The organism is Cellulosimicrobium sp. EB106-03-01-XG111, assembly GCF_058792115.1.
This window is the reverse complement of sequence record NZ_JBYTEQ010000005.1, coordinates 1-56823: the sequence shown is the minus strand read 5'-3', so window position 1 is coordinate 56823 and position 56823 is coordinate 1. Positions and strand designations below refer to the sequence as shown.

At 75.5% G+C, this 56823-nt stretch carries 49 protein-coding genes, 1 tRNA gene and 1 pseudogene (1 of these 51 only partly in view); 20 read left to right on the top strand and 31 right to left on the bottom strand.

Annotation, left to right across the window (positions count from 1 at the left end; all coding sequences use genetic code 11):
* Together AC3WT4_RS05895 and AC3WT4_RS05890 are read left to right on the top strand one after the other, a co-directional pair.
* Positions 1 to 53, top strand: partial view of an HdeD family acid-resistance protein gene (locus AC3WT4_RS05895; RefSeq protein WP_492314968.1) — the 3' end only. Its footprint begins 550 nt before the window's first position; the window shows 53 of its 603 coding nt (coding positions 551-603); its start codon lies beyond the left edge, outside the window; it ends in the stop codon at positions 51 to 53.
* Between the two features lie 422 nt (positions 54 to 475).
* On the top strand, positions 476 to 1063 hold the full coding sequence (locus AC3WT4_RS05890; protein WP_167405688.1) for an Abi family protein: 588 nt from the start codon (positions 476 to 478) through the stop codon (positions 1061 to 1063).
* A gap of 132 nt (positions 1064 to 1195) precedes the next feature.
* On the opposite strand, the gene hemL is transcribed toward AC3WT4_RS05890, so the two are convergent.
* The 6 genes from hemL to hemE form a co-directional block, all read right to left on the bottom strand.
* Entirely contained in the window at positions 1196 to 2611 is a 1416-nt protein-coding gene (gene hemL / locus AC3WT4_RS05885) for a glutamate-1-semialdehyde 2,1-aminomutase (RefSeq protein ID WP_108047981.1), read from the bottom strand.
* Entirely contained in the window at positions 2608 to 3642 is a 1035-nt protein-coding gene (gene hemB, locus AC3WT4_RS05880) for a porphobilinogen synthase (RefSeq protein ID WP_492314967.1), read from the bottom strand. The genes hemL and hemB overlap by 4 nt, the downstream gene beginning before the upstream one ends.
* Entirely contained in the window at positions 3639 to 4727 is a 1089-nt protein-coding gene (locus AC3WT4_RS05875) for a uroporphyrinogen-III synthase (RefSeq protein WP_492314966.1), read from the bottom strand. Before AC3WT4_RS05875 ends, hemB begins: the two co-directional genes overlap by 4 nt.
* Entirely contained in the window at positions 4724 to 5851 is a 1128-nt protein-coding gene (gene hemC, locus AC3WT4_RS05870) for a hydroxymethylbilane synthase (RefSeq protein WP_083384939.1), read from the bottom strand. The genes AC3WT4_RS05875 and hemC overlap by 4 nt, the downstream gene beginning before the upstream one ends.
* 148 nt (positions 5852 to 5999) lie before the next feature.
* Entirely contained in the window at positions 6000 to 7472 is a 1473-nt protein-coding gene (locus AC3WT4_RS05865; protein WP_492314965.1) for a protoporphyrinogen/coproporphyrinogen oxidase, read from the bottom strand.
* Positions 7469 to 8497: a uroporphyrinogen decarboxylase gene (gene hemE / locus AC3WT4_RS05860; RefSeq protein ID WP_492315104.1), complete on the bottom strand. Its 1029-nt coding sequence runs from the start codon at positions 8495 to 8497 to the stop codon at positions 7469 to 7471. The genes AC3WT4_RS05865 and hemE overlap by 4 nt, the downstream gene beginning before the upstream one ends.
* A 176-nt stretch (positions 8498 to 8673) precedes the next feature.
* On the opposite strand from hemE, the gene AC3WT4_RS05855 reads away from it, so the two are divergent.
* From AC3WT4_RS05855 to AC3WT4_RS05845, 3 genes are all read left to right on the top strand, one after another.
* A complete protein-coding gene (locus AC3WT4_RS05855) occupies positions 8674 to 10047 on the top strand; it encodes a glutamyl-tRNA reductase (RefSeq protein WP_074804863.1) in 1374 nt (457 codons plus the stop codon).
* Between the two features lie 199 nt (positions 10048 to 10246).
* Positions 10247 to 12949, top strand: a complete 2703-nt coding sequence (locus AC3WT4_RS05850) for a GH92 family glycosyl hydrolase (protein ID WP_492314964.1) — start codon at positions 10247 to 10249, stop codon at positions 12947 to 12949.
* A 98-nt stretch (positions 12950 to 13047) separates the two neighbouring features.
* Complete coding sequence (locus tag AC3WT4_RS05845; protein WP_492314963.1) at positions 13048 to 13983, top strand: Ppx/GppA phosphatase family protein; 936 nt, start codon at positions 13048 to 13050, stop codon at positions 13981 to 13983.
* A gap of 15 nt (positions 13984 to 13998) precedes the next feature.
* Here the strand turns inward: AC3WT4_RS05845 and AC3WT4_RS05840 are convergent, their stop codons facing one another.
* Complete coding sequence (locus AC3WT4_RS05840) at positions 13999 to 15378, bottom strand: CoA transferase (RefSeq protein ID WP_492314962.1); 1380 nt, start codon at positions 15376 to 15378, stop codon at positions 13999 to 14001.
* A 128-nt stretch (positions 15379 to 15506) separates the two neighbouring features.
* Between AC3WT4_RS05840 and AC3WT4_RS05835 the strand changes: the two genes are divergently transcribed.
* A complete protein-coding gene (locus tag AC3WT4_RS05835) occupies positions 15507 to 16793 on the top strand; it encodes an SH3 domain-containing protein (RefSeq protein ID WP_083384940.1) in 1287 nt (428 codons plus the stop codon).
* A 37-nt stretch (positions 16794 to 16830) separates the two neighbouring features.
* Here AC3WT4_RS05835 and AC3WT4_RS05830 read toward each other — a convergent pair whose 3' ends face one another.
* The 3 genes from AC3WT4_RS05830 to AC3WT4_RS05820 all read right to left on the bottom strand — a co-directional run bounded on the left by AC3WT4_RS05830 (position 16831) and on the right by AC3WT4_RS05820 (position 21017).
* Positions 16831 to 18624 (bottom strand): hypothetical protein, encoded by a 1794-nt coding sequence (locus AC3WT4_RS05830; protein WP_492314961.1) that lies wholly within the window; start codon positions 18622 to 18624, stop codon positions 16831 to 16833.
* 127 nt (positions 18625 to 18751) lie between these two features.
* A complete protein-coding gene (locus tag AC3WT4_RS05825) occupies positions 18752 to 19219 on the bottom strand; it encodes an NUDIX hydrolase (RefSeq protein WP_257417768.1) in 468 nt (155 codons plus the stop codon).
* Between the two features lie 160 nt (positions 19220 to 19379).
* Positions 19380 to 21017, bottom strand: a complete 1638-nt coding sequence (locus tag AC3WT4_RS05820; protein ID WP_492314960.1) for a glycoside hydrolase family 10-like protein — start codon at positions 21015 to 21017, stop codon at positions 19380 to 19382.
* 247 nt (positions 21018 to 21264) lie between these two features.
* Between AC3WT4_RS05820 and AC3WT4_RS05815 the strand changes: the two genes are divergently transcribed.
* Together AC3WT4_RS05815 and AC3WT4_RS05810 are read left to right on the top strand one after the other, a co-directional pair.
* The gene (locus tag AC3WT4_RS05815) at positions 21265 to 21678 is read left to right on the top strand and encodes a PadR family transcriptional regulator (protein ID WP_492314959.1); all 414 of its coding nucleotides are present in this window, start codon (positions 21265 to 21267) and stop codon (positions 21676 to 21678) included.
* On the top strand, positions 21675 to 22811 hold the full coding sequence (locus AC3WT4_RS05810) for a hypothetical protein (RefSeq protein WP_492314958.1): 1137 nt from the start codon (positions 21675 to 21677) through the stop codon (positions 22809 to 22811). The genes AC3WT4_RS05815 and AC3WT4_RS05810 overlap by 4 nt, the downstream gene beginning before the upstream one ends.
* A gap of 104 nt (positions 22812 to 22915) precedes the next feature.
* Here the strand turns inward: AC3WT4_RS05810 and AC3WT4_RS05805 are convergent, their stop codons facing one another.
* Positions 22916 to 23404: a RidA family protein gene (locus tag AC3WT4_RS05805; protein WP_108047796.1), complete on the bottom strand. Its 489-nt coding sequence runs from the start codon at positions 23402 to 23404 to the stop codon at positions 22916 to 22918.
* A complete protein-coding gene (sp36, locus tag AC3WT4_RS05800; protein WP_021481786.1) occupies positions 23404 to 23568 on the bottom strand; it encodes a Sp36 family protein in 165 nt (54 codons plus the stop codon). Before sp36 ends, AC3WT4_RS05805 begins: the two co-directional genes overlap by 1 nt.
* 138 nt (positions 23569 to 23706) lie before the next feature.
* On the opposite strand from sp36, the gene AC3WT4_RS05795 reads away from it, so the two are divergent.
* The 4 genes from AC3WT4_RS05795 to AC3WT4_RS05780 all read left to right on the top strand — a co-directional run bounded on the left by AC3WT4_RS05795 (position 23707) and on the right by AC3WT4_RS05780 (position 28655).
* A complete protein-coding gene (locus tag AC3WT4_RS05795; RefSeq protein ID WP_074802988.1) occupies positions 23707 to 26055 on the top strand; it encodes a transglycosylase domain-containing protein in 2349 nt (782 codons plus the stop codon).
* Positions 26019 to 26999: a metallophosphoesterase gene (locus AC3WT4_RS05790; protein ID WP_492314957.1), complete on the top strand. Its 981-nt coding sequence runs from the start codon at positions 26019 to 26021 to the stop codon at positions 26997 to 26999. The genes AC3WT4_RS05795 and AC3WT4_RS05790 overlap by 37 nt, the downstream gene beginning before the upstream one ends.
* Positions 27000 to 27212: 213 nt before the next feature.
* Positions 27213 to 27289: transfer RNA gene (locus AC3WT4_RS05785), tRNA-Pro, on the top strand.
* 130 nt (positions 27290 to 27419) lie between these two features.
* A complete protein-coding gene (locus tag AC3WT4_RS05780; protein WP_492314956.1) occupies positions 27420 to 28655 on the top strand; it encodes an NAD(P)/FAD-dependent oxidoreductase in 1236 nt (411 codons plus the stop codon).
* Positions 28656 to 28774: 119 nt separating this feature from the next.
* Here the strand turns inward: AC3WT4_RS05780 and AC3WT4_RS05775 are convergent, their stop codons facing one another.
* The 4 genes and pseudogenes from AC3WT4_RS05775 to AC3WT4_RS05760 form a co-directional block, all read right to left on the bottom strand.
* A complete protein-coding gene (locus tag AC3WT4_RS05775; protein WP_492314955.1) occupies positions 28775 to 29908 on the bottom strand; it encodes a bifunctional 2-methylcitrate synthase/citrate synthase in 1134 nt (377 codons plus the stop codon).
* A gap of 80 nt (positions 29909 to 29988) precedes the next feature.
* Complete coding sequence (gene prpB, locus AC3WT4_RS05770) at positions 29989 to 30906, bottom strand: methylisocitrate lyase (RefSeq protein WP_074802999.1); 918 nt, start codon at positions 30904 to 30906, stop codon at positions 29989 to 29991.
* Positions 30907 to 31007: 101 nt separating this feature from the next.
* Positions 31008 to 32522 (bottom strand): annotated as a pseudogene (locus tag AC3WT4_RS05765) (MmgE/PrpD family protein); the annotation flags it as partial.
* A 29-nt stretch (positions 32523 to 32551) separates the two neighbouring features.
* Positions 32552 to 33283 carry a GntR family transcriptional regulator gene (locus AC3WT4_RS05760; RefSeq protein ID WP_492314954.1) on the bottom strand — a complete coding sequence of 244 codons (732 nt, stop codon included), beginning with the start codon at positions 33281 to 33283 and terminating at the stop codon, positions 32552 to 32554.
* Positions 33284 to 33412: 129 nt separating this feature from the next.
* On the opposite strand from AC3WT4_RS05760, the gene AC3WT4_RS05755 reads away from it, so the two are divergent.
* Positions 33413 to 34171, top strand: a complete 759-nt coding sequence (locus tag AC3WT4_RS05755; protein WP_492314953.1) for an SDR family oxidoreductase — start codon at positions 33413 to 33415, stop codon at positions 34169 to 34171.
* Positions 34168 to 35103, top strand: coding sequence for an RNA polymerase sigma factor SigJ (gene sigJ, locus AC3WT4_RS05750; protein ID WP_492314952.1), 936 nt, complete (start codon positions 34168 to 34170; stop codon positions 35101 to 35103). The genes AC3WT4_RS05755 and sigJ overlap by 4 nt, the downstream gene beginning before the upstream one ends.
* A 7-nt stretch (positions 35104 to 35110) precedes the next feature.
* Here the strand turns inward: sigJ and AC3WT4_RS05745 are convergent, their stop codons facing one another.
* A complete protein-coding gene (locus AC3WT4_RS05745) occupies positions 35111 to 35851 on the bottom strand; it encodes a DUF2625 family protein (protein WP_083384559.1) in 741 nt (246 codons plus the stop codon).
* Positions 35852 to 36078: 227 nt separating this feature from the next.
* Here AC3WT4_RS05745 and AC3WT4_RS05740 point away from each other — a divergent pair, with 227 nt between their 5' ends.
* Positions 36079 to 37566: a DUF4232 domain-containing protein gene (locus AC3WT4_RS05740; protein ID WP_492314951.1), complete on the top strand. Its 1488-nt coding sequence runs from the start codon at positions 36079 to 36081 to the stop codon at positions 37564 to 37566.
* 58 nt (positions 37567 to 37624) lie between these two features.
* Here AC3WT4_RS05740 and AC3WT4_RS05735 read toward each other — a convergent pair whose 3' ends face one another.
* The 6 genes from AC3WT4_RS05735 to AC3WT4_RS05710 form a co-directional block, all read right to left on the bottom strand.
* Positions 37625 to 39604: a LamG-like jellyroll fold domain-containing protein gene (locus AC3WT4_RS05735; RefSeq protein WP_492314950.1), complete on the bottom strand. Its 1980-nt coding sequence runs from the start codon at positions 39602 to 39604 to the stop codon at positions 37625 to 37627.
* A gap of 190 nt (positions 39605 to 39794) precedes the next feature.
* On the bottom strand, positions 39795 to 41795 hold the full coding sequence (locus AC3WT4_RS05730) for a cytochrome c biogenesis protein DipZ (protein ID WP_492314949.1): 2001 nt from the start codon (positions 41793 to 41795) through the stop codon (positions 39795 to 39797).
* A gap of 190 nt (positions 41796 to 41985) precedes the next feature.
* The gene (locus AC3WT4_RS05725; protein ID WP_257419383.1) at positions 41986 to 42687 is read right to left on the bottom strand and encodes a fasciclin domain-containing protein; all 702 of its coding nucleotides are present in this window, start codon (positions 42685 to 42687) and stop codon (positions 41986 to 41988) included.
* Between the two features lie 132 nt (positions 42688 to 42819).
* The gene (locus AC3WT4_RS05720) at positions 42820 to 43590 is read right to left on the bottom strand and encodes an anti-sigma factor (RefSeq protein ID WP_108050427.1); all 771 of its coding nucleotides are present in this window, start codon (positions 43588 to 43590) and stop codon (positions 42820 to 42822) included.
* Positions 43583 to 44155, bottom strand: a complete 573-nt coding sequence (sigK, locus tag AC3WT4_RS05715; RefSeq protein ID WP_108050437.1) for an ECF RNA polymerase sigma factor SigK — start codon at positions 44153 to 44155, stop codon at positions 43583 to 43585. The genes AC3WT4_RS05720 and sigK overlap by 8 nt, the downstream gene beginning before the upstream one ends.
* A 163-nt stretch (positions 44156 to 44318) precedes the next feature.
* Entirely contained in the window at positions 44319 to 45401 is a 1083-nt protein-coding gene (locus AC3WT4_RS05710; protein WP_074804177.1) for a 3-deoxy-7-phosphoheptulonate synthase, read from the bottom strand.
* 384 nt (positions 45402 to 45785) lie between these two features.
* On the opposite strand from AC3WT4_RS05710, the gene AC3WT4_RS05705 reads away from it, so the two are divergent.
* A complete protein-coding gene (locus tag AC3WT4_RS05705; protein WP_061268011.1) occupies positions 45786 to 46283 on the top strand; it encodes an NUDIX hydrolase in 498 nt (165 codons plus the stop codon).
* On the opposite strand, the gene AC3WT4_RS05700 is transcribed toward AC3WT4_RS05705, so the two are convergent.
* Complete coding sequence (locus AC3WT4_RS05700) at positions 46257 to 47822, bottom strand: PP2C family protein-serine/threonine phosphatase (RefSeq protein ID WP_492314948.1); 1566 nt, start codon at positions 47820 to 47822, stop codon at positions 46257 to 46259. The two genes, AC3WT4_RS05705 and AC3WT4_RS05700, sit on opposite strands and share 27 nt — an antisense overlap.
* Entirely contained in the window at positions 47822 to 48634 is an 813-nt protein-coding gene (locus AC3WT4_RS05695) for an alpha/beta fold hydrolase (RefSeq protein WP_074803035.1), read from the bottom strand. Before AC3WT4_RS05695 ends, AC3WT4_RS05700 begins: the two co-directional genes overlap by 1 nt.
* 79 nt (positions 48635 to 48713) lie before the next feature.
* On the opposite strand from AC3WT4_RS05695, the gene AC3WT4_RS05690 reads away from it, so the two are divergent.
* Together AC3WT4_RS05690 and AC3WT4_RS05685 are read left to right on the top strand one after the other, a co-directional pair.
* Positions 48714 to 49172, top strand: coding sequence for an RrF2 family transcriptional regulator (locus AC3WT4_RS05690; protein WP_074803038.1), 459 nt, complete (start codon positions 48714 to 48716; stop codon positions 49170 to 49172).
* Positions 49173 to 49292: 120 nt separating this feature from the next.
* Positions 49293 to 50222, top strand: coding sequence for a sulfite exporter TauE/SafE family protein (locus AC3WT4_RS05685; RefSeq protein WP_492314947.1), 930 nt, complete (start codon positions 49293 to 49295; stop codon positions 50220 to 50222).
* Positions 50223 to 50303: 81 nt separating this feature from the next.
* Here AC3WT4_RS05685 and AC3WT4_RS05680 read toward each other — a convergent pair whose 3' ends face one another.
* From AC3WT4_RS05680 to AC3WT4_RS05655, 6 genes are all read right to left on the bottom strand, one after another.
* A complete protein-coding gene (locus AC3WT4_RS05680; protein WP_074803044.1) occupies positions 50304 to 51038 on the bottom strand; it encodes a glutamine amidotransferase in 735 nt (244 codons plus the stop codon).
* Between the two features lie 109 nt (positions 51039 to 51147).
* The gene (locus tag AC3WT4_RS05675; protein WP_074803048.1) at positions 51148 to 51957 is read right to left on the bottom strand and encodes an ABC transporter permease; all 810 of its coding nucleotides are present in this window, start codon (positions 51955 to 51957) and stop codon (positions 51148 to 51150) included.
* The gene (locus tag AC3WT4_RS05670) at positions 51954 to 53018 is read right to left on the bottom strand and encodes an ABC transporter ATP-binding protein (RefSeq protein ID WP_083384800.1); all 1065 of its coding nucleotides are present in this window, start codon (positions 53016 to 53018) and stop codon (positions 51954 to 51956) included. The genes AC3WT4_RS05675 and AC3WT4_RS05670 overlap by 4 nt, the downstream gene beginning before the upstream one ends.
* An 88-nt stretch (positions 53019 to 53106) precedes the next feature.
* On the bottom strand, positions 53107 to 53898 hold the full coding sequence (locus AC3WT4_RS05665; RefSeq protein ID WP_257418715.1) for a hypothetical protein: 792 nt from the start codon (positions 53896 to 53898) through the stop codon (positions 53107 to 53109).
* Positions 53895 to 54884: an ATP-binding cassette domain-containing protein gene (locus tag AC3WT4_RS05660; RefSeq protein WP_492314946.1), complete on the bottom strand. Its 990-nt coding sequence runs from the start codon at positions 54882 to 54884 to the stop codon at positions 53895 to 53897. Before AC3WT4_RS05660 ends, AC3WT4_RS05665 begins: the two co-directional genes overlap by 4 nt.
* A gap of 5 nt (positions 54885 to 54889) precedes the next feature.
* Positions 54890 to 55309, bottom strand: a complete 420-nt coding sequence (locus AC3WT4_RS05655; protein ID WP_074803054.1) for a GntR family transcriptional regulator — start codon at positions 55307 to 55309, stop codon at positions 54890 to 54892.
* 204 nt (positions 55310 to 55513) lie between these two features.
* Between AC3WT4_RS05655 and AC3WT4_RS05650 the strand changes: the two genes are divergently transcribed.
* Together AC3WT4_RS05650 and AC3WT4_RS05645 are read left to right on the top strand one after the other, a co-directional pair.
* Positions 55514 to 56200, top strand: coding sequence for a hypothetical protein (locus tag AC3WT4_RS05650; protein ID WP_492314945.1), 687 nt, complete (start codon positions 55514 to 55516; stop codon positions 56198 to 56200).
* A 125-nt stretch (positions 56201 to 56325) separates the two neighbouring features.
* Positions 56326 to 56733 (top strand): VOC family protein, encoded by a 408-nt coding sequence (locus tag AC3WT4_RS05645; protein ID WP_074803059.1) that lies wholly within the window; start codon positions 56326 to 56328, stop codon positions 56731 to 56733.
* Positions 56734 to 56823: the final 90 nt, after the last annotated feature.

The following is a 56823-nucleotide window of genomic DNA, read 5'->3' as shown; positions in this document are numbered from 1 at the left end:
TCCGCTCGCTCGGCCGACAGGCCGGACGCGCGGCAGCACCCGGCACCTACTGACCCACGCCGGCCCGCGACGAGGCCGGCGCGGTCCGATCAGCTGGGCGTCGTGGCCGCGAGAGCGACCGTGCGTCTCACGGCCGCTGCGCCGGTCGTTCCGATCGGGTGGCTTCGCCCGGGTGAGCGCGTCGGGAAGCCGGCCGTACCCGGCGACGTGCTCGTGTCGACCGGCTCGGGGAGCGATCGCCGAGGTTCTCGTCGTGGGGAGGCGTGGCGGTGCGCGGTTTCGCGCGCGACTGTCTGTGCCGGGAGACAACAAGGCCCCGGGGGGTCCCTCACCGAAGCGAGTCGCCATGATTCCCGGGGCTCTCTGTTGGCTACAGTCTAGCGACTCGCACGCACGTCGCTCAACAGGGGGCCCACGGATGTCGATGTACCCGCCCGTCCAACGCACGATGGTCGGGCTGCTGTCACGACCGCGGATGTCCACGTACGAGCAGGCGTCCGGGGGTGACCTGCCGGCCGCGGTCGACCTGTACAGGTGGAACCTGGACATCTCGATGGCGCTGTTCGAGGCGATCCACTACCTGGAGGTCGCGGTACGCAACCGGATCGACGACGCGCTGACGCAGCGTGCGGGAGCCGGGGTGGACTGGCTCGACTCGCCGTCCAGCGTGCCGCTCAACGGAGGGACGAGGGCCAGGATCGCCAAGGCGCGGGAGTTCGCGTCCCGGCACGGCCGGGTGCCCACACACGGTCACGTCATCGCGGAGATCACGTTCGGCTTCTGGCCGTACCTGTTCGCCGACAACTACAACCGCACCCTGTGGCAGCCCGCGCTGAAGAGGGCCTTTCCCACCGCACAGCGGACCGCGCTCCACACGCAGCTGACGGCCGTGAGCGACCTGCGCAACCGGATCGCGCACCACGAGCCACTGCTCGCCCTCGACATCGCGCGCGAGTACCAGGGGATCATCTCGCTCGCGGAGCTTGTCGAGCCGCGGCTGGGATGGTGGATCGACACGACGTCGCGCGTCGACGCGGTGCACCGCGCTGACCCCCGCCTCTGACCTGTCGACGAGCGGTCGCCGGGCGCGAGACGTCGGCCGCCCGCCCCGCCGACCACAGGGTTGCTGTCGTCCTGAGCGTCAGAACGCCAGCAACCCCGTGCTCGACGGGTGGGATGCTCCGGCCGGACGCCGTCAGGCGGGGCGGGCCTCCGCGGCCGCGCGGGCGGCGGCGGGGAACGCGTCGAGGATGCGGGCGACGGCGGCGTCGTCGTGGGCGGCCGAGACGAACCACGCCTCGAACACCGACGGCGGCAGGCTCACGCCCGCGTCGAGCATCGCGTGGAAGAAGGCGCGGTACCGGAATGTCTCCTGCGCCTGGGCCTGCGCGTAGTCGCGCACGCCCGCGGTCGCGGCGAGCTCGCCGAACATCACGGAGAAGAGCGAGCCCGCGCGCTGCACGCGGTGCGGCACGCCCGCCGCGTCGAGCGCGGAGCCGACCGCCGACGACAGCACGCCCGCGACCTCGTCGACGCGCGCGTACACCGCGTCGTCGGCGAGCCGCAGCGTCGCGAGACCCGCCGCGACCGCGACGGGGTTCCCGGACAGCGTCCCCGCCTGGTAGACGGGGCCGAGCGGCGCGAGCTGGTCCATCACGCTCGCCGGCCCGCCGACCGCGGCGACGGGCATCCCGCCGCCCACGACCTTGCCGAACGTGAACAGGTCGGGCGTCCAGCCCTCCGCGCCCTGGCCGCGCAGCACCGCGTTCTCGAGGCCCCACCAGCCGCTCGGCCCGACGCGGAAGCCCGTGAGCACCTCGTCGAGGATCAGCAGCGCGCCGTGCGCCGCGGTGATGCGGCGCAGGCCCTCGTTGAACCCCTCCGCGGGCGGGACGACGCCCATGTTCGCGGGCGACGCCTCCGTGATGACGGCCGCGATCTCGGAGCCGCGCTCCGCGAACGCCGCCTCGACAGCCGCGAGGTCGTTGTACGGGAGCACGAGCGTCTCGGCCGCCGTCGCCTCGGTGACCCCGGCCGAGCCGGGCAGGGCGAGCGTCGCGACGCCGGACCCGGCCTCCGCGAGCAGCGCGTCCACGTGCCCGTGGTAGCAGCCGGCGAACTTCACGACGACGTCGCGTCCGGTCACGCCGCGCGCGAGGCGGATCGCGGTCATCGTGGCCTCGGTGCCCGTGGACACGAGGCGCACGCGCTCCGCGGCCGGGACCCGGCGGCGGATCTCCTCGGCGAGCTCGACCTCGCCGAGCGTCGGCGCGCCGAACGACAGCCCGCGGGCCGCAGCCTCCTGGACCGCGGCGACGACGTCGGGGTGCGCGTGCCCGAGCAGGGCGGGACCCCACGAGCACACGAGGTCGACGTACTCGCGCCCCGCGACGTCGGTCACGTACGGGCCGCGCGCCGACGCGAGGAACCGCGGGTCGCCACCCACGGACCCGTAGGCGCGCACGGGCGAGCTCACGCCGCCCGGGAGCACGCCCTGCGCGCGCACGAACGCCGCGTGGTTGTCCGCACCGCCCGCGCCCGGTGCGCCGAACAGCGCCGCGTCCTGCGCCTGCACGGCCTCCGCCGTCCCGAAACCGCCCGTGTCCGTCATGCCCGCGTCCTTCCGTCGTTCTCGTCCAGCCAGCCCGCGAGCTCCGTCGCCCAGTACGTGAGGATCACGTCCGCGCCGGCGCGCTTGATGCCCAGCACCGACTCCGTGATCGCGCCCCGCCGGTCGATCCAGCCGTTCGCGGCGGCGGCCTCGATCATCGCGTACTCGCCCGACACCTGGTACGCCGCGACCGGCACCGGCGACATCTCCGCGACCGCCGCGAGGACGTCGAGGTACGACCCGGCGGGCTTCACCATGACCATGTCCGCGCCCTCGGCGAGGTCGAGGTCGGCCTCGCGCAGGCCCTCGCGGGCGTTGCCCGCGTCCATCTGGTACGTGCGGCGGTCACCCTGGAGGGCCGAGTCCACGGCCTCGCGGAACGGCCCGTAGAACGCGCTCGCGTACTTCGCGGAGTACGCGAGGATGCCGACGTCGTCGAACCCGGCGCCGTCGAGCGCCTCGCGGATCACCGCGACCTGGCCGTCCATCATGCCCGACGGCGCGACGACGTCCGCGCCCGCGCGCGCCTGCGCGACGGCCATCGAGGCGTAGCGGTCGAGCGTCGCGTCGTTGTCGACGACGACGCCCCCGTCCCGGCCCTCGGCCAGCACGCCGCAGTGCCCGTGGTCGGTGAACTCGTCGAGGCACGTGTCCGCCATGACGACCGGCCCGCCGCCCGCGTGCTCGCGCGCCGCCTCGACCGCGACCCGGATGCCGCGCTGCAGGATGCCGTCCGCGGCGTCCGCCTGCGTGCCGGTCGCGTCGCGCTCGGCGGGGATGCCGAAGAGCATGACGCCGCCGACCCCGGCGCGCGCGGCGTCGCGCACGGCGTCCGCGAGCGTCGCCTCGGTGTGCTGCACGACGCCCGGCATCGACGAGATGGGGCGCGGGGCGTCGAGGCCCTCCTTGACGAACAGGGGAAGCACGAGGTCGGACGCGTGCACGCGCGTCTCGGTCACGAGGCGCCGCACGCGCGGGCTGGTGCGCAGGCGGCGCGGCCGGTGGTGCCCGACGGGGAGCTGGTGGGTCACGAGGGGTCTCCTTCGGGGGTCGGGTCGGCAGGGGTCGTGCCCGCGGCGGGGGGAGCGGCCGGGTCGTCGGGCTCGGCGGTCGTGCGGGTGGCGGAGCCGGTGGCGGCGAGCGCGCCGACGAGCGCGGCGGCCAGCGCGGCGTCGGTCGGGCGGTCCGCGACCGCGTCGAGCCGCAGCCCGACGTCGCGCGCGGCCCGGGCGGTCGGGTCGCCGATCGCGACGCCCACGACGTCGTCGCGCGGCCCGAGCTGGCGCGCGATCTCGCGCGCGACGCTCCCGGAGGTCAGCACGACGGCGTCCACCGCGCCCGCGCGCCACGCCGCGACGACGTCCGGCGCGAGCGTGTGCGTGACGGTGCGGTAGACGGTGACGACGTGCGGGACGTACCCGAGGTCGTGCAGGCCGTCGTGCATCGTCGGCGCGGCGAGGTCCCCCTGCGGCAGCAGGACCACACGGCTACCTCGCGAGGCAGAGGTGTGGTCCCCCGAGGGAGAGCCCTGGTCGGCCGAAGGAGAGGTCCGGTCCGATGTAGAGAGGGTCGCGAACGCGGCGACGAGGCCGCGGGCCGAGTTCTCGTCGGGCTCGAGCTCGACGCTGATGCCGACCGCCTCCAGGGCGCGGCGCGTCGCGGGCCCGACGGCGGCCCAGCGGGCCCGGCTGGCCGCATCGGCGAGGTCGACGCCCCGGCGGGCGGCGCTCGCGAGGAGCTCGTCGATCGCGTTGACGCTCGTCACGACGACCCACGCGAAGTCGCCGTGGGCCAGGCGGGCGAGGGCACCGTCGACGGGCGCGGTGTCCTCGACGGGCGCGCGCTCGATCGCCGGGCTGACGAGGACGTGGGCGCCCGCGTCGCGGAGCGTCGTCGCGAGCCCCGCGGCGCGCTCGGGCGCGCGGGGGACCAGGACGGTCCGACCGGCGAGCGCGTCGGCCCGGCGGGCTGCACCCGCGGCGCCGACGGCGTCCGCTGCGCCCACGCCGTCCGCTGCGCCCACGGTCTCCGCGGCGTCCGAGGGGCCGCGCGCCGGGAGCGGCGGCACCACGGGCGCGGGCCCGCGCGACGGGTCGCGCAGCGGTCCGGGGCTCATTCCGCCGCGCCGCGGTAGCCGCCGTCGCGGAGCTGCTCGCGGGCAGCCTCCACGGCGCGGTCGGTCGCCGGGGCCTCCGCGGCGGGGGCGTCGAGGACGGGGGTGCCCGCTCCGGTCTCGCGCAGCGGCGCGAGGCGCGCGGCGCCGTCGGCGAGGAGCGCGTCGGCGACGCGCGCGCCGAGCCCGCGCGCGACGTCGTCCCGGGCGGTCGCGGCAGCGGCGAGCGACCCGGTGCTCGGGGGGAGCGTGGCGCGCGCGGAGTGCGTGAGCTGCTCGGCGCCGTCGACCCGCGCGACGACGGCGGTCAGCGCCACGTCGCCGTCCTCGACGACGGCGTGCGCGCCGACGGGCGCCGCGCACCCGGCCTCGAGCCGGCCGAGCAGTGCGCGCTCGGCGAGCACGGCGAGGCGCGTGGGCTCGTGGTCGAGGTCGTGCAGGGCGCGGGCGAGGACCGGGTCGTCGAGCGACGACGTGCGGACCTCGACGGCGAGCGCGCCCTGCCCGGCGGCGGGAGCCATGATCGCGGTGTCGATGACCTCGGACACGGCCTCGAGCCGGCCGAGGCGGGCGAGGCCCGCGTACGCGAGCACGACGGCGTCGAGGTCCGCCTCCTCGCCGAGCGCCCGGGCGAGGCGCGTGTCGACGTTGCCGCGGATGTCGACGACGTCGAGGTCGGGGCGGACTGACCGGAGCTGCGCGGCGCGCCGCGGCGACCCGGTGCCGACGCGCGCGCCGCGCCGGAGCGTCGTGATGGTCAGGCCGCCGCGCGCGCACAGGACGTCGCGCGGGTTCTCGCGCTCGGGCGTGACGACGGTGAGCCCCGGCGCGGGCTCGGTCGGGAGGTCCTTGAGCGAGTGCACCGCGACGTCGCACCGGCCGTCGAGCAGCGCCTCGCGGAGCGCGGTCACGAAGACGCCCGTCCCGCCCATCTGGGCGAGCGAGCCGGTGAGCACGTCACCGTCGGTGCGGATGCGCACGATCTCGACGTCGCGGCCGGTCAGCTCTTCGAGGCGGCGGGCGACGTGGCCGGTCTGGGTCGTCGCGAGGGCGCTGCCGCGCGTGCCCACGCGGAGGGGCGTCGTACCTGCAGGACTCACGGAACCAGTCTCTCCCCACTTCGGCATTCCACGAAAATGCGCACGTCACCGCGCGGGAATGGCGCGCGGAGTGACGCGGTCCTGACGCTCGGTCAGGAACTTCCGGACAACGTGTCAGGTCAATTCGCAGAGAATTCTCGGGGCATTTCCGACGCGCAATCCGGTAAGGATTCCCTTACTCCGTGGACGCGAGGTCGCGTGCGCATTCCTGGGCGTGGCCGACGATCGACGCGAGCCCCGTCCCGGCGATCCAGCCGCCGGTCACGGCCAGCCCGGGCACGGCGTCCACGCGCGCGACGAACGCCGCGACCTCGCGCCGGAACGCGGGCGTGGGCGGGGGCAGCGCGCCGTTCCACCGCGTGACGACGTGGCCCAGGACGCGCCCGTGCAGGTCGACGCCGAAGAGGCGCGACGCGTCCGCGACGACGCGGTCGAGGTCGGGCTCCGTCGTCGCGCCGATGCGCCCGTAGCTGAGGCGCACCACGTGGTGCCCCGGTCCGGCGGCGGCGCGGACGCGGTCGCGCAGCCAGGGCCACTTGGCGGTCGAGTGGGTGAGGGCCTTGGCCTCGACGTCCGACGGCGGCGCCGCCCGCCCGGCGTCGCGGTGCGGCGGGGCGACGAGCAGGCCGGTCCCGCGCGGGGCGTCGTCGAGCTCGGGGGCGCGCAGCAGGAGCGTCACGAGCCGCACGTCCGCGCCCGGCTCCGGGTCGGGCAGGAGGTCGGCCGCCGTCCCGACGAGCGGCCCGAGCGCGTCGACGAGCGCGGGGGTCGTCACGACGAGGCGCGGCGCGGCGAGGTCGACCGGCCCGCCCGGCTTCTCGGCGCGCACGAGCCAGGGCGCGGGCCCCCCGTCCGGGGCCAGGGCGCGCGAGATGCCCGTGACCTCGTGGCGCAGCCGGACGTCGGTTCCCACGGCGAGCCCCTCGACGAGCCGGTGCATGCCGCCGTCGATGCCGCGCACGGCCGACCCGGCCGGGGCGAGCGCGCGCATCGACGCGACGGCGCGCGCGAGCGACCCCTCGCGCTCGAACGCCTCGCGCAGCCCCGGCGCGACCGCGGCGACGTCCAGCCGGTCGAGCGGGGCGGAGTGCACGCCGGAGGCGACCGGCGCGACGAGCCGCTCGGTCACGCGCGCCCCCATGCGGGACCGCGCGAGCGTCTCGAGCGTCCGCAGGTCGGTGAACCGGCGGGGCAGCACCCGGTCGAGGCTCGCGCGCAGCGCCCCGCCGAGGCCGACGGCGCGGCGCACGTCCCGTGCCCAGGGGTCCGCCGGGATCCCGAGGACGCCCGCGCGCGGCAGGGGGTAGGAGTGCCCGGCGGCGTAGCCCCACGCCCCCGCGCCCGACGGCTCGACGACGTCCAGCCCCAGCTCGCGCACGAGGTCGCCGACGGCGGTGCCGCGCGCCGCGAACGACTCGGCCCCGAGGTCGACCCGCACGCCGTCGAGGCCGGGCAGGTCCCCGCCGCGGACCGGTCCGCCGGGCACCGCGGCGGCGTCCAGCACGACGACGCGCAGCCCCTGCGCGCGCAGGGTCCGCGCGGCGGTGAGCCCGGCGACGCCCGCGCCGACGACGACCGCGTCCGCGGTCTCGACCCCCTCCGGTGCGGCGGGTCCGGACGGACGGGGCGTCGTCGGCTCGGTGCTCACCGTCGGGTCGCCTCCTCGGTGGCGGCGTCGGGAGCGTCGTCCGCGAGCGTGTGGACGAGCGCGACGACGCGCGTCAGGACGTCGGGGTCGGTGTCCGGGGGGACGCCGTGGCCGAGGTTGACCACGTGCCCCGGGGCGGTGCGCCCGCGGCGCACGACGTCCCGGACGTGCGCCTCGAGCACGTCCCACGGCGCGGCGAGCAGCGCGGGGTCGATGTTGCCCTGCACCGGCACGGGGGCGTGGCCGTCGGCGAGGAGCCGGGCGGCGTCGTCGAGCGGGGTGCGGTAGTCGACGCCCACGGCGACGTCCTGCACCCCGGCCGCGGTGACGGCGTCGCGCATGGCGGGGAGCAGGTGCCCCGTGCCCGTGCCGAAGTGGACGACGGGCACGCCGAGGTCCGCGACGTGGGTGAGCGCACGCGTGCTCGCGGGGGCGGCGCCGGCCGCGTAGTCCGCGAGCGAGAGCGAGCCGGCCCACGAGTCGAAGAGCTGCGCCGCGCTCGCGCCCGCCTCGACCTGCGTCCGCAAGAACGTGCCGGTGAGGTCGGCCGCCCAGTCCACGAGGCGCTGCCACGTCTCGGGGTCGCCGCGCAGCAGCGCGCGCGCCGCGAGGTGGTCGCGCGACGGACGGCCCTCCACGAGGTAGGCGGCGAGGGTGAACGGCGCACCGGCGAACCCGATGAGGGGCGTCGTGCCGAGCGCGTCGACGGTCAGCGCGACGGCCTCGCGGATCGGGGCGAGCGCGTCCTCGGTGAGCTCGCTCTCGACGAGCCGGGCGACGTCGTCGGGCGTGCGGTACGCCTGGCCCATGACGGGGCCGACGCCCGGCGCGATCTCCACCTCGACGCCCGCGAGCCGCAGCGGCACCACGATGTCCGAGAAGAAGATCCCGGCGTCCACGCCGTGCCGGCGCACCGGCTGGAGCGTGATCTCCGAGGCGAGGTCGGGGCGCAGGCACGAGTCGAGCATGCTCACGCCCTCGCGCGCGGCGCGGTACTCCGGCAGCGATCGGCCCGCCTGGCGCATGAACCACACGGGTGTGATTTCCGGGCGCTTTCCGGTCGTGCCCGCGCGCAGGGCCTGCACGAGCGGGGAGCGGTCCGTGCGGCCGTCGGTCAGGGGATGGCCCGGGGAAAGGGCGACAGGAATCACAGCTACCGATTCTGCCTCTCTCCCGGGGGAATGATTAAATCGGAGGCACTGTGGCTCTTCTCTCCCTCACGGCCAGCCACCACGAGCTGGACCTCGACGCCCTGGAACGACTCTCCACCGGGGCGCACTCGATCGGCGGCTCCGCGGTCGCGGCGTGCGACGTCATCACCGGTGCGGTCGTCCTCGCGACGTGCAACCGGTTCGAGCTGTACCTCGACGTGGACGCCCCCCTCGACGGCACCGGCGTGCAGCACGCGACCGAGCACGTCGCGCGCATGGTCGCCGAGGCGTCGGGCGTGGAGGTGGCCGAGGCGCTCGCGTCGTTCCGCACGCGCGCCGGGACCGAGGTCGCCGAGCACCTGTTCGCCGTCGCGTCGGGCCTGGACTCGATGGTCGTGGGGGAGCGCGAGATCGCCGGGCAGGTCAAGCGGGCGCTGGAGACCGCGCACGCCGACGGCGTGACGTCCTCGACGCTCGAGCTCCTCTTCCAGACGGCGTCGCGCACGTCGAAGAAGGTCAGCACGCACACGACGCTCGGCGGGGCCGGTCGCTCCGTCGTCGCGCTCGGGCTCGACCTCGCCGCGGCCGAGCTGCCGCCGTGGCCGCAGGTGCGCGCCGTCCTCATCGGCACCGGGTCGTACGCGGGCGCGAGCCTCGCCGCGCTGCGGGCGCTCGGGTGCGACGACGTGCGGGTCTACTCGCAGTCCGGCCGCGCCGAGGAGTTCGCCGCCGCGCGCGGTGTGGAGGCCGTCACGGACCTCGTCGCGGCGCTCGAGGACGCCGACCTCGTGGTGTCGTGCAGCGGCGCGCGCGGGCGGGCGCTCGCCGCGGACGCCGCGCGCCCGGGCGCCGAGCGGCGGGAGCAGGCGATCGAGCACGTGCTCGACGCCGCCGCGGTGGTGCGGGCGCGCGAGCGGGCCGCGGTGCGGGCGGGCGAGGAGCCCGTCGCGCGCCCCACGGTCGTGCTCGACCTCGCGCTGCACCGCGACGTCGACCCGCGCGTGGCCGACGTCGAGGGCGTGCTCCTGTACGACCTCGCGACGCTCGCGGCGCACTCGCCGTCGATCGCGTCCGAGCTCGTGACCCAGGCCCGCGCGATCGTCGACGAGGCGACGCGGGCGTTCGAGGAGACGCGCCTCGGCCGGGCGGCGGACACGGCGGTGGTCGCCCTGCTGGCCGACGCCGAGCGGCGCGTCGCGCTCGAGGTGGCCGACGTCGTCGCGCTGCGCGAGGCGGACGGCGACCCGGTGGAGCCGGACGAGGCCGACGAGATCGCGCGCGGCGTGCGGCGCCGCGTGCACGCCGACCTGCACCGCGCGATCGTCGCGGCCCGCGCGGAGGCCGTCGCCGCGGCGCAGGCCGAGGAGCGCGCGGTCGTCGCGGACGCCCAGGCGCTCGTCCACGAGGCCGCCGGCGTGCGCTGACCCCCGTCCGCTCGACGGACCCGCTGCCTCGGGCATCCGATTGACAGCGCAGTCATAGCCGGGAGAGGGTGGCCGACGGACGCCCGTCGTCGACCAGGAGCACCGTCGCCCCGCCACGAGCGGCCCGGGCGGCGCCTGACCGACGGCCCCGGGGCGCCCCGGGCGACGACGCCCGGTCGCACGTCGAAGAGGACATGGCATGAGACGACCACGACTCGCCCTGCTCGCCGCGGGGCTCGCGCTCGCCGTCGCGCCGGGCACGCTGCTGCCCGCCGCCGCGGGCGCCGCCCCCGCCGACGAGGGCACCGTCACCGCCGCCGCGAGCGACGACCTCACGCTCGAGGTCAACCCGTTCGTCGGCACCGAGAGCGAGGGCAACGCCTACCCGGGCGCGACCGTGCCGTTCGGCATGGTCCAGCTCAGCCCGGACAACACGAACTCCTACGCCTCGACGTCGTACAGCACGAACGCCGGGCGCGTGTGGGGCTTCAGCCACCGGCACGTGAACAGCGCGGGCTGCCCCGCGGCGGGCGAGCTGCTCGTCACGCCGGACACGAGCGCGACCCCGCGCACCTCACGCTCCTTCATCGCGATCAAGGACCAGAAGAGCACCGAGCACGCGTCGGCCGGGTTCTACGAGGTGACCCTCGCGAACGACGTGCACGCCGAGCTCACCGCGACCACGCGCGTCGGCGCGCACCGCTACACGTTCCCCGCCTCGACGACGTCGCACCTGTCGTTCAACGTGGGCCAGACGCTGCGCGACGCCGGCGCGAGCTCGGTGACGTGGGTCGACGACCGCACGCTCGAGGGCTGGGTCGACAACGGCGGCTTCTGCGGCGGCACGCCGGACAAGCAGCGGTACTTCTTCAGCGCGACGTTCGACCGCCCGGTCGCGTCGAGCGGCACGTGGGGGACCGACGCGCGCTACGTCGCGGGCTCCACGACGAGCGAGGTCGCGGGCGGCAACAACGGCGCCGTCGCGGTCTTCGACACCACGACCGACCGCGACGTCGAGGTGAGCGTGGGCGTGTCGTTCGTGAGCGTCGACGGCGCGCGCGCCAACCGCGCGGCCGAGGCCACCGACGAGGGCAGGCAGGTCGCGTTCGACACCGTGCGCGAGGAGGCCCGCGACGCGTGGAACGCCGAGCTGGGCCGTGCCGCGATCGACGCGTCGCCCGACCAGCGCCGGATCTTCTACACCCAGCTCTACAAGACGCTTCTCTCGCCGACGATCGGCAGCGACGTCGACGGCCGGTACCGGGGCATGGACCTCGACGTCCACCAGGCCGACGGCTGGGACTACTACCAGAACTTCTCGCTCTGGGACACGTACCGCACGCAGGCGACGCTGCACGCGCTCCTGCTGCCCGAGCGCGCGCAGGACATCGTGCGCTCGATGTACCAGCACCGCGTCGAGGGCGGCTGGCTGCCGCGCTGGTCGCTCGGCGCGCTGGAGACCAACATCATGGCGGGCGACCCCGTCACGCCGTGGCTCGCGGAGAACTTCGCGCTCGGCACCGTCCCGGACGACATCGCGGACCAGCTGTGGGACTACCTCGTCGAGAACGCCACGACGACCCCGCCGGACGGCGTCGCGTCCGTCGGGCGGCGCAGCACCGAGTTCTACGCCGAGCACGGCCACGTGCCGTTCTACCCCGAGAACGAGGGCGGCCTCGGCGGCCAGTTCGAGGAGTACCGCCACGGCGGCTCCGCCACGCTCGAGCTCGCGCTCGCCGACGCGAGCCTCGGCGCCGCGGCCGAGCGCACGGGCCGCGAGGGCGGTCAGGCGTTCCTCGACAGGGGTCGCAACTGGCGCAACCTCTGGAACCCGGACGTCCCGCTCTCCGGCGGCTTCCAGGGCATGGTCAACGCGAAGCGCCCGACGGGCGAGTTCGTCACCCTGCCCGAGCTGACCGACGTCACGCGCTCCGGCTTCCACGAGGGCGTGCCGTGGCAGTACCAGTGGATGGTGCCGCAGGACGTCACGGGCCTCCAGGAGGTCATGGGCGGCGAGGACGGCTTCGTCGAGCGCCTCGACTACTACTTCGACCAGCCGGCGCTCGACGCGAACCCCGGCGTCTCCCCGAGCACGTGGGCCAACGGCGGCAGCTCGTACTACACGACGATCCGCTACAACCCGGGCAACGAGCCGACGATCATGAACGCGTGGCTCTACGGCTACGTGGGCCAGCCGTGGAAGACGAACGACGTCCTCGCCGCGAACCTCAACCGCTTCCCGGACACCCCGGGCGGCGGCGTCGGGAACGACGACCTCGGCACGCTCGCCGCCTGGTACGTCATGGCGTCGCTCGGGTTCGAGCCCGTCATGCCGGGCTCCGGGATCCTCGCGCTCAACGCGCCCAAGGTGCAGTCCGCGACGGTCACGACCGACGCCGGGGCGACGCTGCGCATCGACGCGGCGGGCGCGAACGAGAAGCTCCCGAGCTACGTCGCCGGGCTGGAGGTCGACGGCGTCGCGCACACCGCCGCGTGGCTGGACGTCGCGGCGCTCCAGGACGGCGGCACGCTCGACTTCGACCTCTCCGACACGAGCGCGGGCCTCACGTGGGGCACCGGGGCGGCCGACCGCATCCCGTCGGTCTCCGCCGTCGTCCCGCCCGCACCGGTCGAGGTCGAGGCGAGCGCGCGCTGCCTCGGCGGCCGGGCGTTCGTCGCGGTCCGCGCGACCAGCACGGCCGACGCGCCCGTCGACGTGACCCTCACGACGTCGTTCGGCGAGCGGACGGTCCGGCAGGTGCAGCCCGGCAAGAGCGCCTACCAGTCGTTCACCACGCGGGCGACGTCCGTCGAGGCCGGGACGGCGACCGTCACCGTGGTCGCCGCGGACGGCACGACGTCGACGGTCGACGCGGCGTACGACGCGCTGGTCTGCGACTGACCGGCAGGTCACCGCGGGTGCGCGCCGCGCACCGGTCGAGGGTCGTCGTCGGGCAGCACGCCCGACGGCGGCCCTCGCCGCGCCGCTAGGCTCGCCGCGTGAGCACCACCACGCGCCTGGGCGTCCTCGACATCGGCTCGAACACCGTGCACCTCGCCGTCGTCGACGCCGCGTACGGGGCGCGTCCCGTGCAGGCCGCGGGGGCGCGCACGGTCGTGCGCATCATGCGCTACCTCCGGCCGGACGGGTCGCTGTCCCCGGAGGGCGTCGCGGCGATGCTCGCCGCCGTCGACGACGCGATGGCGCTCGCGCGCGAGTCGGCCGTCGACGAGATGCTGCCCATGGCGACGTCGGCGCTGCGGGACGCGACCAACGGGCCCGACGTGCTGGCGGCGATCGGCGAGCGCGTCGGGCAGCCGGTCCACGTGCTCTCCGGCGAGGACGAGTCGCGCCTGACGTTCCTCGCCGCGCGCCGCTGGCACGGCTGGGCCGCGGGCCGGCTGCTCGTCCTCGACATCGGGGGCGGGTCGCTCGAGATCGCGTCGGGCGTCGACGAGGAGCCCGACCTCGCCGTGTCCCTCCCGCTCGGCGCGGGCCGCATGACCATGGCCTTCCTGCCCGACGACCCGCCCGCGCCCGAGCACGTCGAGGCGCTGCGCGAGCACGTGCGCGCGACGCTCGCGCCCGCCGTCGCGCGGTTCGCCCGGCTCCCGCGGCCGGACCACGTCGTCGCGACGTCCAAGACGTTCCGCTCGCTCGCGCGGCTCGCGGGCATGCAGACCGAGGCCGTCGGCCCCGACGACCGGTGGCGGATGCGCCGCGCGCAGCTCGCGGACTGGGTGCCGCGGCTCGCGCGCATCACGGCCGAGGGCCGCACCGCGCTGCCGGGCATCACGCCGGAACGCACGTTCCAGATCGTCGCCGGCGGGGTGGTCGCGGTCGAGACGATGCGCGCGCTCGGCGTCGACGAGGTCGAGATCTGCCCGTGGGCGCTGCGCGAGGGCGCGATCCTGCGCCGCCTCGACCACGCCTGACGTCCGGCGACCCGCTCAGCCGTCGGCTCCCGCCGCACCGCGCGGCGTCGCCCACCGCGGCGCGTCCGCGCCCCACGGCCGGGCCGGGGCCGGGTAGTCGTCGACGGGCTCGCCCGCGAGGCGGTCGAGCGCGGGCCGCGTCGTCGTCGTCTCGACGTCCCGGCCGTCGAGCCGCACCCGGTGCCCGACGACGCACCGCGCCCCCGGCGTCCGCGGCGGCCCGTGCGCGGGGTCGCGCCCGGGGGCCGAGAGCAGCGCGTGCGCGGTGCGGGCGAGCGCGCCGTCGACCTCGCGCCCGCGGCCGTCGGCCGCGCGGTCGGCGAGGGCGTCCACGACGGCCGCGGCCAGGAGGTAGCCCGTCGCGTGGTCGAGCGCCTGGGCGGGCAGGGCGCCCGGATCGGCGACGGCGGTGTCGTGCGCCGGGTCGCCCGCGGTCCCGTCCCGGGTGCCCTCCACGAGCGCGATCCCGCTGGCCGCCTGCACGATCGAGTCGAAGCCGCGCCGCGGCGCCCACGGGCCGTCGTCGCCCCACGCGCTGACGCGCGCGTGCACCGCACCGGGCGGGAGTCGCAGGCCGAAACCCTCCACCGCGCCCGGGCGGTAGCCCGTCACCAGGACGTCCGCGGCGTCGAGGAGCTCCTGGGCCCGGGCGCGGCCGTCGGGGGTCGCGAGGTCGAGCAGCGCGGACCGCTTGCCCTGCCCGGTGTCGAGGTGCTGGACCTCGATCTCCGGCAGCCCCGGCGGGTCGACGCGCAGGACGTCCGCGCCGAGCAGCGCGAGCGTCCGGGTCGCGACGGGTCCGGCGATGACGCGGGTGAGATCCAGGACGCGGAGGCCGGCGAGCGGCCGGGGCCCGGGGGCGAGCGGGCGCGGGGGAGCGGCGTCGTCGCGCACCGTGGTCCGCGCGGGAGGGCCCGACGCCGCGGCCCGACCGGGCGCGGACGCGCGCCACTCGTCCACCGAGCGCACGCGCACCGCGATCGCGCCGACCGTGGCCGCGCGGTCCTCGACCTCCTGGGCCGACCGCGCGGCGAGCGCCGCCGCGACGTCGTCCCGGGACGGGGCGTCCGCGACCGCGACGGGCAGGTCGAGGAGCGCGAGCAGCCGCGCCCGGTGGTGCGGGTAGTTCGCGTGCGTGCGGACCCAGCCGTCCGCCGTGCGGAAGAAGCCGGACAGCGGCGCGAACCCGTCCACCGGCGCGCCGTCGACCCGCAGCAGCCGGTCGCTCGCGAACGCCGCGGCGACGCGCTCGGGGTCGGGGGGCGGTCCGGGGTCGAACCCGCCCGCCCGCGCCGCCGCGTCCCGCACGGCTGCGACGGACGCGACCGCGAGGTCCCGGACGGGCAGCGTCGCGGCGAGGAAGCCCTCGTCGGCGTGCCCCGTCCCCCTGGTCATGACCCGACGGTACGCCCGAGCCGTGTTGGACAGTCGTCCATCTGGCGGTGCCCTGGTGGCGGCCTTACCGTGCTCGAGGCGTGTCAACCCGACACGCCGGGTATGTCAGATCTTTCAGGGGGCAGGGGATGGTTCGGAACGCGAGGCGCTGGTCGGGCGTCGTGGGTACGGCGATGGTGGCGGCGCTCGCCACCGGCCTGGGGGGCGTGCTGGTCGCCCCGAGCGCGAGCGCTGCGGCCGCCGTCGTGACGCCGCTGGGGGCGCGCACCTACTCGGTCTCGTCCTACTACGGTCCCCGGTGCATGCCCGTCGCGAGCGCGTCGACGTGGCACCTGGGACAGGATCTCGGCGCGGCGTCGGGCACCCGGATCAACGCGATCGCGGACGGCACGGTCCTCCGCGCGGGCAGCGTCAGCGGCTTCGGGCAGTGGGTCGTCCTGCGGCACACGATCGGCGGGAAGACGGTCTCGAGCGTGTACGGGCACGTGATCGACGGCGACAAGTACGTCAAGGCCGGGCAGACGGTCAAGGCCGGGCAGCGCATCGCCGACGTCGGGTCCACCGGGATCTCGACGTCCCCCCACCTGCACCTCGAGGTCTGGAACGGCACCTACGGCTCGGGCGCCTCGCACACCGACCCGCTCGCCTACCTCACGGGCAAGGGCGTCGACCTCGGGCGCAACGCGACGCGGGTGGCCGCCCGGCCGACCGCGACGTCGTGCACCTACTACACGAACGCCGCCGTGGACGTGCGTGCCGGGGCGGGTACGGGCGCCGTCGTCGCCCGCGTCGCGCGCGGGGCGACCGTCGTCGGCAAGCCCGGGGACGAGAGCGGCACCTGGCGCCGGGTGACGTCGGGGCGGACGACGGGCTGGGTCCCGGCCGCGAGCATCGGGCCGACGAAGCCCGCGCCGGTCAGCACGCCCCCGGCGACCACGCCTCCGGCACCCCAGCCGGCACCGAAGCCGCCGGCACCTCAGCCGACGACCCGGTACGTCACCGCCGCGTCGCTGAACCTGCGGGCGTCGGCGTCGACCTCCTCGGCCGTCGTCGCACGGCTCCCGAAGGGCACGAAGCTCTCCGTGGCGTCGACGTCGGGCGGCTGGCTGAAGGTCACCGCGAACGGCCGGACCGGGTGGGTCTCGGCCCAGTACACCTCCGCGAGCGCCCCCGCGGCGCCCGCGAAGCCGGCCCCTGCCCCGGCGCCGCCCAAGGCCGCGACGTCATACGTCACCGCCTCGAGCCTCAACCTGCGGGCGTCGGCGTCGACGTCGTCCAAGGTCGTCGCGCGGCTCGCGCGCGGGACCGCGGTGACGCACGCGGGCACCGCCTCGAAGGGGTGGCTCAAGGTGACCGCGGGGGGCAGGACGGGCTTCGTCTCCACCGCGTACCTGTCCGCGCAGAAGCCGCGCTGAGCCGGTCCGGCGCCGCGCCCCTCCGGCGGGCGCGGCGTCAGTTCCCCAGCGTCACCGTGCCGGGGAAGCGGGCCGCGGACCGGTCCGTGACCGAGCCGTCGCCCGCGGCGTTGATCTCGCTGATCATCATGACGAGGTCCAGGTCGGAGTCGGCTGCCCGGGCGAGGCTCGTGGCGAGCTGGTACGGGTCCGAGAGCGGCTGCATGTCGTAGTCGGTGACGATCGCCCGCGTCTGCATGCCGAGGGCGTCGTTCTCGACGGCGGTCCGCACGCTGTCGGCGAGGCGGTTCATCTGCGACTCGGTGAGCGTCATCGTCACCTGCTGGCCGGGCGACACGTCGCCGGACGGCGAGAAGCCGGAGAAGTCGCGCGTGTTGAAGTACTGCGACGACATGTCGTCGGCCGTGACGTCGAACGAGTACGTGCGCGCCGACAGGTCCTCCGTCCCGGAGGCGTCGAACGACTGCGACAGGCGGAAGTCGCCCCGGTCGCCGTACGTCGCGGTCATGAGCTGCTCGGTGCTGCCGTCGGGATAGGTCGTCGCGACGAGCGACCCCGTGTTCTGGCCGATCTGCCACTCGGCGCCGCCGACGGGCGTGTCGAAGCCGACGGTCGACGTCGAGTCGTAGTTGACGCGCTCGATCGTGGTCGTGCCGGAGATCCCGGTCGACGGGTCGCCGGGGATCTCCCCGGTGACGAGGTAGGTGTCGTAGGCGGCCTGGCCCTCCGGCGTCGACAGGTCGAACTCGGCGCTGCGCAGGGACGCGCCGTCGAGCGACGTCGTGTTGCCGAGCATGACCTTCACCGCGTCGAAGTCGAGGCCGAGGCCCGCGTGGTTCGCGATCGCCTCCGTCGGGCCCGCGGTGACGCGGACGGTGTCGTCGCCCGTGCGCTCGATGAGGCTGCTCACGCCCTCGGAGTCCTTGACGGACGACTCGAGCGCGATGTGCCGGAACGCGGCGTCGAGCTCGGTCTTGGCGTAGCTCCCGCCGTCCATCGTGACGGACGAGCCGACCGGCATGCTCCGCGGGTCGAACGGGTTGACGGACCCGGGGTCGACGTCCGTGCCGTCGGGCATCTTGAGGGTGTACTCGGACGTGACGCCGGTCGTGTACCCGCCGCTGACGCCCGTGCCGCCCTTCGAGACGCCGCCCTCGACGCCGATCGAGACGTCCGACTTCGACGTGTAGGTGGTGAAGCCGTCCTCGGACTTCTCCCCGACCGTGTACTCGGCGCCGCCGTTGACGCCGAACGAGACCTTGGAGCCGTCGGTCGTCTTGAACCAGTCGGCGAGCGACCCGCTGCCGGAGTACGTCGTCTCGCCGCTGTCCGGGTCGTGGGAGACGCCGAAGCCGACCTTCGAGTCCGTGCCCTCGGTCGCGGGGCTCCCGAGGCCGCCGTTGTCGGAGCCGCCGCTCTGGCTGCCCTTCACCGAGACCGTCGGGCCGCCGGAGCCGTCACCGCTCTCGCCGCCGTCGCCCGAGCCGCCGGAGCCCGACCCACCGGAGCCCGACCCACCGGAGCCCGACCCGGACCCGCCGGGGCCGCTGCCGCCCCCGCCCGTGCCGTCGGAGCTGGCGCTCTCCTGCTGGTCGGCGTTCGTGCGCACCTTGTCGGCCGCGTCGCGGAGCGTGGCCGCGGCCGCGGCGAGCGCGGGGCCGAGCTCCGAGGTCCAGCGGCCGCGCAGCTCGTCGCCGTCGGGGCCGGACCAGCGGGCCCCGCTGACGGTGGACTGGAGGCCGCCGCGCGTCGTCTCGAGCGACTCCGACGCCGTCGTCAGGCTCTGCGCGAGCCTGCGCAGCTCGCCGATGTCGGCACCGTAGAACCCCATGGTCGTCCCTCTGTCGCGGCGGATCGTGCTCCCGGAGCGTACGTGGGCGGGCGCCCCCGCGTCTCGGGGTGCCCATGGGGCGAGGTCCCCATGCCGGGTGCGGGCGGCCTGCCGGCCCGGCGCGCGGTCAGGCCGAGAGGACGTCCGCGAGCCGCTCGAGGACGATGCGGCCGGCGGGCGGGACGCGGTCCGCGTCGGCCGGCGTGAGCCACGCGAGCTCGGCGATCTCGGCGTCCGGCGCCGGCTCGGGGGACCCGGGCAGCGGCTCGGCGTACAGGCAGTGCATCCGCACGACACGCCCGCCCAGGCCGTGCCCCGGCGCTTCGGCGACGAACGCCGGGCGCACCGTCTCCGGGTCGAGGCGCACGCCGAGCTCCTCGTGGATCTCGCGCACCAGCGCCTCGGCGTCCGTCTCGCCGGGCTCCACCTTGCCGCCCGGCATGAAGAAGCGGTCCTTCCCGGTGGTCCGCACCGCGAGCAGGCGCCCGTCGCGGACGTTCACCCACCCGACGGTGCGCAGCGGCGGGAGGTCGGACGGCGGGGCCGGCGCTCCGGCGGTCGAGGAGTCGGCGGGGCGGAGGTCGGGCGTGCTCACGCGTCCCACTGTGCCACCCGGCTCCCACGGTCGGGTGGCCGGGGAACCCCGACGGCGCGTGGCGCACCCAGCGAACCACGCGCCGTCGGGCCTGCCCCTCGCGCGGCCCCAGTTCCGGCGAAGGGCGATCGTGCCGGGCCGAGGCCCGGCACGACGATCGTCACACCGACCAGCGGACCCTGCTCGGTGCGGACTCGTTCCAGACGCGGTCGAGCGCGGTCACGGCGTACGTGTACCGGCGCCCGCGCACGGCGGTCGGGTCGAGGAAGTCCTGGACCACCCGGCCCTCGGCCCGCTGCGTCGCGACGAGGTTCGCCGGGTTCTCGGTGTCCACGTGCTGCACCCACCCGTCGGCACGGTAGATCGCGAACGACGTCGCCGCGAACCGGCGGCCCCCGGCGTCGGTCCAGTGCACGCGGACGCCGTCGTCGCGCCAGCCGGCCCACGCGAGCACGGGGGTGCGGACCTTCGTGCCCGGGAGGTGCGGCATGGCGGGGACGAGCGCCGGGTACCGGTAGTGGTCGTCGCGCACGCGCGTCATCGAGCCCTGCGGGTCGGCCGGGACGTGCTTGGCCGAGAAGTACACGTTGCCGTGCACCGGGTGCTCCTGCTCCTGGCAGAACGTCAGGTGGTTCGACAGCTCGGCCGGGTCCGTGAAGACGCCCGACGTCACCTTGTACAGCGCCTCGCCGATGTACAGGTGCGTGCCGGACTGCGCGGCGACGTCGGCCCACCACGGGACGAGCTTCGCGTAGTCCGCGACGGCGAGCCCGAGCTGCCAGTAGACCTGCGGGTTGATGTAGTCGAGCCAGCCCTCGAGGACCCACCTGCGCGTGTCGGCGAACTGCATGTCGTACGACTGCGAGCCGCTCGTCTGGGAGCCGCGCGGGTCCGTCGACGCGTTGCGCCAGATGCCGAACGGGCTGATGCCGAACTTGACCCACGGCTTCGCCTGCTTGATGCGCTGCGAGATGGACTGCACGAACGTGTCGACGTTGTGGCGGCGCCAGTCCTCGACCCGGTCGAAGCCCGCGCCATGGGCGGCGAACGTCGCCGCGTCGGGGATCGTCTCGCCCGCGACGGCGTACGGGTAGAAGTAGTCGTCGAAGTGCACGCCGTCGAGGTCGTAGTTCTCGACGCTGTGCAGGATCGCGTTCTTGATGTGCTCCTGCGCCGCGGGCAGGCCCGGGTCGAAGTAGAGCTTGCCCCCGTAGGCCCACACCCACTCCGGGTGCTGCCGGGCGGGGTGCTCGGGGACGAGCTGCGCCGGGTCGGCCTGCATCGACACGCGGTACGGGTTGTACCAGGCGTGGATCTCGAGGTTGCGCCGGTGGCACTCCTCGACGACGAACGCGAGGGGGTCGTAGCCGGGGTCCCGGCCCTGCACGCCCGTGAGGTACTGCGACCACGGCTCGTAGGGGCTGGGCCAGAACGCGTCGGCCGTCGGGCGCACCTGGACGAACACGGCGCTGAGGCGGAAGTCGCGCGCGACGTCGAGCCAGCCCAGCAGCTCGGCCTGCTGCTGCTCGGCCGAGAGCCCGGACGCCGACGGCCAGTCGATGTTCACGACGCTCGAGATCCACATCGCGCGCAGCTCGCGCTTGCGGGGCGCCGGGGCCGCGGTCGGTGCGGCGTGGGCCGCACCGGGCGTCGTCAGCGCGGCGGCCGGGGTGAGGGAGCCGACCGTCACGGTGAGCGTGCTCGCCGCGACGCCGGCCGTGGCGAGGGTGAGGAACTGTCGTCGTCCGACGCCGGCCGCTGCCGGGGCGGGAGACGTGGGGGAGCCGTCGAGCGTCATTGCTGATCCTCCGGGTCGTCGAGTATGTGGCAGATAGTTTCACAGAACGTCGTGACTGTGAAGGTTTGCGCCACGCGCGCTCGCGACTATGCCGATCACGAGGTTGTCGGCGCTCCGGAGCCCTTCGCGGCAGCAAGCTCGTGGTCGAGTGCTCGTCGCCGGTGCGTCGCCGGTGCGTCGCGGGCGGCGACACGCGGTGCGTCGCGGGTTCGCCTGATACCTTCGTGACGAGAGTATGGTCGCGGGCATGGCATCGAAACCGCTCCAGGAACCCGCGTTCCTCGTGCTCTCCGCGCTCGCCGCCGGGCCGCTGCACGGGTACGGCATCGCGCAGGACGTCGAGTCCAGCTCCGACGGGCGGATCACCCTGCGCGCCGGCACGCTGTACGGCGCGATCGACCGGCTCGTCGCCGCCGGTCTGGTCGAGGTCGACCACGAGGAGGTCGTCGACTCACGGCTGCGCCGGTACTACCGGCTCACCCCCGAGGGTGGCTCGCGCCTCGCCGCCGAGGCCGAGCGCGCCGAGGCGCAGGCCCGCCGCGCGCTCGAGCGTCTCGGTGCCCGACGCCGCACGGCCGCCCCGGCGGGAGACCGCACGGCGACCCGCCCCGCGCCCGGGCGCGCCGGAGGGTCGCTCGACGGCGGGGCGGTGCCGGCATGAGCCACCTCGACAGTCACGACGACACCGACGCCGTCGGGACGGTGCTCGTCGCGCCGGTCCTCGTGCGGGACTACCGGCGGCTGCTGCGCCTCTTCCCGTACACCTACCGGCGGGCGCACGAGGCCGAGATGCTCGGGCACCTGGTCGACGCCGCGCAGCCCGGGCAGTCACGGCCGACGCGGGCCGAGCGGTGGGACCTGCTGCGTGCCGCCGCGCGCGAGTGGCTGCTCGCGCCGCTGGGCCCGACGGAGCGCCAGCGCGCCTCGGCCTCGGTCGTCGTGCTCGTCGTGCTGACCGCCGTGCTCGCCGCCCCCGCGGCGTACGACCTCGTGCGCGCCATCGAGGCGGTGACGAACGACTCGGCGCGGGAGGTGCTGGGGTCGCTCTCCTCCCCGGTGCTGCTGGCGACCGTGGCGGCTCTGGTCGCGGTGCCCCTCGCACCGGCCTGGCTGGCGTGGCTCGCCGCGCTCGTCGCCGTGGCCGTGGGAGCACGGCGGACCGGGCTCGTGCTCGCTGCGCTCGCGGCCACGGCAGGAGTCGTGGCCGTCGGGTCCCTCGTCGCAGCGGAGCGAGCGTTCGTCGCGTTCCAGGCGGTGGGTTGGGTCGTCGTCCTGCTGGCCTTCCTCCTGGCCCTCGCCGCGCGGGTGCGGCAGACGGCGCCCGTCTTCGGTGCGCGAGCAGGAGCGGTGGCGTTCTGGATGACGGCGGCCACCCTCGCGCTGTCGGCGCGTCGCGGTGCCTCGGTCGTCTCGCAGGAGCACGTCTGGGTGTCCCCGAGCGTCTTCTTCTCGTTCAACGCCGTCGTCGTGCTCTGGCTGAGCGCCGTGGCGCTGCTGGTGCTCGTCCGCCCGGTGCGGCAGGCCGTTCCGGTCCTGGGTGGAGCGCTCCTGGCGACGACCCTGAGCCGGTCGGACGTCTTCTGGTCCGGCGCGCTCGACACCACGGCCGTGAACCTCGGCAACGTGCTCGGCGTGGTCGGGCTGTCGGCGGCGCTGACCCTCGCGACCCGGTGGGTCGTCAACCGTCTCGACGAGCTCGCCGCCGTCCGCGCGGCGCACCGGGCTCAGCTCGCCGCCGTGGGCGGAGCGCCGGCCCGGGCCCGGTCGCACCCGGGCGAGCCGACCGCCGTCTGACACGGCCGTCGTCGACCACGACGCGAGGGCGGACGAGAACGGGGTCGGCGACCGAGATCCTCAGGATCCGGTCGCCGACCCCGTCCTCGTGCGGGCGTTGCGGGCTACTTCGTGAGCTCGACGACGAGCTCCACCTCGACCGGGGCGTCGAGCGGCAGGACCGCGACGCCGACGGCGCTGCGGGCGTGCACGCCGGCCTCGCCGAAGATCTCGCCGAGGACGGTGCTCGCACCGTTCACGACGCCGGGCTGGCCCGTGAACGACGGGTCGCTCGCCACGAAACCGACCACCTTGACCACCCGGACGACGTCGTCGAGGTTCCCGACGACGTCGTGCACGGCCGCGAGCGCGTTGAGCGCGCACACCCGCGCGAGGTCCGCGGCGTCGGCGGGTGCGACGAGGCCCTCGCCGTCGCCCACCTTGCCGGTCGCGAGCAGCGCGCCGTCGACGAACGGGAGCTGGCCCGAGGTGTGGACGTACCGGCCGGAGCGCACCGCGGGGACGTAGGCGGCGACCGGGGCCGCCACCCTCGGGAGGGTGATCCCGAGCTCCGCGAGGCGCGCGGCGACCGCCCCGGCGGGGACGCCCGGCACTACTTCTCCCCGGTGGGGCGCTTGAGGTAGGCGACGAGGCCGTTGCCGTCCGGGCCGGTCACGACCTGGACGAGCTCCCAGCCGTCGGAGCCCCACTGGTCGAGGACGGCCTTCGTGTTGTGGATGATGAGGGGGATGGTCGCGTACTCCCAGGTGGTTGCCATGGGGCGAGCGTAGTCGGACGGCACGGGCCGCGGCGCGGCCGGACGGGCGTGCCGCCCCGGGATGCTTACACAACCCGCACACCCGGGAGAGCCGGTTTTCCGGGGCTCTCCGGGCGCTGCTCCCGTAGGGTTGGCACCATGGCTTCCCCTGTGCGTCCTCGCGGCCGGCAGATCAACGCGTACCAGCTCGTCGCCCTCTTCCTGGCGTTCGTGCTGGTCTCCGGCGTCGGCGGGGTGCTCGCGGCCGGGCTCCTCGTGCCGCTCGCCGCCGGGGCGAACACGGCGACCGACACCGCCGTCGAGGTGTTCGACGAGCTGCCGGCCGACCTCGAGCCGGGCCCGCTGTCCGAGCAGTCGCGCATCTACGCGAACGACGGCACGACCCGGCTCGCGACGTTCTACACGGAGAACCGCATCGTCGTCCCGCTGGACCAGGTCTCCGAGCCCATGAAGAACGCGGTCATCGCGATCGAGGACAAGCGCTTCTGGGAGCACGGCGGGGTCGACGTCGAGGGCATCCCGCGCGCGTTCGTCAACAACCTCACGGGCGGCTCGACGCAGGGCGCCTCCACCCTGACGCAGCAGTACGTGAAGAACGTCCTCATCGAGCAGGCCGTGCGCGACGGCGACGTCATGGCGCAGCACGAGGCCAAGGCCGACACGCTCGGGCGCAAGGCGCGCGAGGCGAAGCTCGCCATCTCGCTCGAGAAGAGGATGGGCAAGGAGGAGATCCTCCAGGGCTACCTCAACATCGCCCAGTTCGGACGCTCCGTGTACGGCGTCGAGACGGCCGCGCGGCACTACTTCGGCATCTCGGCGAAGGACCTGGACTACCTCCAGGCGGCCACGATCGCCGGCATCACCAAGGCGCCGTCCACGTACGACCCGACGGCCGACCCGGAGAAGGCCCAGAACCGCCGCAACGTCGTCCTCAACACGATGTACCAGCAGGGGTACATCACCAAGGAGGAGTACGACAAGGGCTTGGCCACCCCCATCGCCGAGACGCTCCAGAACATCCAGCCGCTCGAGGCGGGCTGCCAGGCGTCGGGCGGCTCCGCGTTCTTCTGCGACTACGTCACGAAGGTCATCATGTCGGACCCGGTGTTCGGCGAGACGAAGGCCGAGCGCGAGGCGCTGCTGTACCGCGGCGGGCTCGACATCTACACGACGCTCGACCCGAACATGCAGGCGGCCGCGGAGCAGCACGCGGCGGCTGCGGTCCCGGCGGACGACCCGAGCCAGATCGAGGACGCGATCGTGTCGATCGAGCCGGGGACCGGCAAGATCCTCGCGATGGCGCAGAACCGCGCGTTCGACAACACGCAGGACCCCGCCCCCAACACGACGGCCGTGAACTACAGCACCGACGAGGCGCACGGCGGCTCGCGCGGGTTCTCGCCCGGCTCCACCTGGAAGCCGTTCGTCCTCGCCGAGTGGCTCAAGGAGGGGCACTCGCTCTACGACACGGTCAACGCGAACAAGCGCACCTGGATCGGCAGCCGGGACTTCCGCGCGAGCTGCAAGCGCCTCGGCAACGACCCGTGGACGCCCGCGAACTCCGACGGCCCGGGCAGCGGCTCGATGACGGTGCTCAAGGCGACGTACAACTCGGTCAACACGGCCTACACGACGATCGCCTCCCAGCTCGACCTCTGCGGCGTCGCGGACACCGCGAAGGCGGCCGGTTTCACGCCGTCGTCGAAGGACAAGACCGACATCGAGATCGTGCCGTCGATGATCCTCGGCACCCAGAACTCGTCGCCGATGCACATGGCCGCCGCGTACGCGACGTTCGCCGCGGGCGGCACCTACTGCCAGCCGATCGCCATCACGAAGGTGGTCGCGGGCGACGGCGAGGAGCTGCCCGTCCCGTCGGCGAACTGCCAGCCCGGGGCCATCGACCCGACGATCGCCAACACGGTCACGTACGCCCTCCAGCAGGTGCTCACCCAGGGTTCCGGCCGCGGCAACGCGCTCGCCGACGGCCGGCCGGCCGCGGGCAAGACCGGTACCGCGAACCTCAACAAGCACACGTGGTTCATCGGCTACACGCCGCAGGTCGCCACGGCCGTGTGGATCGGCAACGCCGAGAACGACGTCGAGATGAACGGCCGCTTCACCATCAACGGCAAGACGCGTCCCTACTGGTACGGGTCGAGCCTCGCCGCCCCGACCTGGCGCGACTACATGAACCAGATCCTCGCCGGCCAGCCGGCACCCGGGTTCGCCGAGCCGGACTGGGGCCGTGTCAACGCCCCGACACCCCCGCCGCGCACCCCCTCCCCCTCGACGCCCGAGGGCGGCGGTGACCAGGGCGGTCAGCAGCCCGGCGGCGACCAGCCGGGCGGCGACCAGCCCGACGAGCAGCCGGACAACGAGGCCGACGGCGGCCGGGGCGACCGCGGGGACCGCAGCAACGGCGCGGGCCGCGAGAGCGACCTCGGCGCGTGGCTGGAGAGCCTCGGCGGCGGGGGGAACGGCTGAGCGCCGACGGGGCGCGCCGGGCCCTGCGTGGGCTGGGCGCGCTGGCCGCCGTCGGTGTGGCGGGCGTCGCGTACGCGCACGTGGAGACGAAGCTCTTCACGCTCCGTGAGGCGACCGTCCCCGTCCTGCCGCCCGGCTCGCGCGACCTGCGGGTGCTGCACGTCTCCGACCTGCACCTCGTCCCGACCCAGCGGCGCAAGATCGAGTGGGTGCGCTCGCTCGCCGAGCTCGAGCCCGACCTCGTCGTCGACACCGGGGACAACCTCGCGCACGTCGACGCGCTCGAGCCGCTGCTCGACGCCCTCGCCCCGCTCCTGGCGGTGCCCGGCGCGTTCGTCCTGGGCTCGAACGACTACTTCGCCCCCGTCCCGAAGAACCCGGCGCGCTACCTCCTGCCCGACGCGCGGCTGCCGTTCGCGTCGCAGGCCCGCCTCCTGCCCGCAGCCGAGATGGCCGGCGCGATGCGCGACGCCGGGTGGGTCGACCTCACGAACCGTCGTGACGTCCTCGACGTCGGCGGCGTCCGCCTCGAGCTCGTGGGCGTCGACGACCCGCACCTCGACCGCGACGTCTTCCCCGCGCCCGCGTCGCAGGCTCCGGCCGCTCCGCCGGAGGGCGGCGTGCTCCGGCTCGGGGTCACGCACGCGCCGTACCGGCGGGTGCTGGACCAGATGCACGACGACGGCGCGGAGCTCGTGCTCGCCGGCCACACCCACGGGGGGCAGCTCTGCGTCCCCGGGTTCGGCGCGCTCGTGACCAACTGCGACATCGACCGCAAGCGGGCCAAGGGCCTGCACGGCTGGCCGGGCCCCCGCCCCGACGCCGCGGGCGGCGAGGACTCGACGTGGCTGCACGTCTCCGCCGGCGCAGGCACGTCGCCCTACGCGCCGATCCGGTTCGCGTGCCGCCCCGAGGCGACGCTGCTCACCCTGACGTCGCGCTGACGACGACGCCCCACCCCTCCGCCGAGCACGGGGTCGGCGACCATGATCGCGGGTTTTCGGTCGCTGATCCCGTGCTCGGCGAGAGCGGGGTGGGGGGTGTCGTCAGGGTTACAGGGATCGGGTTTCGTGGCACGGCACTTCGTCGGCTATTCTGGGCAGGCTTCCCGCGGGGAAGACGAGGTCTCCTCGTCGACCGTCACGTGGGCCAGCAGCCGGGGTGTGGCGCAGCTTGGTAGCGCGCTTCGTTCGGGACGAAGAGGTCGCAGGTTCAAATCCTGTCACCCCGACCAGCCGAGAGGCCCGGGATCCGCGAGGATCCCGGGCCTCTCGTCGTTCTCCCACCGCCGCTCCCCCGGCGGCGCGCCCCGGTTCGCGCGAGACTGAGGCCGTCCGCAGTCCCGAACCACCGCGGAGGTCGCCATGAGCGCTGGACGTCACGTCGTCGTCGGAGGAGGGCTCGCCGCGGCGAAGGCGGTCGAGACGCTGCGCGCGGAGGGCTACGACGGCGGGATCACCGTCGTCGCGCGCGAGCCGCACCGCCCGTACGAGCGCCCGCCGCTGTCCAAGGACTACCTGCGCGGTGAGGCCGAGCGTGACGCCGTGTTCCCGCTCGCGGCGGACTGGTACGCCGCGCACGACGTCGAGCTCCTCACCGGGACCACGGCGACGGCCCTCGACCTCGCCGGGCGGGGCGTGACGCTCGACGACGGCCGCACGCTGCCGTACGAGAAGCTGCTGATCGCGACCGGCTCGGACCCCCGCCGGATTCCCCTGCCCGGCGGCGACCTGGACGGCGTCCACGAGCTCCGCACGCTCGACGACAGCGATGCCCTGTCCGGCGCGCTGCGGGCGGCCCGTGACGACGGCGTCGGGCGGCTCGCCGTCGTCGGCGACGGCTGGATCGGGCTGGAGGTCGCGGCGTCCGCCCGCACGCTCGGGCTCGAGGTCACCGTGATGGGGCTCGGCACCCACCCGCTCGAGCGCGTGCTGGGGCCCGAGATGGGCGAGCTGTACGGGCAGGTCCACACCGACCGCGGGGTGCACCTCCACCGCCGCGCCCAGGTCATGGGCATCTCCGGCGACGGTCGTCGGGCGACGGGGGTGGACCTCGCCGACGGCACCCACGTCGACGCCGACCTCGTGCTCGTCGCCGTGGGGGCGGTCCCGAACGTCGGGCTCGCGCGGGACGCCGGGCTCGCCCTCGACTCCGCGACGGGGGGCGTCGTCGCGTCCGCGACGCTCCAGACCACCGACCCCGACGTCTTCGTCGCGGGTGACATCGCGAGCGTGCCCTCGGCACGCTACGGGCGGTCGCTGCGCGTCGAGCACTGGGCGACCGCGCTCCACCAGGGCCCGCACGCCGCCCGCGCGATGCTCGGTGCGACCGACCCCTACCCCGAGCTGCCCTACTTCTTCTCCGACCAGTACGACGTCGGCATGGAGTACCTCGGCTTCGTCGCCGGGCCCGACGCCTACGACGAGGTCGTGCTCTCCGGCTCCGTCCCCGACCGCGAGCTCGTCGCGTTCTGGCTCAAGGACGGCCGCGTCGAGGCCGGCATGGCCGTCAACGTCTGGGACCGCATGGAGGACGTCAAGGCACTGATCCACCGCGACGGCCCGCCCGATCGCCCCGAGCTGGAGTCGTTCGTCCACTGACGCCCTCCGTCGGCCGACCAGGCGGTCCCGGCGGTTCGAGCAGGTGGTCTCGGCTCGTCCGGCCGGCGGGACGCGCCCAGACCACCTGTTCGGCGCAGGGCCCGGGGGGAGGGTGGTGGTCAGGGGAGGGCGCGCTCGGGCGAGCCGACGTACTGGCTGAGCGGGCGGATGAGGGCGTTGGCGGCGCGCTGCTCCATGACGTGCGCGGTCCAGCCGACGACGCGCGACGCGACGAACAGCGGCGTGAACATCGGGGTGTCGAAGCCCATGAGGTGGTACGCCGGGCCGGCCGGGTAGTCGAGGTTCGGCAGGATGTTCTTGCGCTCGGTCATCGCGGTCTCGAGCGCGGTGTAGAGCTCGAGGAGGTCCGGGCGGTCGTAGTGCTCGACGAGGTCGTCGAGCGTCGCGCGCATGGTGGGGACGCGCGAGTCGCCGTGCTTGTAGACGCGGTGCCCGAAGCCCATGATCTTGCGCTTGTGGGCGAGCGCGTCGTCGAGCCACGCCGCCGCGCGGTCGGCGGTGCCGATCTCGGCGAACGTCGCCATGACGGCCTCGTTCGCGCCGCCGTGGAGGGGGCCCTTGAGCGCGCCGACGGCGCCCGTCACGGCGGAGTGCAGGTCGGACAGCGTGGACGTGATGACCCGCGCCGTGAACGTGGACGCGTTGAACGAGTGCTCGGCGTACAGCACCATCGACACCTCGAACGCGCGCACGACGGCGGGCTCGGGCTCCTCGCCGAACGTCATCCACAGGAAGTTCTCGGCGTAGGAGAGGTCGTCGCGCGGCTCGACGAGCTGGAGGCCGCGCCGACGGCGCTGGTCGAGCGCGACGGCGGCGGGCAGCACGGCCCACAGGCGGACCGCCTTGGCCTGCTCGGCCTCGGGCGAGGAGTCCTCGGCGTCGGGGTCGTGCGCGCCGAGCTGGGAGACGGCGGTGCGGACGACGTCCATGGGGTGGCACGTCGTCGGCAGCTCGAGGATGGCGTTGCGCACGTGGCCGGGCAGCGCGCGGTGCGCCCGCTCGACGGCGGTCTGCTCGGCGAGCTGCTCCGGCGTGGGCAGCTCGCCGTGCCACAGGAGGTACGCGACCTCCTCGAAGCTGCGGCGCGCGGCGAGGTCCTGGACCGGGTAGCCGCGGTACAGAAGCGAGTTCGTCTCGGGGTTGACCTTCGAGATCGCGGTGACGTCGACGACGACGCCCGCGAGGCCCTTGCGGATCTCGGGCGCGTCGGTGGTCGGTGCGGTGGTGGTCATGCGGTCACTCCTTCGTGCAGCACGGGTCGCGGGGAGATGCCGGCGCCGCGGCCCCACGGGCGCGCGGCACCGGCCGGTCGTCAGGGCCGGTAGGTGAAGATGCCCTCGTCGAAGGTGTTGTAGGCGGCGTAGTCGAGCAGCTCGTAGAGGCGCGCGCGCGTCTGCATGCCCTCGACCTGCCCCGCCTGGGTGCCGGTCGCGGCGATCTCGTCGAGCGCGCGCTCGGCGGCCCCCATCGCGACCCGCAGGAGCGTGACGGGGTAGATGATCAGCCGCACGCCCGCGTCGCCGAGCTGGCGGCGCGTGAAGAGCTCGGACTTGCCGAACTCGGTCATGTTGGCGAGCACGGGCACGTCCACGGCCGACGCGACGGCCTCGAACTCCGACAGGTCCTTCATGGCCTCGGGGAAGATCGCGTCGGCCCCCGCGTCGACGAGCGCCTTGGCGCGGTCGATCGCGGCGCGCAGCCCGGCGTCGCCGGGGATCGTGCCGCGGACGTCGGTGCGCGCCATGATCAGGAAGCCGGGGTCGCGGCGCGCGTCGGCGGCCGCCCGCACGCGCTTCGCCGCCTCGTCGAGCCCGACGACCTCCTTGCCGTCGAGGTGGCCGCACCGCTTGGGGTTCACCTGGTCCTCGACGTGCGCGCCCGCGACGCCCGCGTCCTCGAGCGCCTGGACGGTGCGCGCGACGTTCATCGGCTCGCCGAAGCCGGTGTCGGCGTCGACGAGCGCGGGCAGGTCGGTGACGCGCGCGATCTGCTGCGAGCGCCCCGCGACCTCCGTGAGGGTCGTGAGGCCGATGTCGGGCAGGCCGAGGTCGGCCGACAGCACGGCCCCCGACACGTACACGCCCTCGAAGCCCTTGTCCTCGATCAGGCGCGCGGACAGCGGGTTGAACGCGCCCGGGAGCCGCAGCGGCTCCCCCGTGGTCGCCGCGGCGTCGAGCGCCGCGCGGAACGCGCGCCGCTTGTCCGACGGCGTCACCTGGCTGTACAGCATCAGCGGGCCTCTCCCTCGGTCGTCGCGTCCGCCTCGTGCATGGTGAAGCCCTCGCCCTCGAACGCGGCGGGCGCCTCGCCGGCGTCGTCGCGCCCCAGCTCGAACAGGCCGGTCGGGGTGGGGACGGAGTCGAGGAGCCCGGGCCGCCCGACGATCGTCAGCTCGCGCACCTCCGCGGGCGTGAGCTCCGGGAGCCGCTGCGCGAGGTCGAGGAAACGCTCGATCTCGGCGTCCTCGAGGACGCCCGCGGCGAGCGTGCGGAACTTCTTCACGTACTGCTCGCGGCCGAACGGCCGCGCCCCGAGCGGGTGCGCGTCGGCGACGGCGATCTCGCGGACGAGGCGGCCGCCGTCGGCCAGCTCGATCTCCACGCGCCCGCCGAACGCCTTCTCGGCCGGGTCGGTCGAGTGGTAGCGGCGCGTCCACTCGGGGTCCTCCGCCGTCGTGACCTTGGCCCACAGCGCGACGGTGTCGGGGCGGCCCGCGCGCTCCGGGGCGTACGAGTCGACGTGGTGCCAGCCGCCGTCCTGCAGCGCGACCGCGAAGATGTAGGGGATCGAGTGGTCGAGCGTCTCGCGCGACGCCGTCGGGTCGTACTTCTGCGGGTCGTTCGCGCCGGAGCCGATCACGTAGTGCGTGTGGTGGCTCGTGTGGATGACGATCGACGCGACGTTCTCGGGGTCGGCGAGCCACGGGTGCTCGTCGTGCAGGGCCCGCGCGAGGTCGATGAGCGCCTGCGACTGGTACTCCGCGGAGTGCTCCTTGGTGTACGTGTCGAGGATCGCGGTCTTCGGCTCGCCCGGGGCCGGGAGCACGACGTCGTACGCCGCGTCCGGGCCGTCGAGCAGCCACGCGACGACGCCGTCCTCGCCCTCGTAGATCGGCTCGGGCGACGTCTGCCCGCGCATCGCCCGGTCGACGGCCTCGACCGCGACCTTGCCCGCGAACGCCGGGGCGTGCGCCTTCCACGTGGAGATCTGGCCCTTGCGGGACTGGCGCGTGGCCGTCGTCGTGTGCAGCGCCTGGCCGATCGCCTGGAACACCGTCTCGGTGTCGAGGCCGAGCAGCGTCCCGATGCCCGCGGCGGCCGACGGCCCGAGGTGCGCGACGTGGTCGATCTTGTGCCGGTGCAGGCTGATCGCGCGCACGAGGTCGACCTGGACCTCGTACCCGGTCGCGATCGCGCGGACGACGGCGGCGCCGTCGGACCCGGCGTGCTGCGCGACGGCGAGGATCGGCGGGATGTTGTCACCCGGGTGGGAGTACTCGGCGGCGAGGAACGTGTCGTGGAAGTCGAGCTCGCGCACCGCGACGCCGTTCGCCCAGGCCGCCCACTCCGGGCTCGTGCGGGTGGTGAGCTCGCAGCCGAACACCGTCGTGCCCGGCGTGTACGGGTGCGCGAGCGCCTGGCCGCGCGCCGCGACGGCCGGGCCGCGCGTGAGGCTGGCCGCGGCGACGGCCGCGTTGTCGATGACCCGGTTGACGACCATGTCGACGACCTCGGGCGTGACCTCGACCGGGTCGGTCGCGAGCTCGGCGAGCTTCCACGCGAGCTGGTCGGTGCGGTCGAGCGGCTCCGCGCTGGGGTAGACGCGCAGGTGGTGGGTGTACGGCATCAGTGTCTCCGTCGTGCGGTGGGCGGTGGTCAGGGGAGGTCGTCGGTCGTCGACCCCGCGCCGCGCAGCGACTGCTCGGCGAGGGCGGCGCTGCGCTCGATGTGGGCGCGCATCGCCACCTCGGCGGCGGCGGCGTCGCGGCTCGCGATCGCGTCGGCGACGGCGCGGTGCTCGTCGACGTGGTCGGTGGTGCCGACGCGACGACGCGCGGCGAGCGCGCGGTACCGGTCGACGTGGCCGCGGATCTGGCGCAGGAGCGCCGAGCCCCAGCGGTTGTCGGCGAGCGCCTCGATCTCGCCGTGGAACTGGGCGCCGATGCGCAGCACCTCGTCCTCGTGGTCGCGGACCGCGTCCATGAGCGTCACGAGGCGCGCGAGCCGCGCGACGTCGTCGGGCGTGGCGCGCTCGCACGCGTCCCGGGCGAGGAGGCCCTCGAGGCGGGCGCGCACGTCGTAGACGCGCCGCGCGTCGGCGAGGTCGAGCGGCGCGACGCGCACTCCCCCGGTGGGCAGCTCGACGACGAGCGCCTCGGCCTGGAGCAGCCGCAGCGCCTCGCGCACCGGGGTCCGCGAGACGCCGAGCTCGGCGGAGAGCACGGGCTCGGTGAGCCGCGCGTCGGGCGCGAGGGAGCCGTCGATGATGCGGCCGCGCAGGAGGTCGTAGACCGCGCGGGCGCCGGACTGGCGGCGCGCGAGGCCCGCGTCGCCGGGCGCCGTCATGGCCTGCCCGACGGCGGTGCGCAGCTCGGGCGTCGTCGTCACCCGGCCATCGTGCCACAGCCTCTGCGCACTTGTATACAACTCGGTCGGCGCCTCAGACCCGCGCCTCTGACCCGCGCCGCGATGTCACATCGCGGGGCGCCGCGTCGTCGTCCGGGCATGAGGATCGCCGTGGTGGGTGGGACAGGGACCGTCGGTCGGCACGTCGTGGCGGAGCTGGCCGCGCGCGGCCACGAGGTGCGGGCGCTGAGCAGGCACGTGCGGGAGCACCCCGTCGACCTGACGACGGGCGCGGGCCTCGCCGCGGCGCTCGACGGCGTCGACGTCGTGGTCGATGCGAGCAGCACCGCGACGTCGCTGCGGCACGTGCGCGCGGCGGTCGTCGACGGGACGCGGCGCCTGCTCGCCGCCGAGCGCGCCGCGGGCGTGCAGCACCACGTGCTCGTGTCGGTGGTGGGGTGCCACGATGTGCCGATGGCCTACTACGCCGCCAAGGTCGCGCAGGAGCGCGAGGTTGAAGACGGCGGCGTGCCGTGGACCGTCGTCGCGGCGACCCAGTTCCACGAGCTCGTCGCCGCGACGCTCGGGGCCGCGGCGCGCCGGGGCGTCGTGCCCCTGCTGCGCGCCCCGGTCCAGCCGGTCGCCGCCGCCGAGGCGGGCGCCGCCGTCGCGGCCGCGGCCGTGCGCGACCCGCTCGGTGGCACCACGACCGTCGCGGGTCCCGAGGTGCTCGACCTGCGCGACGCGGCGCGCACCTGGCGCGCCGCGACCGGCTCGCGCGGCGTCCCCGTCCGGGTGCCGCTCCCCGGCGCGCTCGGTCGCGCGCTGCGCGCCGGCGGCCTCACCGACCCGCACCCCGACGTCCGCGGCACCACGACCTTCCGGGTCTGGCTCGCCGCGCAGCGCGCCGAGCGGGCGGCTGCGCGGTGACCGGCCCGGCCGCGGACGACCTCGCGCGCGCGTTCGAGGCCGAGCGCCCGCGCCTCCTGCGCCTCGCCTACACGACCACCGGCTCCTGGTCCGACGCCGAGGACTGCGTCCAGGACGCGTGGCTGCGGCTGCGCACCCAGGACGCGGGCGCGATCCGCAACCTCGCGGCCTGGCTCACGACGACGGTCGGGCGGCTCGCGCTCGACGTGCTCGGGAGCGCGCGGGCACGCCGCGAGCGGTACGTCGGGACGTGGCTCCCGGAGCCGGTCGTGACGACCCCGGGCGCCGCCTCGCCGGTCGCCGCGAGCGCCGTCGACGCGGCGGACCCGGCCGACCGCGTGACGCTCGACGAGGAGGTGAGCATGGCCCTGCTCGTCGTGCTCGAGCGCCTCTCCCCCGCGCAGCGCGTCGCGTTCGTGCTCCACGACGTGTTCGGGCTGCCCTTCGACGAGGTGGGCGACGTCGTCGGGCGCTCGCCCGCCGCCGTCCGCCAGCTCGCGGCGCGCGCCCGCAAGGACGTGGAGGCGGGGCGGCCGCGCGGGACCGCGACGCGCGCCGAGCAGACCCGCGCCGTCGAGGCGTTCGTCGCGGCCTGCTCCGACGCCGACCTGCCAGCCCTGCTCGCGGTGCTCGACCCCGACGTCGTGCTGCGGGGCGACGGCGGCGGCAAGGTCCGCGCGCTGCGGCACACCGTGCGCGGGGCGGCGACGGCGGGTCCCGTGCTGCTCAGCTACCTGCGCACGCCGCCCGAGGCGATGCGCCTGGTCGACGTCAACGGCGCGCCCGGGCTGCTCCTGCGCGACGGTTCCGGGGTGCTCACGGTGATCGCGTTCACCGTGGACGAGGGGCGCGTGGCCGCGATCGACGTGGTGCGCAACCCCGACAAGCTGGGGACGGTGCCCACGGGCCTCCTCGACACAGACCCCGCGTGACCAGGGCTCAGGGGCGGTAGCCGTCCGCGGGCCAGGTGCCGTAGCCGTCCAGGTGCTCGTCGGCGTCGCGCACGTAGTCGTCGACCGGGGCCATGCGCTCGGCCATCTCGAAGTGCCAGTCCACGAGCTCGCCGAGCGGGACGGGCGTGCGCGACGACCGGGCGACGTCGCGCCCCTCCTCCGACCACAGGGGCGGGTAGACGCTCAGCCCTTCGTCGAGGCGCACGGTGCCGATCTCGTCGTACCAGCCGGGCCAGCGCACGGGCGCGTAGAACTCGGCGGTCCCCCCGCTCACGGACCACTCGAGGAACGCGGCCTGGCCGAACCCGAGGTCGAGCCAGGAGAGCGAGCCGGGCGCGAAGTAGTGGACGTTGCCGAGCGGGCCGGGGAGCCCACCGCCGTTGATCGCGAACGTGCCGCCGAGCACGTCGTACGCGACGACGAGGACGGACGGCGCGACGCTGTCCTCGCCCGGCTCCCCGAGGCCGTTGACGGTCGCGAGGTCCGGCAGCCCGGCCCCGCCCCCGCCGATGATCCGGAGCCAGCCGCCGTCGACGAGGACCCCGCCCGTGTGCAGGGCGAGCGCGCCGAGGGTCGAGCGGACGGTGACCTGGAGCCGGTAGAGGACCTCGAGCGACCAGGCGGGAGCAGGCACGACCTCGACGCCGCCGCGACCCAGCATGCGCGAGAGCGTCGGCCACGCCGGGTCGTCGACCGCAGCGAGCTCCGCAGCCGTCCGCACTGTCATGGCCGGATCATGCCAGATGTTGCCGGTCCGCAGGAGTCCTGGTAAAAGCGCGGGGCCCCTGCGCGCCCGGCTCGTCCGGCGATGCGCCGAAAAGACCGGTTCCCCGCCGTGACCGGCCCCGGGTCGGGTCGTGCCTGTTCCCGGCACGGTGAAGACGCCGGGCGGACCGTGGGGAGGACGTCGGCGCGCCACCCCGCGCCGTCGCGGCGGCCGGTACGGTCGCGGCCGTGGACGACGACGGCACGCCCTCTCCCGAGCGCGCCACCGACCCCGGCGCGCGGACGGCCCCACCACGAGCGCGGCGACGGCGCGGCCCCCTCGTCGCGGTGGCCGCCGCGGGCGTGGGCGGCGTCCTCGCGGTGGTGGCCGCCGTCGTCGGGCCGGCGGCGCTGCGCACCGCCGCCGAGCAGCCCGCACCGGCGACCTCGTCCGTGGCGCCCAGGGCCGGCGCACCCGAGGAGACGCCCTCGCCGACCTCTCCGGAGAGCGACCGCGAGGCGGTCGCGGCGCGGCTGCGCGCGCTGCCGGGCGTCGCGGCCGTGGAGGCCCTGGGGACCGCGGGCGAGTCGGCGCGCGTGACGCTGGTCAGCCCGCTGCCGACGCCGGAGGAGGCGCAGCGCACCGCCGACGACGCCAGCGCGATCGTCGCCGCCGTGCCCGGCGGTGGCGGCTGGTCGCTCCGCGTCGAGGGCACGGGCGCGGGTGGCGGGACGCTCGCCGTCGCGCACGGTCCGGGCGCGGACACCGACCGCGGCGTCGACCCGGCCACCGGGGAGCCTCGCCCCGAGCTCCTCGGGACCGACGCCGTCGCCGACGCGGTGCGCCTCGTCGCGCACGAGCCCGTGCGGCACGTGTTCCTCTCCCCGGGGTCCGCGTCGGTCGACGTCCGCGCGGCCGGCGACCTCGTCGCGACCGCCGCGCTCGTGCGCACCGAGGGCCGCGGGCTGACGAGCCTCGGCGTCGAGGGCTCGGGCGTCGGCACCTACGACGGCGACGGGCTCACCGTCCCCGACGACGCCCTGCTCACGCTCCTGGTCGGCGTCGCCGCGGAGCCCGGCGTGACGCAGGTCGTGCACGAGGCCGTGCGCGACACGTTCCCGCAGGACCCCCTGCTCACGGTGATCACCTCGGGCGACGCGGCCGTCGTCGCGCGCGTGCTCGACGACGCCGCGTACGCCGGCCCGCCGCTCGCGTACCAGGTCCACGGCTCGACCGACGGCGGCGCGTCCGCGACGCGCTCCGGGTTCGTCGCGGGAGCCGCCGCCCCGACGACCGGGACGCGCCCCGCGGGCGCGTGCGGGCCCGACGACCTCGCGCTGGGCGCGCTGGGGTTCGACGCCGCGGCGGGGCGCCGGTTCCTCACCGTCACGGCCCGCAACGACGGCGCCGCGGAGTGCGTCCTCGCGGGCGCGCCCGCCGTCCGCTTCGTCGCCGACGACGGCACGGAGACGGACGTGCTCCTCGAGCCGGACGACGACGGCCTCGCCCCGCTCACGCTCGCGCCGGGCGCCACGGCCTGGGCCGCGCTCTCGTGGCGCGGCGGGTCGACGGCCGACGACCCGCCGCTCGTCACGACGCTGCTCGTGGCCCCGCACCCGGGCGACCCCGAGGCCGTGGTCGGGCTCGCCGGGATCCCCGGCGTCGGGGACGGGCTCGACCTGCTCGGCGGCGGGACCGCGACGATCGGGTCGTGGACGCCCGCGCGGGCGGGATGACGAGCCCCCCCGCGGTCCGCGGGGTCCGTCGGCGGTCTGCCGACGGACCCCGAGAACGTCAGCTCAGGCACTCCCGAGCCATCTGGCTCCCCGACTGCACGCCGTCGACGACCGACACCCGGTCGACCGCGCCCCGCCAGTGGTCCGACCACGTGCCGTCGCGCTGCGCCCGACCGACGTGGAGCGCACCGCTCGACGGCCAGCCCGGGCTCGTGGTCGCGACGGTCCCCGCGAGCGTCGTCTCGCCCGCACCCGGCTCGTCCACCGAGCCGATCTCGCAGACGTAGAGGCGCAGCTCGCCCGCGGCGGCGTCCCGCACGCCCGTCAGTCGCACCCACGCCCCGGGCTTCACCTCGACGCCGGAGAGCGCGACGGTCGATGCCGAGCCGTCGGCGTCGGCGTCCGCCGTCCAGAACGCCCAGCACGTGCCGGACGCCGTCCCGCACGCGGCGTCGTGCCGTACCCCCAGCGAGAACGCGCTGGCCCGGTCGCCGACCTGGCTCACGGCGGCACGCGTCGCCCCGGTCGCGTCGGCTCGCACGGTCGCCCCCACGGAGAAGGCGCCCGCCGTCGGCGCCACGGACGTCGCGGACCAGGCGGCGGACGCGTCGTCGCCGATCACGAGCGCGCCGTCCGACGGGTCGAGCCCGAAGTCCGCGAGGTACCCGCGACCCCACATCCCGTCGTGAGCGAGGGTGAGCGGGCGGCTGCCCGCGACGTCGCGCGCGACCAGGCCCGAGCCCTCGGAGAACGCCCAGCGCACCGGCGCCGCGCTCGTCACGGAGAACCGGTAGAGGCGCACCGGGCCCGTCGCACCGGCGGCGTCGACCGCCTGCGCGGAGATCCGGTGGCTCCCGCTCGCCGTCGGCGTGAACTCGACCCGCTCACCGGGCACCGCAGAACGGTCCAGGGCGTCGGAGTCGAACGAGTAGCGGATCGCGACGACCCCCGGCTCGTCGGTGAACAGCACGAACGCGCCGCGCACGCCGACTCCCCCGGCCGTCGTGTCCTCCCGGTAGACCGCGGGCTCGCCCTCGACGGGCGTGACCACGGGCTGCTGCTCCGGTCGCACGAGGTCGGCCACGAACTCGCACCGGCTCGGCTCGCTCCAGGCCCCGCCGTCCGCCGTCGCCGCACGCGCCTCCCACGCGTACACGCCGTCGTGCTGCAGCAGACCCGACGGCACCACCGCCGCCGCGACCGTCCCCGGGGACTGGGCCGGCGTCTCCGTCGTCCACAGCTCGGCGCCCGTCGCGACGTCGTGCACGGCGAACCGGGCCAGGAGCGCCCCGGATCCCCCGCCGGAGAGCTCCGCCCGGAGCGTCGGCGTGCTCGACCGCACTGCCGGTCGCTCCTCGCCCGTCACGCACGCGCTCTCCGGGTCCGTGGTCCCGAGCGCTGTCGCAGATGCTCCGGTCGTCGGCGCGAGCGCGAGCTCGAGAGTCGTCCCCGCGCCGAGCAGGGCCAGCCCGGACCGTGCACCGGAGAGGCCGAGCGCGAGGGGACCGCCAGACGCGACCGCCTCGGTGACGGGCGCGGTGACGTCCCAGGACACGGCGCCCCAGCGGTCGCAGCGCCCCGCCGAGGCGGCCGAGGCGGCGGCGGGGCCCCACGTCGAGGCGTGGTTCGCCCACGTGCTCGACCGGACCACCGCGCCCACCACGTGCGCCGTGACCGGCGCGGTACGGCACTGCGCACCCTGCACGCCCGACGTCCGGAGCGTCGCCCCGGTGACGGTCGCGCCCGCGGGCACCGCCGAGCCGATCGCCTCCGTGAAGTCCCACGCCACGCGCGTCTCGCCCAGGACCGTGCACAGGAGACCGGAATCGCACCCGCCGACGGCCTGCGAGCCCGTGAACCCGTACCCGGACGCCGACCGCGGCAGCGCCTGCCGCAGCACCGCCCGCGGGACGTCGCTCCCCGAGAGCACGACGGGCGCGCCCTCGTCCGCGACCACGTCGACCGGCAGCGGTCCTGCGCTCGCCGTCGTCGCGCCCGCCACCAGGCCGGAGAGGGCCAGGACGGCGCTCAGCAGCACCCCCGTGGTCCTCCGCGTCGTTCGTCCCACGTCTCCCCCGATCATGCGCTCGCCGTCGTCGGCGAGGTCGCTGCCGCATGCTCCGGTCGTCCTCGACCAGGTCGTCCCACGGCAGATGCCGGAAATGTACACCCGCGCGGCACCACCGTCGGCACGCGCCGGCGTCGACCGGTCGCGACCGGGTCCGCGCTCACCCGAACGTCGCGGTGAACACCTGGACGCCGGGCGGGACGTCGAGCTCGACGAGCCCCTCCGTCGGGCCGTCGCCCTCCAGGACGGGGTAGAGCGTCGGGCTGCCGGCGACGTCGATCTCGCGGGTCGTGGTCCGCCCGTCCGTCGTGACGCGGGCCGTGACCGTGCCCTCGCCGCCGAGCACCGTGAACACGTCGGTCGAGCGGTACGCGAGGCGCACGCGCGCGTCGTCCGACACGGCGGTGGCGCCCTGGAAGTCGACGTCCCACGTGCCGCCGAGCGAGAACGTGTCCTGCCGCTGGTCGTCGGCGAGCGTGAAGTCCTGCTGCCCCGCGGCGTAGCGCGGCTCGCCGGCGTAGTTGACGACGCGCTTGATGGAGAAGTAGGTCTCGGGCGTCGTCTCGTCCTGCGGCGTGGTGTCGCCGACGGCGGTGGGCTCGGGCAGCTCGACGCCGGGGTTCGCGTCCTCGAGGAGCTCGCGCACCAGACGCTCGGTGTCCTCGTACCCGCCCTCCCCGAAGCGGATGTGGCGCACGGTCCCGTCGGCGTCGACGAGGTACTGCGCGGGCCAGTAGCGGTTCCGGTAGGCGGTCCAGGTCGCGTACGCGTTGTCCTGGGCCACGGGGTAGGTGACGCCGAGGTCCTGCGCGCCCGCGACGACGTTGCGCGTCTCGCGCTCGAACGCGAACTCGGGCGTGTGGACCCCGACGACCTCGAACCCCGCGCCGACGTCGCGGTACCGGTCGTACCAGGCGTTGACGTGCGGGATCGCGCGCTGGCAGTTGATGCAGGAGTAGGTCCAGAAGTCGACGAGCACGACCTTGCCGCGCAGCCCCTCGAGCGTCAGCGCCTCGCCGCCCGGGGTGTTGAGCCACGTGTCGATGCCGCGCAGCTCCGGGGCGGTGCCGCAGTCCTCCAGCACGGGCGCGCCGTTCGAGCAGTTCGACAGCTCGCGGTTCTCGTCGGTGACGAGCCCGCCGAGGTCGAGCGCCTCGCGCACGGCGTCGTTCTCGTCGACCCGCTGCTGGAGCGCGCCCGTGTAGTCGGGCAGGGCGCGCTGGAGGGCGGCGGGGAGGTTGAGCGCGAGCGCGCCCGCGAGCGCGATCATCACGACGCCGCCCGTGACGCGGATGCCGCGCGTGTGCCGCTGGAACCCGCGGACCCGCTCCGCGACGCGGCGCCCCGCGAGCGCGAAGACCAGGAGCGGGATCGCCGCCCCGACCGCGAACGACACCGTGAGGGCGACGGTGCCCGGGCCGATGTTCCCCGTCGCCCCGGCCACGGTGATCGCCGCGAGGACGGGCCCGGCGCACGGCACGTACAGCACGCCGAGGCCGAGGCCGAGCACGAACGCCCCGCGGTCCTGGCGGGCGGCGCCGCGGCGCGCCCCGAGCGCGGCGATCCGCCGGAACGGCCGCTCCAGGACCTCCTCGACGCGCGGCACGATCATCCCCACGCCGATCGCGACGAGGAGCACGATGCCCGCCCAGCGCAGCAGGTCCTGCGGGAGCCCGAGCGCGGTCAGCAGGAGGGAGCCGAGGAGCGTGAAGACGCTGAAGCTGAGGACCAGTCCTGCGATGACGAGGTAGGGGCGCCACGAGCGGCGCGCGGCCCGCCGGGTCGTGCGGCGCCCGCCGTCGACCGGGGCAGCGGGCTCGGCGGCCTCGCGCGTCGACAGATCCAGGGCGAGCGTCCCGCCGCGCGTCGGCCGGGCCGTGACCTCCCGGGCTCCGGCGGCCTCCCGCGCGCCGCCCGGGCCGCCCCGGCCGCGCGGCCCCGCGGTCGGGCGACCGCCGACGCGGACCGCGTCGGGGACGCCCGCGAACAGCCCCGGGGAGACGCCGCCCGCCCCGGTCTCCGCGGTGCCCGACGGCGTCTCCCCCGTGCGCGCGCCCTGCACGCCGCCCGCGAAGAAGATGACGGGCAGCATGGGCAGGATGCACGGCGAGATCCCCGTGATGAGTCCGCCGAGCAGGCCGATGACGATGAGCGTCTCCATGCCCGGGGTTCGGACCGGCGGCCCTCGCGGATGGGTCCACCACGCGTCGAGCGCACGACGACGGGCGCACGACGGGCGCACGACGGGCGCACGACGGGCGCACGACGACGGCCCCGACCGTCCGGTCGGGGCCGTCGGGACCCGCTCGCGCGGGTCCACCGCGCGCCCGCTTCTGGACGCGCCGGGAGGATCACATCGTCGGCATGAGCACCGTGTCCACGAGGTACACGGTCGCGTTCTGCGTCATCACGCCGCCGCACACGACGGCCGCGTCGTTGACCATGAGCTCGTCGCCCGAGCCGGTCACCTCGACCGTGCCGCCCTCGACGGTCTCGTGCTCCCCGACGACCTGGTCGGGCGTGAGCTGGCCGGGCACCACGTGGTACGTGAGGATCTTCGTCAGCGTGTCGGAGTCCGTCTTCAGCGAGTCGAGCGTCGCGGCGTCGATCTTCGCGAACGCGTCGTCGACGGGGGCGAACACGGTGAACTCGCCGCCGTTGAGCGTGTCGACCAGGTTGACGTCCGGGTTGAGCTCACCCGAGACGGCCGCGGTGAGCGTCGTGAGCAGCGGGTTGTTCGACGCCGCCACGGCGACGGGGTCGGTCGACATCCCGGTGATCGACCCGGCGCCGTCGGGCACCTGCTCCGCGTAGGCGGCACAGCCGGGGCCCACGAGGTTCGCGGCGGGATCGGCCGCCATGTCGTCCGCGCCCTCGGTCGAGTCGTCGGTCATGTCGTCGGACGTCGAGTCGTCCGTCATGGTGTCGGCCTGAGAGTCGGTCGTCGTCGAGTCGGACCCCGTGTCCGAGTCCGAGCTGCACGCGGACAGGCCGAGCACGGCGAGCGTGGCGATGCCGGCGACGGCGTACGACGTGCGGGTGCGAACGTTCATCGGTCTCTCCTCGGGTCGTCGCCCCGCCGGTGCGGGGCGTCATGCCGAGGGTTCGGAGCACGACCCCGGGTGGATGGGTCGGGATCGGCACGAGTTTCTCGCGCGCGTCCCGACCCCTCCGGGCCGTGCCGCTCAGCCGACGAGCGCGACCACCGGGTCCGCCGTCGGCTGCTCCGAGCCGCCCGCCGGCTCGACCGTCACGGCCATGCCGACGCCCGGCTCGCCCTGGACGAGCCGCGACGTGCTGCCGTCCTGGACGTCGAGGACGCCCGCCGAGACGACGGCGCCGTCGGGCTCGACCACCCAGAGCTGGTAGTCGCGGTCGTCGCCCGCGTCGGGCAGGTCGGACGCGCGGAAGAACATGGCGTCGCCCGCGGCGAGGACGGACGCCTGCCCGCCACCCGCCACGTCGCCGTGCAGGATCGTCGCGTCGGGGTCGGCGAGCATGCGCTCGATCGCGTCCGCCTGCGCCTCCAGGCGCGACTGCTCCTGCGTCGCGCGGACCGCGACCGTCGTCGGGACGGCCACCGCGACCACCGCGGCCACCGCCGCCGCGAGCCCGGTCCAGCGTCGGCGGCGGGCGCGACGCGCCGCCGCGAGGTCGACGACGACGCCACCCCCCGTGCTCTCCTCCGCGGACGTGCCCGTGGCCGCGGACGCGGCCACCCGCGCCAGCACGGCGTCGCGCAGCGCGGGCGGCGGGGCGCTCTCGACGGCGAACGCCGCCACGACGTCGCGGTACTCGTCGAGCTCGCGCCGCGCGTCGGGGTCGGCCGCGAGCAGGCGCTCGACGGCGCGCCGCTCGACGTCGTCCACCGCGTCCAGCGCGTAGGCGGGGAGCAGGTCGCGGACCTCCGGACGGTCGTCCGCACCGTCGCCACGGGGCGTGGTCAGGTCAGCCACGACGCACCCCCAGGCAGTCGCGGAGCCGCAGGAGACCGTCCCGGATGCGGGACTTCACGGTCGGCAGCGCGGCGTCGAGCCGCTCCGCGACCTCCCGGTAGGTGAGCCCGCCGTAGTACGCCTGCACGACCGCCTCCCGCTGCGTCGCCGTGAGCGAGTCCAGGCACCGCCGCACGGCCGCACCCTCGAGACGTCGCTCGACGTCCTCCACCACCACGTCCCGCGGTGCCGCGGCCGTCGAGGCGTCCACGTCGCGCTGGTCGCGGTCGCGGCGCGCCTGCTCGGCCCGCACGCGGTCCACCGCGCGCCGCCGGGCGAGCGTCGCGACCCAGGTCCGCGCCGAGCCGCGCGTCGCGTCGTAGCGCGCCGCCGTCTGCCACACCTCCACCATCACCTCCTGCACGACCTCCGCCGCGTGGTCCGGGTCCCGCAGGACTCCCAGGCACGTGCCGTACGCGACCGGCGCGAGCGCGTCGTAGACGGGCGCGAACGTGGCCGGGTCGCCGTCGGCGCACGCCGCGAGGGCGGCGTCGACCGCCGGGTTCGTCGTCACGGGAGGTGGCACCCGGTCAGTGTGCAGCACGGGCGCCTCCCGCACGCGCTGCGGCGCGTCGACCACGGCTCTCGGCACGCGACCTCCCGTCGCCGGCACCGTCCCGGTCCGTCCGGGACACCCTGGGTTCGGCGCCGACGCGCGGACGGATGGGTGACCGTCCCGCCGGGACCGGTCAGAGCGCGCGCCGGGCGCGGACCGCGCCCGCGAGCTCGCGCAGGAGGTCGGCCGTCGTGTCCCAGTCGATGCACGCGTCCGTGACGGACTGCCCGTAGACGAGGCCGCTCGGCGCGGGCTTCTGGGCGCCCGCCACGAGGAAGCTCTCCATCATGAGGCCCGTGATGCCCTGCTCGCCCTCGGCCAGCCGCGCGGAGACCTCGCGCACGACCTCCGCCTGGCGCACGTGGCTCTTGCCGGAGTTGCCGTGCGACGCGTCGACGACGAGCCCGTGCTCCGTGACCCCGCCGCGGCCCGAGGTGCGCGCGACCGCGAGCGCCGCCGCGACGTCGTCGGCCCCGTAGTTGGGGCCCGAGCGCCCGCCGCGCAGGATGACGTGGCAGTCCGGGTTGCCCGCGGTCTCCACCGCGGCGGCGCGGCCGAGCGAGTCCATGCCGAAGAACGTGTGCTCGCTCGCGGCCGTGATGCACCCGTCGACCGCGATCTGCACGTCGCCGTCGGTCGCGTTCTTGAACCCGACGGGCATCGACAGGCCCGAGGCGAGCTGGCGGTGCACCTGCGACTCGGCGTTGCGCGCACCGATCGCGCCCCACGACACCGCGTCGGCGATGTACTGCGGGCTCGTGGGCTCGAGGAACTCGCACGCGGCCGGGACACCGGCGTCGAGGACGCCGAGCAGCACCTCGCGCGCGAGGCGCAGGCCGTGGTGCACGTCGTGCGACCCGTCGAGGTGCGGGTCGTTGATGAGGCCCTTCCAGCCCACGGTCGTGCGCGGCTTCTCGAAGTAGACGCGCATGACGACCATGAGGTCGTCGGCGAGCTCGTGCGCGACGGCGGCCAGGCGCCCCGCGTACTCGAGCGCGGCCTCGGGGTCGTGCACCGAGCAGGGGCCGACGATGACGAGGAGGCGGTCGTCGTCGCCCGCGAGGACGTCACGGACCTCGCGGCGCGACGTCGTCACGAGGTCGCTGCGCGTCGCGCCGAGCGGCAGGTCGGCGAGCATGGCGCGCGGCGCGGGGAGGGCGTCGAGCGCGCGGACCCGCAGGTCGCTCGTGCGGGCCTGGAGCTCGGGGCTGTCCACGGGGTCGACGGTACTCGTCGCGCCGTCGGTCGTCGCGGTCTCGCGCGGGGTGGTGGTGCTGGTCACGGGGGGCTCCTGGTCTGTGCGGCGGGGTCTGGGAGCGCCGTGAGTCGGGATGCCCAGCGGCGCTCCACCGGCCTGCTGCCGCCCGTGGTCCCGGAGCGGCCCGTCTCACGACGAAGGGCCCGGACGCGGTCCGCGTCCAAGGCCCTGTGCTGGCTCCGGGTGGTGATCTGTGGTCAGGCTGACGCCCGCACGGCCCCACCGGGAGCCTGCGTAAAGCGCCAATACCACTGAGAAGTCACGAGCCGACGGTAGCACAGCGCCTCCGAGGGGCGGACGGGCCGTCTCACGGGCCGGTCGGGCAGCGCCTACGCTCGGGGCATGCCGATCCCCGAGTTCGTCGCCGCCCTCCGGTCCCACGTGGGGACCGACCTGCTGTGGATGCCGGGGGTGTCGGGCGTCGTCGTGGACGACGCCGGCCGGGTGCTGCTCGGGCAGCGCGCCGACTCCGGGCAGTGGGCCGTGATCAGCGGGATCCTCGAGCCGGGCGAGGACCCGGCGGTCGGGCTCGCGCGCGAGGTGCTCGAGGAGACGGGCGTCGAGGTCGTGGTGGACGCGCTCGTCGCGGTGACGGTCACCGAGCCGATGGAGTACCCGAACGGCGACCGGTCGCAGTACCTCGACCTCGCGTTCCTGTGCCGCCCGGTGTCGCCGGCGGCCGCCGCGGCGGCGCACGTCGCGGACGACGAGTCGCTCGCGGTCGCGTGGTTCGCCCCCGACGCCCTGCCCGACGACGTCGCGCGCTCGTCGACCGAGCGTCTCGGGCACGCGCTCGCGCGCCTCGCCGACCCCTCAGCCGGCCCGTTCTTCGTCCGCTGACGCGGCGGCCGGGGCGTCGGGCACCGCCCGCCCGTCCCCCGCGGGGCCGAGCCAGCGCACCGCGAGCAGGCACGCGTCGTCGTCCTCGGGCGCGCGCGAGACGACGGCCTCCAGCAGCCGGTCGTCGCGCAGGCCGACGTCGAGGGCGCGCGTGACGACGTCCGCGAGCTCGTCGAGCGCGAGCGCGAGCGGCCGGTCGCGGCGCTCGACGACGCCGTCCGTGAAGAGCAGCAGCAGGTCGCCCGGGGCGAGGCGCACGGCCTTGGCGACGCGCGGCGTCGTGCCCCGCACGCCCAGCGGCGTCGACCGGGCCTCCCACAGGTACGCCGCGGAGCCGCCGGCTCGCACGAGCAGGGGCGGCAGGTGGCCCGCGCACGTGTAGCGCAGCACCCCGGCGCGCAGGTCGAGCTCCCCGTACACGAGGCTCGCCATGAAGCCCGTGCCCGTCCGGTCGACGAAGCGGTCGACGCGCTCGACCACCTCCTCCGGCGGGAGGCCGGTGTCGGACGCCGCCCGGACGGCGGTGCGCAGCTGCCCCATCGACGTCGCCGCCTTGAGGCCGCGGCCGACGACGTCCCCCACGCTGAGCGCGACGACGTCGGGCGCGACCCGGAAGGTGTCGTACCAGTCGCCGCCGACCTGGAGGTCGTGGACGCCCGGGCGGTAGCACGCCGAGACCTCGACCTGCGGGTCGGCGACGATCCCGTCGGAGAGCATCGCGCCCTGGAGCTCGCTCGCGACCGAGATGCTCTGCTCGTGGACCCGCGCGCGCGAGAGCGCGAGCGCGGCGAGCTGTCCCGCCGCGGCGGCGGTGCCCAGGTCGACGGGGTCGGAGCCCGCGGCGCGCCGCGGTTCGAGCGCGAGCACCCCGAGCAGCGCGCCCGCCGTCCGCAGCGGCACGACGACGGTCCCGTCGTCGCGCACGGTCGCCTCGGTGAGCTCGTCGATCGTCGGGGCCAGGACGCCGACGGCGCCGCCCCACCGTCGCAGCGGGCCGCGCTCCTGCGCCGTCCACAGCGCGGCGTCGCCCGCGCCCAGCATCGTCACGGCCGCGCGGAGCAGGACCCACGCGACGCCGTCGAGACCGGCGACGCTCGCGAGGTCCGCCGCGACGCCGTGCAGCAGCCGCACCCGACGCTCCGCCTCCTCCGACGCACGACGCGCCTCGACGAGCTCGTGCTCGAAGCGCGACCGCTCGCGCGCGCCGAGCATCGCGACCTCGATCAGCCGCTCGCCGCGCGCCTCGCGCTCGATCGCCGTGAGCAGCACGGGCTCGCGGCCCCGCGGCGTGCGGAGCTCGACCGCGACCTCGTCCACGCGGCCCTCGATGTGCAGGCGCGGGCCGACGTGCGTCTCCCAGAAGATGCGCCCGCCGACCGTGAGCAGGTCCGCCAGGCGACGCCCCGCGACCGCCTCGACGTCCGGGACCTCGATCGTCCGCAGGAACTCGTCGTTGGCGTCGAGGACGCGCGCCTCGGTGTCGAGGAGGAGCAGCGCGACGGGGGCGAGCGCCCAGCGCTCGGCCCGGGACATCGCCATCAGGCGGCGCCCAGCCAGTCGCGCATCGCGCGCACGAGGAGGTCCGGGTGCGAGAGGTTCGGGCAGTGCCCCACCGAGTCGATGACGACGAGGTCGCTGCCGGGCAGGTGCTCGTGCACGTAGCGGCCCACCTCGGGCGGCGCGATGACGTCTTCCCGGCTCTGCACCACGAGGCTCCGCGTGCGCACGCGCGCCAGGTCCGCCCGGTTGTCGCCGAGGAACGTCGCGCGCGCGAACTGCCGGGCGACCGCCGGGTCGTTGCGCCGGAACACCGCGGCGAGCTCGTCGCCGAGCGCCGGGCGGTCCGGGTTCCCGGCGATGACGGGCGCCATGACCTGCGTCCAGCCGAGGTAGTTCGCGTCCATGGTCTCCAGGAGCTCGTCGATCTCCTCGGCGGTGAACCCGCCGCGGTAGCCGTCGTCGTCGACGTACCGCGGGCTGGGGCCCACGAGCACCAGCCGGTCGAACAGGTCCGGGCGGTCGGCCGCGGCGAGCAGCGCGATCACGGCGCTCACCGAGTGGCCCACGAGCACCACGGGCCCGTGCCCGTCTCCGTCGACCACCGCCTCGACGATCTCCACCACGTCCGCGGCGTAGCCCGCGAGGTCGGCGTGCCGGACGGCGTCGTGCGCGGTCGGGTGCGACGCCCCGCAGCCCGAGTGGTCGAACAGCACGACCCGGTGGTCCGTCGCGAACGCGGGCGCGACGAAGCGCCACATCGACTGGTCGCAGCCGAATCCGTGCGCGAAGACCATCGTCGGGCCGTCCTGCGCCCCCATGACCCGCACGTTGTTGCGCTCGTGCACGTCCACGCGTCACAGCGTAGGGGGGAAGGGGTCGCGAGGGGCAGCGGCGCCCCGGGGTGAGACCCGCGCACGGCACAATGTCCTCATGCGTGTCTCGGCGAAGGCGGACTATGCGGTGCGGGCGTGCGCCGAGCTCGCGGCGTCGCCGCACGGCGACCCGGTGCGGGCGGAGGACCTCGCGACGGGCCAGGGCCTCCCGGTGAGCTTCCTCGAACGGATCCTCGGCGACCTGCGCCGGGCCGGGATCGTCGCGAGCGTCCGCGGACGCTCCGGCGGCCACCGCCTCGCGCGCCCGGCGACCGAGGTGACGCTCGCCGACGTCTTCCGCGCGGTTGACGGCCCGCTCGTCACGGTGCGGGACGAGCGTCCCCCGAGCCTCGAGTACGACGGGTCCGCCGCGGGGCTGCTCGAGGTGTGGATCGCGCTGCGCGCGAGCGTCCGCGACGTACTGGACCGCGTGACGATCGACGACGTCGTGCGCCGCGACCTGCCCGACGACGTGCACGCGCTCGCGGCCCGCGCCGACGCGTGGGAGAACCCCTGACGGGACGCTCCCGTTAACACTGGCCCACGATGCGGTCGGCGCTTCACATAGTGGACTCCTCCGGTCAACCTTGTCGGGACGCGTCGGGATCCTCCCGACGGCCCGAGCAAGGAGGCCCCGGTGCGGACCCTCGTCCTGCTGGCCCTCGTGGGCCTCGGCGCCCAGCTCGTCGACGGCAGCCTCGGCATGGCGTACGGCGTGACGTCCACGACGCTCCTGCTCGCGATCGGGACGAACCCCGCGGCGGCGTCGGCCACGATCCACCTCGCGGAGATCGGGACGACGCTCGCGTCCGGCGCGGCGCACTGGCGGTTCGGGAACGTCGACTGGAAGGTCGTGCTGCGCATCGGCGTGCCGGGCGCGGTCGGGGCCTTCGCGGGCGCGACGTTCCTGGCGAACCTCTCGACCGAGGTCGCCGCCCCCGTCATGTCGCTGCTGCTCCTCACGCTCGGCGTCTACGTGCTCTCGCGCTTCACGTTCGCCGGGCTGCCGACGGGCCGCCTGGGGCTGCCGCTGCGCAAGCGGTTCCTCGCCCCGCTCGGTCTCGTCGCGGGCTTCGTCGACGCCACCGGCGGCGGCGGCTGGGGCCCCGTGGGCACGCCCGCGCTGCTCGCGTCGGGCCGGATCGAGCCGCGCAAGGTCATCGGCTCCATCGACACGAGCGAGTTCCTCGTCGCCGTCGCGGCGTCGCTCGGGTTCCTCTGGACGCTCGGCTCGCAGGGGATCGACCTCACGTGGGTCGGGGCGCTCCTGCTCGGCGGGCTCGTCGCCGCGCCGATCGCGGCCTGGCTCGTGCGGATGCTCCCGCCCCGGATCCTCGGCTCGGCCGTCGGCGGCGTCATCGTGCTCACCAACGTCCGCACGCTGCTGCGCTCCGAGTGGGTCGACGCGAGCGGCGCGGTCCAGGGCGTCGTGCTGGCGCTCGTCGCGGTCGTCTGGGCCGCCGCCGTCGTCTGGTCGGTGCGAGCGCACCGCCGCGCCGTCGCGGCGGAGGCTGCGGCCGACCCGGCACCCGCCGACGCCCCCCACCCGGCCCCCGCCACCCGCTGAACCCGCTCCGCCGAGCATGCGGTTGCGGCCCGTCCTCGCGGCAGGACGGGCCACGACCGCATGCTCGGCCGGGCGGGGAGCTCAGTCGCTCGCGTAGCGGTGGACGAAGGTCGCGAGGATGCGGTGCGGTTGCCGGACGTCGCCGCGTCGGACGGTCGCCTCGACGTCGCCCGCGGCGTCGGGCGGGAAGTACCCGTAGTCCCGGTAGACGCCGATGCGCGTGAGGATGCCCTCCAGGTCGAGCTCCGGGTGGAACTGCGTCGCGTACAGGTTCTCCTTGACGCGGAACATCTGCACCGGGCACGCGTCCGACGTCGCGAGCAGCACCGCGTGCGGCGGCAGCTCCCGCACCGCTTCCTTGTGGCCCACGTACGCCTCGAACGCGTCGGGCAGACCCGCGAGCAGCGGGTCCGCCCGGCCCTCCGGGGTGAGCCGGATCGTCACGGGCGAGATGGGCTCGGCGTACGTGTCGTCCAGCACCGCGCCCTCGTGCAGGCCGAGCGTCCCGACGCCGTAGCACGCCCCGAGGAACGGGACGTCGCGCTCGACGATCTCGTCGAGGAGCGGCGCGAGCTCGCGCTCGACCCGGCGCTGCGTCGCCGACTTCTCCGCCTCGGGCCGCGACGAGTCGAAGGGGCTGCCGCCGACGATCACGCCCGAGTACGCGTCGAGGTCGATCGCCGGCAGCGGGCCCGCCTCCATCCGCACGCGGTGCAGCTCGTGCGGCGCGAGGCCGGAGTGACGCAGCACCGCCGCGTGCTCACCGTCCGCGGCCGGGTCCTCCGCCCGGGACGCCAGGAGCAGGAAGGGCTTCATGCCGGTCAGGCTAGGGGCGCCCCGCGGGCCACGCCCGCGGGGACCGGGCGGTGGGCCGGACGGCGGCCCGGGCGGTGCCGGGCGCCCGGCACCGTGGTCGGGCCCCGCCTCAGCTCCAGCGGAAGAGCCGGATGCCGAGCGGCAGGAGCACGGCCGTCCACACGGCCATGACGACCACCTGCACAGCGGGGAAGCCCTCCTCGAACCACCCCGCCGTCATCGCCTGCGACGCGGCGCCGAGCGGGGTGAACCTGCCGACCTGCGCCACGGCCTCCGGCATCATCGGTCCCGGCGTCCACAGCCCCGAGAGGAACAGGAGCGGGAAGTAGATGAGCGTCCCGATCGCGGACGCGGTGCTCGCCTTGGGCGCGCGCGCCGCGACGAGGGTGCCGAGCGCGTACATCGACGCCACTCCGAGGACGAACGCGAGCACGACGGTCCCCGCGTTCCGCGGCGCCGGCAGACCGAAGACGAGCTGCCCGACGACGAGCGCGACCGCGGACGCAACCACGACGGCCACGAGGTTGATGACGAGGTGCGCGACGACGATCCCCTGCGGGCGCATGGGCGTCGTCGACAGCCGCCGCAGCAGCCCCTTCTCGCGGAACGTCGCGAAGTAGACCGGCATGGTCGTCAGTGCCGGGGTCGCGATCGCGGCGGCGAGCACCACGGGCGCGTAGAGCGCGACGGGCGTGAGCCCGCCCCACGGCGGGGGCGCGTCCTCGATCGGCACGCGCATGCCCGGGATGGCGAACCCGACCCCGACGAGCAGGACGGTCGGGAACACGAGCGCGAAGAACACCGTCCCCGGGTCGCGCAGCCAGAGCCGCGACTCCGTGGCGAGCAGGACGCCGAACCCGCGCCAGCCGCTGCTGCGGCGGACGGGCGTGGCGGACGGGGTCAGGGTCGTGGCGGTCATCGGGACTCCCCTCGGGTCGGCCGGGCGTCGGTCGCGTCCGGGTCGTAGGTGCGGCCGGTCACGGCCACGAAGACGTCCTCGAGCGTGCGGGAGACGGTCCGGACGTCGTCGGGCACGACCTCGCGCTCGGCGAGCGCGAGCACGACGGCGGGCAGCACCCGCCGGGAGCCCGTCACCTCGATCTCCCGCCCTGCCCCGGGTGCCGCCTCGACGTGCTGGACGTCCGCGAGCCCCGCGATCGTGTGCAGCGCGAGGTCGTGGTCCGCGAGCGGCACGCGCAGGCGCACGGTGCGCGACGTGTCGACGGAGTCGACGAGCTCCGCGGGCGTGCCCTGCGCGACGACCCGGCCGCGGTCGATGATGACGAGCCGGTCGCACAGGCGTTCCGCCTCGTCCATGAAGTGCGTGACGAGCAGGATCGTCACGCCGCGGTCGCGCACGCGCTCCACGAGCTCCCACGTCGCGCGGCGGGCCGCCGGGTCGAGCCCGGTGGTCAGCTCGTCGAGGATCGCGACGCGCGGGTTCCCGACCAGCGCGAGCGCGATCGACAGGCGCTGCTTCTGCCCGCCGGAGAGCTTGGCGAACGCGACGCGCCGGTGCGGGGCGAGGTCGAGCAGGTCGAGCAGCTCCTCCACGTCGCCGGGCGACGCGTAGAACGACGCGAAGAGCCGCATCGCCTCCTCGACCGTGATCTTCTCGTTGAGCGCGGCCTCCTGGAGCTGGACGCCGACGACGTCGCGCACCGCGGCGGGGTCGGCCTGCGGGTCGACGCCGAGCACGCGGACCGTGCCGCCGTCGGCCTGGCGCAGCCCGGCGAGGCACTCGACGGTCGTCGTCTTGCCGGCGCCGTTGGGCCCGAGGACGCCGAAGATCTCGCCCTGCCGGACGGTCAGGCTCACGTCCTCGACCGCGACGGTGCGCGTGCCGGAACCCTGCGGTCCCGGGTACGTCTTGCGCAGGTTCCGGATCTCGACGACCGGGTCAGGCCCGGCCGTGCGGCCGGCGGGCGGGGCGGGCGACGTCGCCGTCGTGCCGCCCGGGGGCGGTGCTGCGGTGCTCATGGTGACCTCCAGGAGGGTGTGCGGCACCCACGGACGGCGCCGTGCGCCGTCCGGACGGGTGGGAGTGCGGTCGGGAGGGTGCTGCCGGTCAGGCGCTCGCGGTGCCCGCGAACTCGACCGGACGGATCGCGACGCCCCGCAGGACGACGCGCAGGAGCAGTGCGGCGAGCACGACCCCGACGAGCCCGCCGAGCACGGCGAGCCAGACGGGGGTGCCGTCGAGACCGACGACGCGCGAGAGCGCGTGGCCGAAGAACCCGGAGCGCAGGAACACCTCGCTCACCACGACGGTCGCGAGCGACGCGACGACGAGCAGCACGCCGCGCAGGAACCCGAAGCCGTAGAAGCCCGCGGCGACGACCATGCCCGCGAGGTAGTAGACGACGCAGAACGTGCCCTCGACGAGGATCACGAGGCCGACCTCGGACCCGTCCGCGTAGAGCTGCGTGAGGTCCCGCTCCGTCGGCCAGCCGGCCTGGCGGAACAGCACCCACTCCCCCCACCGCACGAGCGCGGTCGCGATCCCGAACGTGAGCCCGGAGACGGCGGCGCCGATCCACAGGCCGTGCGTGTACGACCGCCGCGTGCCGCCGGCGGCGACGTGCAGCGCGATCGACATGAGCGGCAGGAGGATGCCCATGACGAAGAGGAAGAACTTCGCGGAGCCCGCGACGCCGCCCACGCCCTCGATGCTCACGTCGTCGTTGCGCAGCATGATCCACAGGACGAGGGCCCCGACGGCGAGCGCGATGAGCCAGAACCACACGCCCACGTACCAGGTGCCGCCGATGAAGTACCAGGCGACGGCGCGGACACCGCGCCGGTGGGCGGCCTTCTCGAGCGCGCGGCGCTCCGCGGTGCGCGGGGTCGTGGCGGTCATCGTGCCTCCTGCGTGCGGGTGCGGGCGGGCGCGTCGTCCTCGGTGCGGTCGGTGCGCGTGAGGTGGACGAACAGGTCCTGGACGGGCACCGCCCCGACCTCGAGCCCGGCCGCGGCGGCCGCGGCCCGCTCGTCGGGGGCGAACGTGCCGAAGAGCGTGACCTGCGCCGTGCTGCCCAGCCGCTGCCGGGCGAGCACCTGCCGGCCCGCGGTGTGGCGCTCGACCACGTCCGCCGGCCCGGTGAGGCTGACGCCGCGCGCGCGGACGTCGTCGGCGTTCTCGGCGAGCAGGACGCGCCCGCGGTCGATGATCACGACGTCCTCGAAGAGCCGCTCGACCTCCGCGATGAGGTGGCTCGAGAGCAGGATCGTGCGCGGGTGCTCGGCGTAGTCCGCGACGAGCGCGTCGTAGAACGCGTAGCGGCTCGGGGCGTCCATGCCGAGGTAGACCTCGTCGAAGATCGTCAGGGGCGCGCGGGCGGCGAGCCCGACGACCGCGCCGAGCGCCGAGCGCTTGCCGCGCGAGAGCTCGTTGGGCTTCTTGCGGACGTCCACCTCGAAGGTGTCGAGGAGGCGGCCGGCGAGGTCGGCGTCCCAGTGCGGGCGCACGTCGGCGTAGTACTCGAGCGTGTCGCGCGCCTTGTCGGACTCCCCCACGTCGCCGCTCTCGCGCACGAGCTGGGTGTGCATCGTCGCCCAGACGTTCTCGAACGGGTCCTCGAGCTCGCCGTCCGGGCCGACGCGGACCGTGCCCGACGTCGGGCGCCGGAACGCGGCGAGCAGGGCGGCGAGCGTCGTCTTGCCGGCGCCGTTGCGGCCGAGCAGGCCGGTGATGACGCCGGGGCGGATCGTCAGGGTCGCGCCGTCGAGCGCGGGGTCGTCGCCGCGCGAGTACCGCACGACGACGTCGCGCACCTCGGCGCCGAAGGGCGCCGGCGCGGTCGCGGCGGGGAGGTCGGTGGGGTGGCTGGTGGGCCGGGCGGTCACGGGTCTCACCTCGGGGTGGGGTCGGTGGTCGGGCCGGTACGGGGTGCGTCGCCGGTCCCGGGACCGGCGGGCCGCGGGCGGCCGAGGACGTGCTCGACGATCTGGGCGGCCGGGATGTCCAGGAGGTCCGCCTGCGCGAGCGCGGGGTCGAGGACCTCGTCGAAGAACCTGGCGCGGTGCTCGGCGAGCAGCCGCTCGCGTGCGCCGGGCGCGACGAACATGCCGAGCCCGCGCCGCTTGTAGAGGACGCCCTCGTCGACGAGGCCGGCGAACGCCTTGGCCGCCGTCGCCGGGTTGATCCGGAACGTCGTCGCGAACTGCGTCGTGGACATGACCTGCTCCTCCTCCGCGAGCTCCCCCGCGAGCACCTGTGCCCGGATCATCTGCGCGATCTGGAGGTAGATGGGTTCAGGTCCGTCGAACATGGGGCCCATCCTCTCCCGGCTCGCGCGTTCTGTGGTTCATTACTTGAGTAATGAACCACAGATGAGGCGTCGCGCGCAACCCTCCTCCGGACGCGCGACGACCGACGCCGGGCGGAACGATGGGGACGTCGGCGCCGAGGCCGGTGCCGGTCGGGTCGCATCGGGAGACCCGGTCGAGCCGCATCGGGAGACGGAGGAGGCGCGGTGGGCGGAGCGTGCGAGCTCGCGGGCGGGGCGCCCGGGGCCGAGCCGCTGAGCACGTGGACGAGCCTCGCGTTCGTCCTGGCCGGCGCGGCCGTCGTGGTGGCGGCGAGGCGGCCGGAACCCGGGGCCTCCTGGGGCCCGGGCGAGCCCGACGGCGCCGCGTCGCGGCTGCGCGTGGCCTTCGGGGTCCTGGTCGTGCTGATCGGGGTGGGCTCCGTGGTGCAGCACGGGCCGGCGCCGTCGTGGAACCCCGTCGCGCACGACCCGCCGCTGCTCGGCACGCTCGCGCTCGTCGCCGCCGACGCCGTCGCCGACCTCACCGGGCGTCGCCTGAGGACGTGGTGGTGGCTCGCGCCGACCCTGCTCGGGGTCGTGCTCGCGGCGTTCTCGGTCCCGGCGTCCACCGCCGCCCAGGTGGTCGCGGCGGGCGCGGCCGCGGCCGCGAGCGCCGCACGCGCGTGGCGACGGCCCGCCGTCCGACGCCGCACGGTCGCCGCGCTCGTGCTGCTCGCCGTCGGCGGCACGGCGGGGACCCTGACCCGCCCGGGCTGGCCCCTGTGCGACGCCGACGGCGCGCTCGGCGTCACGCTCCAGGGGCACGCCGTCTGGCACGTGCTCGCCGCCACGGCCCTGTGGGTGCTCGCGCCGACGCTCGGGACGCGCCCCGCGCCCGCACGCTCGTCCTGACCCGCTCCCTTCACCCGCCCCGGGCGGTACCCACCGCGGGCCCGCGGTGGGACGCTGGGAGGATCCGGCGTCCGCGGCGGGCCCCGCCCTCCGGCCGCCGGCGGTCCCGAAGGAGTGAGGCAACGATGGTCACCATCAGGCGCGGGTTCTCCAGCTTCTCGGCGGACGACCTCGACGCGGCGCGCGCGTTCTACGGGGACACCCTCGGGCTCCCCGTCACGGCACTCGACGACGGGAACGGTCTGGTGCTCCACCTCGGCGGCGGCTCGGACGTGTTCGTCTACCCGAAGGAGGACCATCGGCCGGCCGCCTTCACGGTCATGCACCTCACCGTCGACGACGTGGACCAGGCCGTCGACGAGCTCACCGCGAAGGGCGTGACGTTCGAGCGCTACGAGGGGTTCGACCAGGACGAGAAGGGGATCGTGCGCGGCTTCATGGAGGGCGGCGACGGCGCCTGGCTCACCGACCCGGCCGGCAACGTCGTCGGGCTCGCGGACGGCGAGAACATGGCCCGGCTCGTCGAGGGTTGAGCGCGCACCTCTGACACCCCCGGCTCGCGAGGTAGAGCCCTGGTCATCACCAGGGCTCTACCTCTGTCTCTTATCCACATCTCCGCGCCC

Coding starts and splice junctions, on each gene's coding strand:
- AC3WT4_RS05890 (WP_167405688.1), top strand. CDS start 476: ATGTCCACGTACGAGCAGGCGTCCGGGGGTGACCTGCCGGCCGCGGTC.
- hemL (WP_108047981.1), bottom strand. CDS start 2,611: ATGACGGACACGGGCGGTTTCGGGACGGCGGAGGCCGTGCAGGCGCAG.
- AC3WT4_RS05875 (WP_492314966.1), bottom strand. CDS start 4,727: ATGAGCCCCGGACCGCTGCGCGACCCGTCGCGCGGGCCCGCGCCCGTG.
- hemC (WP_083384939.1), bottom strand. CDS start 5,851: ATGCCGAAGTGGGGAGAGACTGGTTCCGTGAGTCCTGCAGGTACGACG.
- hemE (WP_492315104.1), bottom strand. CDS start 8,497: ATGCGCCAGGCGGGCCGATCGCTGCCGGAGTACCGCGCCGCGCGCGAG.
- AC3WT4_RS05850 (WP_492314964.1), top strand. CDS start 10,247: ATGAGACGACCACGACTCGCCCTGCTCGCCGCGGGGCTCGCGCTCGCC.
- AC3WT4_RS05840 (WP_492314962.1), bottom strand. CDS start 15,378: ATGACCAGGGGGACGGGGCACGCCGACGAGGGCTTCCTCGCCGCGACG.
- AC3WT4_RS05835 (WP_083384940.1), top strand. CDS start 15,507: ATGGTTCGGAACGCGAGGCGCTGGTCGGGCGTCGTGGGTACGGCGATG.
- AC3WT4_RS05830 (WP_492314961.1), bottom strand. CDS start 18,624: ATGGGGTTCTACGGTGCCGACATCGGCGAGCTGCGCAGGCTCGCGCAG.
- AC3WT4_RS05820 (WP_492314960.1), bottom strand. CDS start 21,017: ATGACGCTCGACGGCTCCCCCACGTCTCCCGCCCCGGCAGCGGCCGGC.
- AC3WT4_RS05815 (WP_492314959.1), top strand. CDS start 21,265: ATGGCATCGAAACCGCTCCAGGAACCCGCGTTCCTCGTGCTCTCCGCG.
- AC3WT4_RS05810 (WP_492314958.1), top strand. CDS start 21,675: ATGAGCCACCTCGACAGTCACGACGACACCGACGCCGTCGGGACGGTG.
- sp36 (WP_021481786.1), bottom strand. CDS start 23,568: ATGGCAACCACCTGGGAGTACGCGACCATCCCCCTCATCATCCACAAC.
- AC3WT4_RS05795 (WP_074802988.1), top strand. CDS start 23,707: ATGGCTTCCCCTGTGCGTCCTCGCGGCCGGCAGATCAACGCGTACCAG.
- AC3WT4_RS05780 (WP_492314956.1), top strand. CDS start 27,420: ATGAGCGCTGGACGTCACGTCGTCGTCGGAGGAGGGCTCGCCGCGGCG.
- AC3WT4_RS05775 (WP_492314955.1), bottom strand. CDS start 29,908: ATGACCACCACCGCACCGACCACCGACGCGCCCGAGATCCGCAAGGGC.
- prpB (WP_074802999.1), bottom strand. CDS start 30,906: ATGCTGTACAGCCAGGTGACGCCGTCGGACAAGCGGCGCGCGTTCCGC.
- AC3WT4_RS05745 (WP_083384559.1), bottom strand. CDS start 35,851: ATGACAGTGCGGACGGCTGCGGAGCTCGCTGCGGTCGACGACCCGGCG.
- AC3WT4_RS05730 (WP_492314949.1), bottom strand. CDS start 41,795: ATGGAGACGCTCATCGTCATCGGCCTGCTCGGCGGACTCATCACGGGG.
- AC3WT4_RS05725 (WP_257419383.1), bottom strand. CDS start 42,687: ATGAACGTTCGCACCCGCACGTCGTACGCCGTCGCCGGCATCGCCACG.
- AC3WT4_RS05705 (WP_061268011.1), top strand. CDS start 45,786: ATGCCGATCCCCGAGTTCGTCGCCGCCCTCCGGTCCCACGTGGGGACC.
- AC3WT4_RS05700 (WP_492314948.1), bottom strand. CDS start 47,822: ATGGCGATGTCCCGGGCCGAGCGCTGGGCGCTCGCCCCCGTCGCGCTG.
- AC3WT4_RS05690 (WP_074803038.1), top strand. CDS start 48,714: ATGCGTGTCTCGGCGAAGGCGGACTATGCGGTGCGGGCGTGCGCCGAG.
- AC3WT4_RS05680 (WP_074803044.1), bottom strand. CDS start 51,038: ATGAAGCCCTTCCTGCTCCTGGCGTCCCGGGCGGAGGACCCGGCCGCG.
- AC3WT4_RS05675 (WP_074803048.1), bottom strand. CDS start 51,957: ATGACCGCCACGACCCTGACCCCGTCCGCCACGCCCGTCCGCCGCAGC.
- AC3WT4_RS05670 (WP_083384800.1), bottom strand. CDS start 53,018: ATGAGCACCGCAGCACCGCCCCCGGGCGGCACGACGGCGACGTCGCCC.
- AC3WT4_RS05665 (WP_257418715.1), bottom strand. CDS start 53,898: ATGACCGCCACGACCCCGCGCACCGCGGAGCGCCGCGCGCTCGAGAAG.
- AC3WT4_RS05655 (WP_074803054.1), bottom strand. CDS start 55,309: ATGTTCGACGGACCTGAACCCATCTACCTCCAGATCGCGCAGATGATC.
- AC3WT4_RS05645 (WP_074803059.1), top strand. CDS start 56,326: ATGGTCACCATCAGGCGCGGGTTCTCCAGCTTCTCGGCGGACGACCTC.